Origin of the sequence: Algoriphagus iocasae (genome assembly GCF_014206875.1) — a bacterium.
Taxonomy (GTDB): Bacteria; Bacteroidota; Bacteroidia; order Cytophagales; family Cyclobacteriaceae; genus Algoriphagus; species Algoriphagus iocasae.
In genome coordinates this window covers 1-57671 of record NZ_JACIJO010000007.1, presented here as the reverse complement: position 1 = coordinate 57671, position 57671 = coordinate 1, and the positions used below count along the sequence as shown (strand labels likewise).

Annotated in this window: 30 protein-coding genes (1 of these 30 running past the window's edge); 9 read left to right on the top strand and 21 right to left on the bottom strand. The window is 40.7% G+C overall.

What is annotated here, in order from left to right; translation table 11 throughout:
* The 12 genes from FHS59_RS22935 to FHS59_RS22880 form a co-directional block, all read right to left on the bottom strand.
* On the bottom strand, positions 1–37 hold the start of the coding sequence (locus FHS59_RS22935) for an SDR family oxidoreductase (protein WP_184498698.1). The gene continues 701 nt to the left of window position 1, outside the view; 37 of the gene's 738 nt are visible here — the first part of the coding sequence; its start codon is at positions 35–37; its stop codon lies beyond the left edge, outside the window.
* The gene (locus FHS59_RS22930; protein ID WP_184498696.1) at positions 34–387 is read right to left on the bottom strand and encodes a darcynin family protein; all 354 of its coding nucleotides are present in this window, start codon (positions 385–387) and stop codon (positions 34–36) included. The genes FHS59_RS22935 and FHS59_RS22930 overlap by 4 nt, the downstream gene beginning before the upstream one ends.
* Before the next feature lie 144 nt (positions 388–531).
* On the bottom strand, positions 532–1107 hold the full coding sequence (locus FHS59_RS22925; RefSeq protein ID WP_184498694.1) for a Crp/Fnr family transcriptional regulator: 576 nt from the start codon (positions 1105–1107) through the stop codon (positions 532–534).
* A gap of 406 nt (positions 1108–1513) precedes the next feature.
* On the bottom strand, positions 1514–3052 hold the full coding sequence (locus FHS59_RS22920; RefSeq protein ID WP_184498692.1) for a RagB/SusD family nutrient uptake outer membrane protein: 1539 nt from the start codon (positions 3050–3052) through the stop codon (positions 1514–1516).
* A 22-nt stretch (positions 3053–3074) separates the two neighbouring features.
* Positions 3075–6338, bottom strand: a complete 3264-nt coding sequence (locus FHS59_RS22915) for a SusC/RagA family TonB-linked outer membrane protein (RefSeq protein WP_246388593.1) — start codon at positions 6336–6338, stop codon at positions 3075–3077.
* 18 nt (positions 6339–6356) lie between these two features.
* Complete coding sequence (locus FHS59_RS22910; RefSeq protein WP_184498690.1) at positions 6357–7235, bottom strand: hypothetical protein; 879 nt, start codon at positions 7233–7235, stop codon at positions 6357–6359.
* Complete coding sequence (locus FHS59_RS22905) at positions 7216–8469, bottom strand: YdcF family protein (RefSeq protein WP_184498688.1); 1254 nt, start codon at positions 8467–8469, stop codon at positions 7216–7218. Before FHS59_RS22905 ends, FHS59_RS22910 begins: the two co-directional genes overlap by 20 nt.
* Positions 8470–9647: 1178 nt before the next feature.
* Positions 9648–10100, bottom strand: coding sequence for a carboxymuconolactone decarboxylase family protein (locus tag FHS59_RS22900; RefSeq protein WP_184498686.1), 453 nt, complete (start codon positions 10098–10100; stop codon positions 9648–9650).
* 67 nt (positions 10101–10167) lie between these two features.
* The gene (locus tag FHS59_RS22895; protein ID WP_184498684.1) at positions 10168–10743 is read right to left on the bottom strand and encodes a Crp/Fnr family transcriptional regulator; all 576 of its coding nucleotides are present in this window, start codon (positions 10741–10743) and stop codon (positions 10168–10170) included.
* A 276-nt stretch (positions 10744–11019) separates the two neighbouring features.
* Positions 11020–12609 carry a ribosomal protection-like ABC-F family protein gene (gene abc-f, locus FHS59_RS22890; protein WP_184498682.1) on the bottom strand — a complete coding sequence of 530 codons (1590 nt, stop codon included), beginning with the start codon at positions 12607–12609 and terminating at the stop codon, positions 11020–11022.
* A gap of 164 nt (positions 12610–12773) precedes the next feature.
* Positions 12774–13580 carry an AraC family transcriptional regulator gene (locus FHS59_RS22885; protein ID WP_184498680.1) on the bottom strand — a complete coding sequence of 269 codons (807 nt, stop codon included), beginning with the start codon at positions 13578–13580 and terminating at the stop codon, positions 12774–12776.
* An 87-nt stretch (positions 13581–13667) separates the two neighbouring features.
* On the bottom strand, positions 13668–15083 hold the full coding sequence (locus FHS59_RS22880; protein WP_184498677.1) for an aldehyde dehydrogenase family protein: 1416 nt from the start codon (positions 15081–15083) through the stop codon (positions 13668–13670).
* Between the two features lie 214 nt (positions 15084–15297).
* On the opposite strand from FHS59_RS22880, the gene FHS59_RS23495 reads away from it, so the two are divergent.
* Positions 15298–15420, top strand: a complete 123-nt coding sequence (locus FHS59_RS23495; protein ID WP_262890886.1) for a hypothetical protein — start codon at positions 15298–15300, stop codon at positions 15418–15420.
* Between the two features lie 207 nt (positions 15421–15627).
* Positions 15628–16047, top strand: coding sequence for a PepSY domain-containing protein (locus FHS59_RS22875; protein ID WP_184498675.1), 420 nt, complete (start codon positions 15628–15630; stop codon positions 16045–16047).
* A gap of 776 nt (positions 16048–16823) precedes the next feature.
* Here the strand turns inward: FHS59_RS22875 and FHS59_RS22870 are convergent.
* Positions 16824–17666, bottom strand: a complete 843-nt coding sequence (locus FHS59_RS22870) for a helix-turn-helix domain-containing protein (RefSeq protein ID WP_184498673.1) — start codon at positions 17664–17666, stop codon at positions 16824–16826.
* 95 nt (positions 17667–17761) lie between these two features.
* Between FHS59_RS22870 and FHS59_RS22865 the strand changes: the two genes are divergently transcribed.
* The gene (locus FHS59_RS22865; protein ID WP_184498671.1) at positions 17762–19057 is read left to right on the top strand and encodes a DUF1593 domain-containing protein; all 1296 of its coding nucleotides are present in this window, start codon (positions 17762–17764) and stop codon (positions 19055–19057) included.
* A 1048-nt stretch (positions 19058–20105) separates the two neighbouring features.
* On the opposite strand, the gene FHS59_RS22855 is transcribed toward FHS59_RS22865, so the two are convergent.
* From FHS59_RS22855 to FHS59_RS22835, 5 genes are all read right to left on the bottom strand, one after another.
* Positions 20106–22124 carry an NHL repeat-containing protein gene (locus FHS59_RS22855; RefSeq protein ID WP_184498669.1) on the bottom strand — a complete coding sequence of 673 codons (2019 nt, stop codon included), beginning with the start codon at positions 22122–22124 and terminating at the stop codon, positions 20106–20108.
* A 173-nt stretch (positions 22125–22297) separates the two neighbouring features.
* A complete protein-coding gene (locus FHS59_RS22850) occupies positions 22298–23260 on the bottom strand; it encodes a PorP/SprF family type IX secretion system membrane protein (RefSeq protein ID WP_246388591.1) in 963 nt (320 codons plus the stop codon).
* A 71-nt stretch (positions 23261–23331) separates the two neighbouring features.
* Positions 23332–35229: an MBG domain-containing protein gene (locus FHS59_RS22845; protein ID WP_184498665.1), complete on the bottom strand. Its 11898-nt coding sequence runs from the start codon at positions 35227–35229 to the stop codon at positions 23332–23334.
* A gap of 132 nt (positions 35230–35361) precedes the next feature.
* The gene (locus FHS59_RS22840) at positions 35362–35928 is read right to left on the bottom strand and encodes a phage tail protein (protein ID WP_184498663.1); all 567 of its coding nucleotides are present in this window, start codon (positions 35926–35928) and stop codon (positions 35362–35364) included.
* Positions 35929–36333: 405 nt separating this feature from the next.
* The gene (locus tag FHS59_RS22835) at positions 36334–36720 is read right to left on the bottom strand and encodes a helix-turn-helix domain-containing protein (protein ID WP_184498661.1); all 387 of its coding nucleotides are present in this window, start codon (positions 36718–36720) and stop codon (positions 36334–36336) included.
* 454 nt (positions 36721–37174) lie between these two features.
* Between FHS59_RS22835 and FHS59_RS22830 the strand changes: the two genes are divergently transcribed.
* Complete coding sequence (locus FHS59_RS22830; RefSeq protein WP_221444571.1) at positions 37175–38461, top strand: metal-dependent hydrolase family protein; 1287 nt, start codon at positions 37175–37177, stop codon at positions 38459–38461.
* Between the two features lie 586 nt (positions 38462–39047).
* On the opposite strand, the gene FHS59_RS22825 is transcribed toward FHS59_RS22830, so the two are convergent.
* Positions 39048–43118: a hybrid sensor histidine kinase/response regulator transcription factor gene (locus FHS59_RS22825; RefSeq protein WP_184498657.1), complete on the bottom strand. Its 4071-nt coding sequence runs from the start codon at positions 43116–43118 to the stop codon at positions 39048–39050.
* 200 nt (positions 43119–43318) lie between these two features.
* Here FHS59_RS22825 and FHS59_RS22820 point away from each other — a divergent pair, with 200 nt between their 5' ends.
* The 4 genes from FHS59_RS22820 (at position 43319) to FHS59_RS22805 (ending at position 51541) form a co-directional block, all read left to right on the top strand.
* Positions 43319–46417 (top strand): SusC/RagA family TonB-linked outer membrane protein, encoded by a 3099-nt coding sequence (locus FHS59_RS22820; protein WP_184498655.1) that lies wholly within the window; start codon positions 43319–43321, stop codon positions 46415–46417.
* An 11-nt stretch (positions 46418–46428) separates the two neighbouring features.
* Positions 46429–48126 carry a RagB/SusD family nutrient uptake outer membrane protein gene (locus FHS59_RS22815; RefSeq protein WP_184498653.1) on the top strand — a complete coding sequence of 566 codons (1698 nt, stop codon included), beginning with the start codon at positions 46429–46431 and terminating at the stop codon, positions 48124–48126.
* 45 nt (positions 48127–48171) lie between these two features.
* The gene (locus tag FHS59_RS22810; RefSeq protein WP_184498651.1) at positions 48172–49758 is read left to right on the top strand and encodes a glycoside hydrolase; all 1587 of its coding nucleotides are present in this window, start codon (positions 48172–48174) and stop codon (positions 49756–49758) included.
* A 322-nt stretch (positions 49759–50080) separates the two neighbouring features.
* On the top strand, positions 50081–51541 hold the full coding sequence (locus FHS59_RS22805) for a potassium/proton antiporter (RefSeq protein ID WP_184498649.1): 1461 nt from the start codon (positions 50081–50083) through the stop codon (positions 51539–51541).
* 263 nt (positions 51542–51804) lie between these two features.
* Here FHS59_RS22805 and FHS59_RS22800 read toward each other — a convergent pair whose 3' ends face one another.
* Positions 51805–53937, bottom strand: a complete 2133-nt coding sequence (locus FHS59_RS22800) for an IPT/TIG domain-containing protein (RefSeq protein WP_184498647.1) — start codon at positions 53935–53937, stop codon at positions 51805–51807.
* A gap of 476 nt (positions 53938–54413) precedes the next feature.
* Between FHS59_RS22800 and FHS59_RS22795 the strand changes: the two genes are divergently transcribed.
* A complete protein-coding gene (locus FHS59_RS22795) occupies positions 54414–55967 on the top strand; it encodes a S41 family peptidase (protein WP_184498645.1) in 1554 nt (517 codons plus the stop codon).
* Positions 55968–56362: 395 nt separating this feature from the next.
* Here FHS59_RS22795 and FHS59_RS22790 read toward each other — a convergent pair whose 3' ends face one another.
* Positions 56363–57268: a S41 family peptidase gene (locus FHS59_RS22790; protein ID WP_221444570.1), complete on the bottom strand. Its 906-nt coding sequence runs from the start codon at positions 57266–57268 to the stop codon at positions 56363–56365.
* Positions 57269–57671 lie beyond the last annotated feature (403 nt).

Here is a 57671-nt window from a genome sequence, read left to right as displayed (position 1 = left end):
CTCCTGTAATTAAGATGGTGTTACCTGTCACTTTCATACGTCATCAGTTTTAAGCTGCTCATTGAAAGTTTCAAACAGGTTCTCTTGACCTATAATGATATCCTTAATTTCAAAATAAGGTATGCTGTAGACTTTGGTATCACGAAGCAATTCTATAAACAATTTATAGCCATCCAAATCCCTGACATTTAGAATCAAAAAGTCCGAAATGGATGCATGAAAATACTCACTATCAAAAAACCTCACAGCGACCTTGTCACTGACTCTATTTAAAATAGGCACCAGTTCATTTTTGACAAATTCACTCCTTTGATCTCTGGTTAGGGCAAGCCAATGTGACTTAGCATTCAACAATACCAAAACGGTATAGGGTGTCTGGATTTCCATAGCAAATGGTTTGGTTCGGGAATGGGAATTCTTGAAAGTACCTTGAATAGCCAAATTCAGCTTTTTCAGTTTGCCTTATAGCTAGTACTTGCAGCAAATTTGAAGAAGCCAAAAACCAAATGCATTTACATAGGTTGATAAATGCTACTTACCAGAAATTTTTTTCCTAATTCGGCTAAGTTGAGTGGGCGTAATGCCCAGGTAAGAAGCGATATGATATTGAGGAATGAGCTGCTCTAACTGCGGAAAGTCTTTTTGGAATAGCTGATAACGCTTTTCCGCATCCAGCAATACGATTTCAATTTCCCGTTGTTCCTTCTGTACAAAAAACTGTTCTGCCAATTTTCTGGCACCTCTTTCAAGATCGGGACAACTTTCATACAGGTTTTGTACTTCTGTAAAATTTGCGACCTGTATGTTACAGTCTACTAATGCCTGTTGGATTATTTGATTTGGCGATCCGGTGATGAGGGAAGCATATCCACCAATAAAACAGGGATTGATAAAAAAATGCTTATTGTACTCCACAGCTTCCTTGTTTCTGTAGAATGCCCGGATAATGCCCGCTTCTAAAAAGCCAATTTCTGTGGCAACTTTTCCTTCTGTAATAAAGTAGTCTCCCTTTTTCAGAAGTTTAGGTCGGAACAAATCTGAAAATTTCTCCAAGCTCTCAGTTGAAACAGGAGTTAATCCTTTAAAGAAAGTAATCAAATCGGTCATTGCCCTAATTTCTCCAGTTCTGATTTTGGCCCATTAGCATACCTATTAGGGATGCATTTACTCTATGGTCTGCTGAAATCGAAGATATTAAAAATTTTCAGCGTGTGAAATTTGAACCATTTATGAATACCCTTGATTGTTACCCCTATTTGAATACTCCAGAGATTCTCTGAGAAACAGATACAGGAATATGATACGGACCTAGAAACAGAACATCAATTTTCAAATGTCTTTTATGAAATTAAAGGGCTGAGTTTCTTGATTTCCAGCTATGAACTGTTTGATGTCATTGGTTCAGAAAAGGAAGAAGAAGAACAGGATTTTATGGTCTTTAATAGTCTCTATTCGACTTGAACTTGGCTCAATAAAAAAGGAGCTTATTAAAGCTCCTTTTATTATTCTTCTACTAGTTATATCCAGGGTTTTGGTACATCCTTTCTGGATCAAGCTGGTATTCATCGAATGGAATTGGATAATACCTGTCTTTTTCTGAAATATTCTGAAGGTTGGCAATGCCATATTCCGACTGATCCTTCTCCTTGAAATACATCACCAATTCTGAATTATTGAAAGCTCTTAGGAGGTCATACCATCTCTTTTGCTCGAAAGCCAACTCTACTCTCCTCTCATGAAGTATCGCCAGTTTCAAGGTTGGAAATTGTGTCGCATAATCCGGGTTTTGCATGGCTTGCTCATAAAGTGGCAGTCCTGCCCTGTCCCGAACCTGGTTAAGCATGGCAATTGCCTCTGAGGTGTTTCCAAGTCGTTCATTTACTTCTGCAAGCAATAAAATCACATCTGCATAGCGCATCATGATATGATCGTTTCCACCAAATCCATTTACGCCAGCCGCATCACTGACATCCCTGTATTTAGAGATAAAATATTCCTGCACCCTTGCATCTTCTGCATAATTCACAGAAAAGTCTTTACGGGGATCATTCTCTTCGTATTCATTGACCAAGTCTAAATTTACCCGGGTACCACTACCAGTGGCAGGTCTTTGGGAGTTGATGGTTTCACCAAGGGCTTGATTGTTTCTGGCTACAGCCGAACTTAAGTTTTGATCTCCCTGTCGGTACACAATTTGGAAAATAATCTCCGGATTGGTCGATTTTTGGTCTACGTCAAACACCGATTCATAACTGATTTCCTTTAGGTCACCAAAGGTTCTTTTCTGATAGGCAGTTTCCAGGTTTTGTTTGGAAAGCGAGAAATATTCACTTGGGCTTTTTCCGGGAATCTCATTGCTTCCCATGGTCAAATACACTTCACCCAATAGTGCATGGGCAGCTACTTTTGAAACTCTGCCTTTTCCGGAAATAGGCTGGTGATCAGGAAGAGTGCTGGAAGTGGCTACTTCCAAGTCTGCAATGATCTGGGCATAAATGTTGGCTTCGGTCTCTCGGTAGGTAACTGCTTCCAATTCGTCAGGAGTTTTCACTTCTATCGTTACCAAAGGCACGCCTCCCCATTTCCTTACCAAGTGGTAATAGGCCAAAGCTCTCAGATAAGATGCCTGAGCCAAATGGGAACTTTTCAGGTTATCATCTGAATAAGCTACCGATTCGATATTATTGATGACATAATTTGCTCTTGAAACAATGGTATACAGGGCCGACCAATGGTTTTTCAAGTAGGTATTGCTTGGAATCAAAGAGAAATCATTGAACTGGAAGGGTTCACCGGCATTGGACTGGTTATCATTTCTGCCCATATCATCACTGCGCTCATCAATATAGAGTCCACTGCTTTCTCCCAGTGCACTATTGTTTCTGATGGCAGCATAAATTCCATTGACAGCGGCTTCCACATCAGCAGGAGTTGTCAGGAATTCACCGGAAGGCACAGCATTGGGATCAGAAATATCCAGGAAATCTTCCCCGCAAGAGAACATTGCAGCGGAGACTAACACTGTAAGAATATATACAATTAATTTTTTCATGTCATTATTTTTTTGGAAACGATTAGAATGTGACTTTAACACCCAGGTTGAAGGATCTCATCAAAGGATATTTTCCATAATCCACCCCTGGAGTAAGGTTTGCTCCATTGTTATAATCGACTTCAGGATTATACCCCAAGTACTTGGTAAAAGTGAATGCATTGTCCACACCAGCATAAACACGGAACCCAGACACCTTCATTTGCTGCAAGGTTTCAGCTTTGAAGCTATAACCCACTGTGATATTGGTGATTCTCAAGAAGGATCCATCCTGAATATAGAAAGTGGAAAGACGTGTACTATTACTCTGTGTACCACCTCGGGATGCTTTATACACCCAGCCGTTTCCAGGCTCATTTTCACTGCGGAATCTGTCGTCTACGACTGCATATTGGTTTCCAGAAGCCTCCATATTGAAGAGGTAATAATCTTGTCCGTCAAGGACTTCATTTCCTTGGGAACCGTTCATTGCCACTGCGAAATCAAAGTTTTTGAAATTTCCACTGAGGGTCAACCCATACGTAAAATCTGGATATGGAGTACCTATGACTGTTTTATCTTCGTCACTGACAATTCCATCACCGTTGACATCTTCAAAGTAAAGATCTCCAGGCCGTAGCGGATTGCTGGAAGCCAAAGATCTTGGAGGGCCTTGGATTTGATACCCTTCAGGGAAAGATTGGGTTGCAGCATTATAAACTGCATCATCTGCAGCGATATTTTCCATATCACTTTCTCTCACCATTCCGACTACTTTAAATCCATAGAACATTCCGATAGGTTGGCCTGTAGTGGTGATATGAGTTAGATAGGATCTTTCCGCACCTCTGGAAAGAATGGTACTGGCATCTCCTAGATCCAAAACCTTGTTTCTGTTTAGGGAAATATTACCACTTAGATTCAAATTGAAATCCTTTTTGGAAACAACCGCTGCATCAACCTGTAGGTCAATACCCTTGTTTTCCACTTTGGAGTCCGGCATATTGGTCAGGACAGAAGTGGCTCCAGAAATGGCAGAAATAGGTCTATTAAGCAACAAATTAAAAGATCGGCTCAAATAAGCATTGGCAATGACAGATAGACGTCCATCAAACAGTTCGGTATCAACACCGACGTTAAACTGGCTGGTAGATTCCCAACCCAAGGATTGATCCCTCATGTTTAATGGCCAAACCCCTGATTCTACAGATCCATTTCCAAAAACCACCGGCTGTGAGGTAGACATCACTTGGGCAAAGTTGTAATCTCCGATGTTGTTATTTCCACTAAGACCCCAGCTTGCTCTAAGTTTCAAGGAAGAACCCTGGCCTAACCAATCATTGTAAAATGATTCATTGGAAATATTCCATGCGGCAGATACGGATGGGAAATTACCATACCTGTTCAATGGACCGAATCTGGATGATCCATCCCGTCTAAAAGATGCGGTCAGATAATATCTGCTATCGAAATTATAACCGACTCTGGCCAAATATGAAAGTAATCTGGACTGGGTTTTACCAGTACCTCCATTCATCTGGAAATTGGTAGGGTCTGCTCCTTTTCCGGTGATTTCAGGGATATTGTCATTTTCAAACCCATTGGAAGTGACACTGATCACATCTGTATCAGTTGCCTGAACGGTATAACCTGCAAGTGCATTGATGGAATGCTTGTTGAAATCCTTCAGGTATGCCAGGGTAAATTCTCCCAATTTATCCCTACGGTCATAAGTCTGTGCGGTAGCATAAGCGGCATTCTTCGCCTGGTCAGAATAGGGAGGATTAGCTCCGCTGCTCAAGCTGGTTGGTTTATAGAATTCATACTTCTCAAAGTAGGTCTGCATGCCTAAGTTGGCTTTGAAAGTCAATCCTTTCAAAAGATCATAGCTTGCATTGGCATTGTAGGTACCTCTTTGTCCCCGACGGCTGATGATCGTTTCACTGGCCAAGGCAAGAGGGTTTTCTATACTTTGGAATCCATAGGCAGAAGAAAGGGAAGCGGCCTCATTTTTTGCCAACGTTCCGTCCTCATTGTAGGCTTTAAAGATCGGCATATAAATCAAAGCTCCTAGAATCGGCCCTTGATTGAATCTTCCCTCTTGAACTTCGCGGTTGATATTGCTGGTAAAGGCTACGTTTGCCCCTACTCTGAATCGTTCACTCACTTTGGAATCAACGTTTAATCTCAGGTTAAAACGATCTTGATTGGTCGTTTCAATGATACCTGGCTGATGCTGGTAGCCACCACTCAAGAAATAACGGGATTTTTCATTACCTCCATTGACAGAAAGGTTATAGCGCTGGGAATGGGCATTTCTGTAAAGCACATCTTGCCAGTCAGTATCATATTGAGGTGCAATGGCCTGTTGGTTGGCAAAATCATAGAATTCGGTTGGAATACTTACCCCTCCTGCATTTCCTACATTTGATACCCTGGTTTGATTGGAATCAGAATACATGGAATCATCCCAAGCTCTCCCGGAGTTCTCAATCAGGTTTCTATAGTTGTTGTTTCTGGCATCAATCAGAAGATCTACAAACTGGGAGGAGTTCAGTAAATCCACTTTTTTGGCCAATTGCTGAATTCCTGACTGATAGTCAAATTCCACTTGTGCTTTACCTTCCTTCCCTCTTTTGGTCGTGATCAATACCACGCCTCCGGAAGCTCTGGATCCATAGATTGCAGCAGATGCGGCATCCTTTAGGATATCGATGGATTCGATATCATTTGGATTGATATAGACATCATTGGCTGCCGGATATCCATCGATGACATACAATGGTGCCGAACTGGCATTGATGGAACCGATACCTCTTACTCTGATTTTGGTTGTTTCGTACGGTGCACCGGATACCTGGGAAACCTGTACCCCGGCAATTTTACCTGTTAGCGCCTGTCCAAGTGTAGGGGTGGATAAATTCAGGTCCTTTGCCTTCAGATTTGAAACGGCACCGGTAAGATCCGATTTACGGAGACTTTGGTATCCGATGACTACTACTTCGTCCAGAGAAAGATCCTCTGCAAGCAACTGAACGTTCAACTCTGTTTGGCTACCTACTTCTACTTCTTTGGTACCATATCCCATCAGGGTGAAAACCAATACAGCTCCATCCTTTGCATTGAGTTCAAAGCTTCCATCCGGATCTGTAATGTCATAATTCGTGGTGCCTTTTTCAAGGATGGAAACCCCATCGAGTGGCACTCCATCCTGGTCTGTTACGGTACCCCTTATGATTCCCTGGCCAAAAGTGACGCCAAAAGAAACAAGTGATACCAAGATCACATGTAATAATCTTTTCATCATGTAGTTAATTTTTAAGAATTAGTGGATTTTTATCAATGCGGCATTTTGGGTTCTGGAGGAAGATACTGCTATTCCCAATTCGGGATTTAGCAGGCAAAAGCCTTCCAATTCATCTTTTCTATCAAAGTCGATTTGCTTGAGGACTACTTCTTTTCCTGTTTTGAGTGAGGCTTCCAGATCCAGGAATGTCAATCTCCAAAGGCGGCCTTCAATTTGATTCTGGATTAAAACCAATACACCCTGATCGGCGATCCAATGTAGATTCTGTACCCATGGAGAGCAGGTGAATTTTCCGATTAAAACCCCTTGTTCAGAAGTTCTTTTGGAATTCAACAATTTCGATGGATCGTAAAGGCGAACTTCATTTTTAGCAGGTCCATAATCTGCTGTGGCGACTAACATTCTATTCTGATAGTGGATGAATTCGGGACGGGTTCCCTGAATACAGGCATCGTCATCTATCGTGGCCAATAGGTTGCCATCCAGAGTTTTGGTTTTTAGAAAACCATCCCAATCAATTGCATAGATGACTGCTTTCCATTGGGTTCCTTCCGGATTCAGACGGATCGAGTTTCCAATAAATGTGGGATGTCCCTTTGCATAGGCGATTCCAGTGGGGTGGTTGATGACATCCTTACCGTCCACGGTAAACAGAAATTCCTCACCTGAATAGACCAAGGTATCATTGTAGGAATAGGATCTCATCATTCCCACTTCCCTGTCTCCGTAGATATAAATCTGATCGTTGATTTTAGAAACCCCTTGAGCTGCTCCCAGCTCAGAAAGAGTCTGGATTTTTGAAATGGACATTTCCTGAGCTGACAGACTACTGTTTAGAAGCATGCAGAGAAACAGTAGGAATTGGATCGGATAAATTTTAAGGGTCAAGTGGTTCATCGGTATCAATTTGAAAGGAGGAAATCAATGGGAAGAATTCTGCAATAGTGGAAGAAATCCTTTTCCCGTTTTTATAAGGATGGTAACCCAGTTCTTTCATACATCTGGCATGCATCAAATCAGAGTAGATATAGGCACTCTGGGATGGTGTGGTGACAGTGATCGAAGGTCTATCTGTGGGAAAACCATATCGAAACATGATCCTGGCGGTGTTTCTCATATTGGTAGTGGTATGCCTGGCGTGCGGGTCAATCAAAATTGCTGATTCGGGAACTCCAAGCTTCAGGAGATACCTCTTCATTTCGATTGCCTCATTGTGCAAAACCTTGTATGGATGCACATATCCACCTGAAACCAGAATAAAGGGAGCTTTCTTTTTCTTATAGGCATCGTAGGCCAATTGACATCTGATGACCCCACCGGAACTCAGACTGTCCAGGTAATTATCCGTTCCGGCACCTGGAATCAGGATCAATGGATACTCATATTCTTCCCAGGAAGTGTTTTTAGTGGCTTCAAAAGCTGCTTTGTTTTCAAGCTGCATCATGGGTTCAAAGTCACCTGCCCTCTCAAATCTTGCCATGGCCAAAGCATCCATGGCATAGCCTAGTGTCAGTTGATAGAAGAGTGATGCATTTTCATATTTAACCTTCGCCAATTCGCTCAATGCCTGGATATTGGCGAGATAGGTGGATGAGTTGAGGTTCATCCCCAGAGAATCAATTTTGGGATAATTTGACTTTTCCCCTTTGCCATAAACTGAAATAATATGATTGATCGCAGTAGCATCCTGTGTCCAGGCATTGGCAATAAACACTGCTGGATCCTCAGAATAAATCAACTGATACATTCCTGATGGGGCAAGGTGCTTGGTAGCCAAATCAGAAAAGTGTTGATTTTGATTGGCGAGCTCGATAAGTCTTTTAGAAATCAGTTCGATCTCCTGATCTGAAAATCCAAGAGCGGCAGGATAACAGGAAGCATTTTTGCCACAAGCAGTAAGAGATTCAGAAAGTACTTGGAATTTATGGCGGGTGATTTCAGTGAGTTCGGGGTCCTTTTTAAGAAGTTCCTGAATACCGGGATCTTGATCCAAAAGACTGAGGAAGTAAACATTTTTGGAAAGAACAGGATTCTCACCAATGATGGGCATGTAATTAGCCTGAGGTATATTTTGACTCCAGCTGATGCTCCAAAAAAGCTGTAGAACAAGGAATAGGATAGCTTTTTTCATTCCGCAAATGACGAAATCATCAGAGGAACATTCGGTCTGATTTTAGTTATGAAAAAGTGAAAAAATCGTGATGGAGAAAAACCTTGCCGGAGATGGTAAATTTGATTGTTCGAAAATCCATTTCAATTGGAAGTATGACTTATTTCATTCCAGTAAAAAGTTTAATCCAATTCAAAATTGTGGTTTTGTATTTTTTGAAATTCCTGTAATTAAAAAATACAATACTGTTAACACTCGATTTTCTAAATCAAAAAATCATTGATTATTACCTTTAGGTTAAATGCGCTCCGATCTTGTGACATCCACAATAAAAACCATTAAGAAATCAAGAAATTTGATGAAAGGTTGCGGTAAAAAATAGGCATATCAGGAATAAATCAGGGCTGGGATTGATGGGGCGAATTACTTTTCTCTTTCAATGAGTTTGAAAATTGCGTAAGGTGATTGAAAATAGAAAAGATAGAAGAAATAAAGATCTTTTGTCCTTTTCACTGACGAATTATTTCTGATCAACATCTCCACTTTGTTAATAAGCACAGATTATTCGGAAAACATTCTTTGAGAGTGCAGAGCGCCCTTCTCCCCTCCTCATGGAGCTTTTTATTTTGATGAGGATTATTTTTTTAGGGATCATATAAAAATAAATAGAATTAAGATTAAAAAACACCAAGTATGGAATTTCCAGTATTATCGAAACCACATCCGGTTTTCCCTCCTTTTTGCCCTTGATGAATTTCACTTGTAAGAATGTTCTTCAAATCAATCATGATTTTGTTTTAGTGGTAGTTAAATTCAAACTCCTCCAAGCTCATGCTATCATGATTCTCAGTGCTCTTTCCATCTAGCAAATATCCTATTGTAAATCAAAAAAGAACTGACTAATCCCCTCAGTACAGATCAAAAAAATCAATGATTTATAAAAAATCTTATCACCTGCTTCCCACTGTTCAAATAACAGATTTTAGCAAAGAAAAGTATTGTTAGAGGATTTAGGATTAGGCGTCAAATTAATTGAATCATTAAAGCAATCTTGACAAAAAAATGATACTAATAAGGTGGAATTGGAACGGCTAAGTTTTAGATAAATTGAGAAAACAGAAATTTCAATAAAGAATGAAATGCCTCTCAATTAACGAAAAAAGTCACAGGTTCTAAATCCTGTGACTTTTCTCATCCTATTAGGCAAGGCTTTGTCCCATCAAAAGATGGGTGCTCAACACAACCCTGTTCCATAAATTGATAGAAATTACAGCAGTGATAATTTCTGCAACTTGAGTTTCACTAAAATATTGCACTGCTTTGGTATAGGTATCATCTGACAATCCCTTTTGGTGGATTAAAGTTACTTCTTCTGTCATTGACAGCACTATCTTTTCCTCTTCTGTAAAGATATTCTCCGTTTCCCTCCAGGCACTCATAAGAAAAATTCGCTGAGAGGATTCACCGTTTTTAATTGCATCCTGAGTGTGCATATTGATACAATAAGCGCATCCATTTAATTGTGAAGCACGGATTTTAATCAGTTCCTTGGTTGATTGAGACAGTGAGGATTTTGATTGGGACATTTCTAAACCAATCATCGCTTGAAGCGCTTTTGGCGCTGATTCCTTAAAGTTTAATCGCTTTTGCATTGTTTTGAAGTTTTAAATTGAATAATACAAAATTGAACTACGGGAAAAGAAAAAAACTTAAACTGGTTTAAGAAAGAAGTCTCTTACGGATTTCACTCAAATATTCAGGAGTGAATCCCAAGTAGGAGGCAATTAAATATTGTGGGACACGCTGGATGAATTCGGGATGATTTCTAACAGCTTGATAATAAAATTCTTCTTTGGACATTGAAAAAAGAAATTGAATACGTCTTTGTGCTGCCGCATATGCCCGCTGATACACAAACCTGAAATAGCGTTCCATTTGAGGGAATTTTTGAAATAGCTTCTCCTGATTCTCTTGGGTTATTAAAAGTATAACAGATTTTTCAACTGCCTGAATATAAAATTCGGTGCTTATTTGACGTTCATAAGCAAAATTATCTGTAAGCCACCATGTCTCTATTGCAAATTCGGTGGTTTGTTCCGCTCCTTTTTCATTGATGAAAAACTTTCTCAGTAATCCTTCTAAAACAAAGAAATGATGTCTACAAATCTGACCTTGCTCTACTAGATTTTCTTTTTTACCCACTGTTTTTGTTTCAAAGAATGTTATAATTTCTTCAAACTCAGTATCAGAAACTTTTGCAAATTTTTCTATATGCTTTTTAAAAATAGTCCACATTTGAGATAAAAGAGGTTTGTTAGGGAACACAGAAAGTATTTCAGAAAAGGATTCTATTAGTTTTCTCCAGACAATAATCCGGTTTTTCCCTCAAAATTTACTTCATTGAATACCACAATTTAAAGGAAATTAATCATCCTTAAGATTTTACCACCTAGTTCAATTAGGCACCCTATCTTCCCATAGAATTGCTTTACCTAACCAATATTGCAATTATCAGTAAAAACCAGTGGTCGTTTAATTGAACCTATAATAGTAAGATTAAAGAATATCATCCTATAGCAAAGAAATCTCCCTTTCGATTTTTATTTGCTCCAAAAACGTTTCATCGTGTGACACCACAATCAAAGTACCTTCATATTCGTTTATGGCAGCAGTCAATATCTCAATATTCTGAATATCCAGATTATTGGTTGGCTCATCTAATATGATGATATCCGGGGAGGAGCTATATACTGTTATACCACAAAGAAGTAATCGCATTCTCTCTCCCCCACTAAGCGCCCTACAGGGTTTGATCCAATCTTCTTTCGTAAACAAAAATCTGTTTAACCTACTTTTAATTTGATGTTCCTGAAGGGATGACTCATTGAATTGCTGGGCCTGATCGTAAACATTCATCGAGTTATCGATTAGGGAATACTCCTGATCAATATAAACTGACTTATTCTCAGCATGGTAAACTGTTCCAGAACTTGTTGCTAAAACTCCTAAAATCAAGTTTATTAAAGTAGTTTTTCCAGAGCCATTTTTACCTTTAATGGCTATACGCTCACCACTAGTAATCTGGAATTTCAGATTACTTTTCCAGATTGGCTTAGTCCCATAATTGAAATTGATATCCGTTGCTGAAAAGAGAATCTTTCCTTTATGCAATTGTGAATTATCAAATCCAAAAGTCATTTTATCAATCCCAGGTACAGTTTCCCGCAAAGATTTTAAATCCTGGGAGATCCCTCCGATTTTTTCGGCATGGACACTTTTTAATTTGGAGGTGCTATTTTCTGCCTTGTTCCGAAGCGTATTCATCATGATCCTGGATACCCCGGCTTTTTCCTGCTTCCCTTTTCCACGGCTATCCAATTTTTGTTGGCGTTCTACAGTCTCTCGCTCTTTCTCCTTGGCTTTTCGCAGGGCCTTTTCTTTGCTTTGGATATCGAGACTCAGTGCTTTCTTTTCAATTTGTTTTTGCTCAACATAAAAATCATAATTGCCACCATATCTTTTCAACCCACTCCGACTCAATTCACATACACTGTCCAACAGATTTAACAATTTCCTGTCATGACTGACGATGATCAGTGTGCTATTAGTGGTGCTGATAAAATCATAAAGCATTTCTCTACCGGATAAATCCAAATGGTTGCTCGGTTCGTCCAGAAGAACCATTTTAGACTCATGAATTGCGATACCTGCCAGGAAAACCTTTGTTTTTTGACCACCGCTGAGTGATTGAAGTGATCTGTTCAAATCCAGCTCTCCTAGCCCCCAGTGAGTCAATGCCTCCTTGCAACGATCTTCTATGGTCCAATCGTCATTTAGAATAGTAAACCAATCCTCTGAGGTATCACCATTCAGAATTCGATGTAAGGCATTCAATTTATCCTCGACACGCAAAGCTTGGGCAATTGTCTGATGATTGAATTGACCAAAAACCTGGGGAATGTAATAAGGGGTAACGCCAATACTGAACTGACCCTCATATGTTTGAAATTCTTTTGCTATGATTTTCAGCAGGGTGGATTTACCAGACCCGTTATTGCCTATTAAGGCAACTTTTTCATGGGAGTTTACTGATAAATTAACATCAGCAAACAATAAGTCTTTATTGGGAAGCGTATAGGAAAGGTGTTGTACAGTCAACATAATTTCTTTCTTTAAAGAGTAAACAATCAGACAAACTGCTTGGCAGTTTGCTGTCTTTAAATGTTTTGAAAGAAATTAAATTTCACATAGTGATACTTGGAGTTCCTGTTTTGCGATTGCAAATATATTATTTTATTCTTCTTAAGTACGACTCTATTTCCATATCATAATAAAGATGGGCCATGCCCATACATTTTTTTATAGGCATAAGAAAAATGGGAAAGGTTTTCAAAACCTAAATCCAAATAAATATGGGATGCTTTTTCTCCCTTTTTTGAAATTAGGTAATGTGCTTCACTTAGGCGCTTTTGTTGTAGCCACCGACGAGGCGTAGTACCGAAAGTTTTTTCAAAATCCCTTTTAAAAGTAGCAAGGCTCCTTCCTGTTAAATAGGCGAATCTTTCCAGATGAACATTGAAGTGGTAATTTCGATTCATAAATGCTTCCAGATCAATCTTAAAAGGATCGGCAAAATCAAATAAGATGTTTTTAATCTCTGGATTTGATTGCATCAATAACAATAGACCCTCTTTAATTTTTAATTCGACAATCTGACCGTCCTCGAAATTATTTGTTTGCTGGTACCCAATTAAAGAACTAAAATAATTTTCTAAAATTTTGGTCTTTTTTAAATTGATCACAGGTAAACCAGAGTATTTTCCGTCTGAACTGAGACCATATTCCAAACAAAAATCCTTCAGTATTTTTTGACTCAGATAGATGGATATGGATTTAAAATCTCCACTTTCAGGAGGATGTTTTATGAATTTCACTAATTGATTTCGCCGGATCAAACGCAAAGACCCCAGAGAAGGTGAATATTCATTAGTTCCATCATTAAGAATTAAAGAACCTGCTATTTGGTAGCTCAAAGTATGTTCTGGGACAAAATGTTCCCCATCCCTGCTTTTTTGATGGTAGCAGGAAAATACTATTCCGGGCCTTTTATTATCGGATTTCTTGATTTCCATGACTTTCTAAATTTATCAATTGATATTGCACATAAAAAAATCGTCTAAAATTAGTTTGGACGATTTTAATCTGGAAGATGGGCTTCGTTACATGATTAGAGTTTTTACTTCCAAGAATTCTTCCAGCCCTAAGACCCCATTTTCCCTTCCAAAACCAGAGTTCTTATATCCGCCGAAAGGAGCAAGCGGATCGTGTTTCAGTGTATTAATCAAGACTCGACCCGCTTTCAATTTATTTGCAATGAGTTGTGCCCTTTCAGTATCACCGGAACTGATAAATGCCATTAGCCCATAGTCAGAATCATTGGCGATTTCAATGGCCTGCTCCTCATTTTCATAGGAAATAACGGTAAGGACAGGACCAAAAATCTCCTCACGGGAAATTTTCATTGAATTATTGGCTCCCATAAAAATAGTTGGGTTTACATAATAGCCTTCTTCAAATCCTTTTGGACGACCTGGTCCACCATGGACCAATTCAGCCCCTTCCTCTATACCAGAGATGATATACTGCTGAACACGGTCGACCTGTTTTTGATTGGCAACCGGCCCCATGTTCACCTCTTTGTCAAATGGATTACCTACAATAAACCGGCTGGCAGCTTCGATCAAACGGTTTTTTATCTCTTCCTTTTTTGAAGCAGGTATTAATAAACGTGAACCAGCAATACATGCCTGTCCATTATTCATAAAACTAGCCTGCAATGCCATTGGAATGGCTGTATCTAGGTCGGCATCTTCGAGAATGATGTTAGCAGATTTCCCTCCCAACTCAAGAGTTACTCTCTTCATAGTTTCGATAGCTTGTTTAGCCAGAATTTTTCCTATTGCAGTCGATCCAGTAAATGAGATTTTAGTGACCTCCGTGCTTTCCATTATTGCTTTGCTTATTTCATCACCTCTCCCATTCACCATGTTCACAACACCTTTTGGCAACCCAGCCGCATCTATGCATTCCATGATAATTTGCGATTGCCAAGCTCCAAATTCACTAGGCTTTAACACAATTGTGCAACCGGCAGAGAGTGCTGAGGCCACTTTTACTGCGATGGAACCCGCAACTGAATTCCATGGGGTAAAAAGTGCAGTAACACCTACAGCTTCCATCTTTACTTTGGATTCGTTTACATTCCTCTCAAAAGGGTAATTTTTTATAACCTCTATTTGATTGAGAAATGTACTGGCCGAAATCAAATTAGACCATTTTGCACGTTCCCTTGTTGCTCCATATTCCAAAATAGTCGCTTTAATCAAGTCATCAATACGATTGGTGATTTGATCGTGGATCCGCTTTAAAATTCCAGATCTCTCTTCTATGCTGGATTGACTATAATTAACAAGGGCTACACTTGCAGCTTGAATAGCTAAACGTGTATCTTCTTGATTTGCATAAGTCAATTGAGCGATTGGTTTGCCATCACGTGGGCTGATGATCTTTGCTGTTTCAGAACCCTTGGGTACCAAAAACTTTCCGTTTATGTATACACTTTGAATTTGTTTCATGACTTTTTTTATTTCAAAGGTACCTTGAATATGTCTCGCCATGGTTTGTTAAAAAGCTCATAGTTACTTTGCTAAAAAGCTCATTGCAATTTCAAAGGTTAGGCGGCATTTTTTTTTAAATAAGTACATCTTTATTCATTTACATTTTTATAATCCAACAAATTTGAACCCACCCGTAAATTAGTATATTAGTTATTCACAAAACCATCTGATTATGTGGTCAGTATTAAAATTTTTAAGCACACTATTCATCAGCTTTATCGCAATGATCGGGACATTGGAGGCAGAAAATCCCTTTTCTCTTTTCGCTGTTGCCTGTGGGATTTGGATTATTTAAATCGTCAGTCTCCAGTCAAAAAAAAAGATAAACAAGGAAAGACTAATTCGAGAGATTCTGAATAAACTCTAAAATCCACAATGGTTGCTTTTTTTATTCAAAAGACACCTCCTAATATAAAGAAGTGCCTCAGATAATTCTCAACCGATTTATTTCAGGGGCAAGAGTCATGTTGCTTTAGTTCGCAAAAGATCCAACAGAGTCTATGTGGATCCATTACAAAATAAAGTAGTTGGCATACAAAAAGCAGAAAATATCCCAACTGTTATGTACCTAAATGATATTGCTGACCCAATACACTTTGGGAATTGGGGTGGGCTGACAACCAAGATTTTTTGGTTTTTAGGCGGATTATCCATTTGCGGACTGATACTGACCGGTATTTGGATTGCCTTGAAAAGACAGTATAAACAAAGTAAGGGGACAAACTCAAAAGTGATGGGCAATTGGAAATTCATGAACTGGGGATTTACTGGATTGATCGTAGGATACATGTATTTCTTTATGATTAGCCGATATGCCAGCTCCTGGAGCTCAATTATAAAAGTATCACTGATTTTAGTGGGAATAGGTATCCTAACTTGGTATATTTTTGATTACAGATTGAAAAAATCCCTAAATAAATAAACCAATAAATTTTCTCATTAAACCTGTTCTCCTTCTTATTGCGCAATCAGGCCAAATTGCCCCATTCCAGCCTAAGAAAATTCCCCCTGACTCACTGAAGCCACAAATCACTTGAGGTAAGGTTGAATTTGTACCGACAACTCTATAGGATTCTATCTCACACAATTCTCTTCCCGAATTGCGTCACTTTTGGGATGGGCTCCTCCTAAAAGAGAAGGGTCTTGATCCTGCTCCATAATGAGATTAATGGAAAGAAATGAATTGGTTGGTCGTTAAAGAATCGAATGTCTTCGGATCTTCAAACCTTGAACGATCTCCCAGTATCTTCGATTTCAATAACTAAAAAACTACTTTAAAAAAGGATTTTAGATTAAAACCCAGCCACTCTCATCTTGGCCCCTCGCTAAAAAAGTCCTCAGGACTTTTTCTTTACACTCGGTTGCTTCAGTACAGGGTATTTTTATAGTTCAAACCAAGGTTTATCTTTATTAATGCGAACTTTTTACTGGTCTTTTGTCAGCTTTATGATTTTCACATTGGCTTTGTCTTCCTGTCAGGATCTCGGGAAGCCCAAAATTCCAGTCGATCCATTGATCAAAGAAAGGAATAGCTTATTAAATATTTATGGTGGAAACTTAGAGATTCAGTAGCGAATTCATTTGATTTTTAGAAATATTATTCTTTTAAAAACCATAGCAGTTCATTCATATTTCAAAGTCTCGTTCCATTCATACAGTACGAGGGGTATTAGCCATATGAAGTGTATGAACCAATCTTCAGTTTAGAAAACTATTGCTTTTTCTAAATTCCCGAGGAGTTAATCCTGCGATCTTCAGAAATGAGGCATTAAATCGACTGATGGATTGAAAGCCACAACTGAAAGCCAGCTGGGTGATTGGAAGATCCGAGGTAAGAAGTAACCGCTGTGCATGGGAAATGCGCTCTTCGGCAATGTACTCACTTAAAGTTGTCCCAAAAGTCTTTTTAAAGATGGTATTAGCATGATCCGGATGTAGCTCTACGGCTTTTCCTATATCAGATACTTTGATCGGTTCTGTATAATGTTTAGCTATAAACATAGCAATTTTTTCCACTTGGTTAGCTTCCTTGATTTGGGAAGCAGAAATACCTTTTGAGCTGTCTGGTATAAATTCAAAAGCCATTCTATTTACACGACCCTGAACTTCCAACAAAGCAATTTTAGGATTTTTATTTTCCTGGAAATCATCAAACCAACGTTTGAAATTGGCCTCATCTGAAGAAGAATAGATAAGATTTGTTTCAGAAATAATTTCTCCATTCAAAATTTTCTCTACAAAGCTGGCAGGTAATTTCCATTCCAAAAAAACCGAAAATGGAACAGTGCAAACATAATAAGGCAGGCTAGTTTCGACTTCTACTATTTGATGAGGTGTCAGAGCCCAAAATAAGGTGAATCTATTGGCCGGAATTTTGATTTTCCTTCCTTGAAACAAGTAGGTAACCCCTTCTTCTGGGAAAAAATTGATTTCAATTTCATTATGCCGATCAGGTCTATGCATTAGATTGGGCACCCACATTTCACATGAAAAACCGTAGGGCTTAAAAACACTTCTTTTTTCATCAAAAAGCTTCATCATCTCGGAATTCGATAGGTTATTAAGATAATATAGGTAGTTTTTATCTAAATACGAGAATAAATTTACATCCAATCTTTTCAATAACCCCAAGCAAGATGATTTGCAATAAAAGTATTTTACTAGCCTTTGTAGGAATATTCATTTTTTTTGGAAGCTCTAGCTGCCATGCACAATTGAATGAATCTGCCAAACCTAGAGTAATCATCAGTTCGGACATTGGCGGAACAGATCCTGATGATTTCCAATCGATGATACATTTAATGATGTATTCAGACCTCTTTCAGCTGGAAGGATTGGTTTCATCACCTTTCGGTAATGGAACCAAAAAGGATTTTTTAGATATGATTGATATCTACGAAAAAGATTACAAACAGCTCCTACCCAATGCCCCGGGACTTCTGCCTCCTAATTTACTAAGAGAGATAACTAAGCAGGGGCAAAAAGACGCTGCACCTTTCAAAGGATACACCACTCCTACCGAAGGTTCAGAATGGATTATTTCCTGTGCTAAAAAGAAAAGTGATCAACCGCTTTGGGTTTTGGTATGGGGAGGAATTGAGGACCTGGCTCAGGCACTACATGACGCTCCTGAGATCAAAGAAAATATCAGAGTTTATTGGATCGGAGGTCCGAATAAGAAATGGAGTATCAATGCCTATTCTTATATCGCAGAGTCTCACCCTGACCTTTGGATGATCGAGGCAAATGCAACATATAGAGGTTGGTTTATGGACAATGATTCCCCCGATGAATTGAAAGCATATGCCTTTTATGAAAATTACATTCAGGGTCGAGGTGAGTTGGGCAAAGACTTCATTCATTATTACGAAGGGAAAATCAAAATGGGCGATACTCCATCCTTGGCCTACCTCATGAACGGAGACCCTGATGATCCTACCGGCGAAAGTTGGGGAGGAAGTTTTGAAAAGATCCAGCGAAGTTCCAGAAATGTATTCAAGGGCGGAAGTTCGCTTCAGGATACTGTAGCTGCTTATGCGACGGTAGAATGGAGATTTGATGGGCCGGAAATAAATGTCTCCGAAGATTCTGTCGTTTTTGAGATAGAGGCCCAAAATCAGACCTGGCCAGGATATTACCTGGGAGGTGGTATTTATGGAGTAAGGTACTCTTCAAAAGGACCGGAACAAGGATATTATAAAATCAGTAGCCCTATCGCGGAGTTGGATGGATTGGAAGGAAACTATGTCAGTACAGTTTCTTGGCCAGGAAAAGTCACGCCTGATGATTATCAACTGGGCTATAACTGGTACAGCGATAAGCAAGATCCAGCACTGTATATCAAAGTTCAACAAGGGGCAAAAACTATCTCAAAATACAGAAAGGAGTTCTTGATGGATTGGGCAGAGCGATGGAAATGGCTGGAAAAGTGATAGGGAAAATCTCAATTATTTAGTCTACATCCTATCTATTGAAAGAACCTATTCGAGGGTAGTCTTGGTATTAGTTGTCTTTCCCCAAGCCCTCCAATTGTTCAAATACCTAATTTATTTTATCCCAGTTGGTCAACCACCATCATTTGATAGCCCTAAAGGAAGAAATACATAACCTTTCAAACTTATTCTCTTCTGAAGTAATCCTCCCAAAACAGATCTTATTCAATTTTAAGACAATTCAAGGTTTATTTTCCACGGACGGAATTGTTGATTGCTTCCATAATTTTTCGGTGCATTTCTGGAATTCCAACCTTGCTCCCAAGTAAGGTTTTCAGGTTGAATTCCTTCGATAATTTCATTGGTTACTGTTTCTGCCAGTTTGTTAAAGTTTTCCTAAGCTTTCATCTCATGAATTTTTAAGTGATAAAAAGTAATTTAAGCTAGCCAAAGCATCCATATTCAAGGATGGTAGGAACCTCGACCCGAAACTTTCAGAGCTTTTTCCTGGAGTCAGGGGTGCTTTGTTTTTCTTGTAGAATAGGGATTGTTGACTGAGTAGTGATATTTTTTTTTACCCATTGGTGTTGATGATCCGATAGACAAACATCTATGGAAAACCGGGTTCTAGGTAAGGCAAAAGCCTGAATGAAAAAGTCGGAGGCAGTTAATAGGAAACCGGCTTTTTCTCTTCAGGACGAAGCGAAGATTTGACGATCCTAGGTTCTGGTTTTCACCTTTGCTAGGATGGGCGGTCTTGAGACCAGTAAAAAGCAGGAACGGATCTGGCAACCCACTCGAAAGTACAACGCTCCCAGACAGAAGAAAGAAAAGCGGAAAATGGCTTGCCCCCTAAAGTAGCCGTGGGGAGCTGAAAGCTCTTTATTTTTCCGAGAGAAAGGAGGAAGAGGAAAGTGCTGAAAATAATATATTCATGCCCAAAATATATAGCTAGTTATGACGATTCTAATAAATCGGGAATATCTTACTTCTATATGTCTTTCCATAGTTTACGGTTTGCGTAAACCTATTCTTGGACAAGACACTCTCACTTGGTCATAACGGGGCCTATTACTGGAGTTTGTACTGGTTTTGCAATGCCATAGATAACTATGACTCCAGAGCCTCCGCCCCAGGTCGAAAATGCCGGATCCGGATTTGCCTGCATGACCGTTTGAGGTAAATTCCAGTTATTGGCACACCAGAGATTACCCGCTTGATCCACTACCACATCGGTCAACATTTGGATACTGCCCGAATGGATGGTATGAATCATATCACCTGTAGTAAAGGCACTTGTACGACCACTTGGCCTAGCACCAGCCATGAAGGATACTCCCCTACCCATGAAATTGGCAACCCAGACATCATCGTTTCCATCAACAGAAATTCCCCAGGGAGCATTCAGATCCCCATCTCCGTAAGCCTTTAAATTCGACTTTTGGGTAACGGGATCTATGGTATCCATTGGATCAGCATCAAATGGAATCATAAAGACGGAACCTGTAACACGGTTGCGACCTACAGTTTGGGAAAGATGTGGATACCCAAGCGCAAATCCTTCAATAATAGAAACCCCATCAGTAGGAGTTGTGGATGGGAAATCAGGACTGGTATTACAAGCCACCCAACAATTTCCCTGCGAGTCAAGAGCAACACCGCGTCCACCACCGGCAAGGATAAAGCGGTCCACCGGGGTATTTTTTTCAGAGGGGGCATAACGTACCAAAGCCTTACCATTTGTATTGCTGATCCAGACACGGTTAGAATTATCAATAGATGCAGCAAAGGGAGCTGAAAGAGAATCACTTAGCTTCTCATTTACCACCACCCTGCCTCTGGTTGGGTCTCCACCGGGAAAGTGAAGCATCTGATTGGAAGAAGTTCCCACTACCCAGATATCCCCGTTGGGTGCCACCCCAATGCCTTGCAGTCCACCTATCTCATGTAGGGCTTCCTCCAGTTCAGGAGGAACTTCCTTATAAATCGGTTCTCCATCTTCCAAGCGATATATTCCAATTGCCCCATTAAAACTCGTGACCCAACAGGTCTCCTTATCAGTAACTGCTGTCCCCCAGCCCGCTCCGTCAACTCCCATTCCAGTATAACCGGTAACAGCAGGGGAAACTAAACGTCCCGTGGAATCAAGCTTTACCAACCCTCCTCCAATTCCTTGGTATACCCCATTTTGTGCTCCTGGCATCCAGTTTAATCCAGTCCATAAGTTTCCGTCCCTGTCCAAGGAAAGTTTTCCGGGAGCGCAAATCCCTCCTTGACCAAAAGCCAAAATCATCGCAAAATCCTCCGGTGCAAAACTTAAATAAGGTACGAAAGGAGCACTCCGCCTGCTAGGAGGAACTTTGCTGTTAGGTTTGAAAGGAAAGCCATCTTCGGGAAGAGGATAGGCTTGATCAAAAAGGTTGAATAAATCAGTCGGATGTAACCAAGGAGACTTTGCAATTCCGATCATTGCCTCGGCAGTGTTTACAGGTTTATTTCCTTCCAATGGCTTTGAATACTCAAACAATTTCCCAAGCCAGGCACTCCCTTGTTGACTGCCTGTACCGCTAGCTGTAATCAGTGCAGCTAATGTATTCAGGCGTGCCAGGGTCTCATTCTGGGTAATGTTGAATGGGTCCACTAAGACATCACCCCAGGTTCCGGAGACTGGATTGACCAGATTAGGTGTATTCTTGGCCGCAATAGTTACTCCTTGAGAATTTCCTGCTAACTGTAGTCCGTTAAAAAACTGGGCACAGGTAAAAGCAGATGCCACGGTAGTCAACTCATTGACCGCCAAACCATTTTGAATTATTTTCTCCAAAAAATCAGGAGATAGTACTGATAATAAGACTACACTAGATGAGGATAATTCTGCGGTTATATAAAGAATAGGGTTATTGGAATTAGGAGTGGCATGAAGGGTAAATTCCCCTTTCTCCTCTGCACCCAAAACACATTCCCCGATTGGATCTTTTCCATTCGCCTCAAACATTTTTACAGTTGCGGTTACATCATTCGAATTGTTGAATGACAACTTTCCATTAAGAGTAATTTGATTTGACATAACTTTAATTTTAAGTGTAGGTAAGCGTTTAAAAATTGTAAAACTTGCTTTTAGTATTAATACGGAGCCTAAGTTCTGTGTAACCAAGCATTCTTTCTGAGCTGAACAGTGTGTTCTGAATTTTCTTTGATTCTATAAACTAATTCAGTAAAAATTGAAGCGATAAAATATACTTACCAGATCAACACTTCATTGTCAGTTCTTCGGGTGTTGTCCCTGAACAGATTAAAGACCGCCGTAAACTCATGGGTATTTCCGGGAAGGTTATATCCCCCTCCTGTGGAGAACTCATAGAGGTACCCGATTCTCAATCGCTTTGTCAATATTCCCAATTGGGCATTGGTGGCATAATTGATTCGATGGCCCGCACCTACCCATACACGGTCCATCAGCAATGCCTTCAGATTGAATTCCAGATTGTCTTTCAGGTCTTTTTGGCTTCTGTAAAACGTATTAAAAATGACAGCAAGGTTTTGACTGATGGCTTCACGATAGCCAGCCTGAACCATGATAGCTGTTGGATATCCGTCCATAAACTCATCCCCTGAAGTGATTTTACCTCCGGCTACCCGATGCATGCCATAGGACACATAATATTTGGCATGGGTCAAAGCAATACCTAGATTGAAGTCGATCACATTCATATTGGAAAACTGACCAATATATTGCCCCAAGGTTGGATCGTTTTGCTCCTCTGTGGTCAGTGAATTCCCATCCAGTCGGATGCTCTGATAGTTTAAACCTGCCCCCAATCTAAGATTATGCTTCTCTGTCAATCTGACTCTCGAAGCGTAAGAAACCAATAACTCGGTCTCACGGAATGCTCCATAAGTATCATAAAGCAGGTTGGCCGATACCGCATTTTTTCCCATCAGGGCAGGATCTGCCTCTCCTGAAAGTTCGCCGAAATCCAACTCAGTGGATATAAAATAGGTTTTCGGTGCTCCTTCAAATCCTGACCATTGGTTCCTTACAAATCCCCTGATCGCACTCCCCTCATATCCTGTCAGTGCAGGATTATAATAACTCTGGAAGTGACTGAAATTGGAGATGTATTTTCTCGACTGGGCCTTGGCTGCAAACAAGGAGCTTAGGACTAAAAAAGCTACTGCGATATTTCTGATGTTCTTTTTCATTTCAAAATTGGAATGTTTAAAAATTGGAGATTCTGAACTTGTCATTCCAGAATCTCCAGATTCTTCTTCTATTATTGTCTCAATAGGTTCAATACTCCTCTTCTCACTTCACCGGTTTCTGCCACCTCAATGATCCAGAAGTATGCTCCAACCGGAAGCTCCTTACCGTCAAATGTACCGTCCCAACGGATATCAGGATTCTCGGTATAGAATACCCTGTTGCCTCCCACTTCCATGATGGAAATCCTCACGCCTTGGTAGTATCTCAAGGCAGGAACTCCCCAGGTATCGTTCGCTCCATCACCGTTCGGAGTAAAGGTGTTTGGTACATCCAACTGATCCAGCGAAGTTCGCTGTCTTGTAATCTGGAATGATTTCTCAATCACATTACCACCTCTGTCTTCCACTCTCAACAGAATGTTAAAATCTGTTCTACCCTGGGCCTGCTCGGCACTGCTCCAGAATAATATTCCATCGATCACCTCGAAGTACTCATTGTCCTGAACTCCCTCTGGAAGCGTCAGGGTATGAACATCATCTGTTGGATCAATGACCGTGAACACTCCGATTTCCTGGAAGAACACATCAGGAATAGCAATGAAGCTGTTGGCACTTAGAGTTACATCTGTTGGTGCAGGTTTTGCCAATACCGTGATTTGAAGGATTGGTGTTAACTCATCCGGGTTGAAAAGTCCATCTGGAACTTCAACAGTACCATTGTAATTTCCTGTACCCGCCATCAACGCATTATAACCACCCAGATCCCAAACAACAGGCAAATTGATAATCTCTCCTATTGCAGTCATCGCTACCACCTCAGTTGGTGTTTTCAGGTCAGATTCAGGAGTTCCCCAAAGAACTTCTATCTCTTGAATAATGAATTCTGAAATAGATCGATCGTTCACATAATCAGGAATACCATCCCCATCTACATCTTGATAATCATCCCCATCGTTAGGATCGGTTCCTTGCTGGTCTTCTACATAGTCCGGTACATCATCTCCGTCTGAATCCAGATAATCCCCTGGATTTGTAGGGTCTGTACCCTGCTGTTCTTCCACATAATCAGGTACAACATCACCATCTTCATCTTGGTAATCCATTGGATCAGTAGGATCTGTGCCTTGCTCTTCTTCTACCTCATCAGGAACACCATCACCGTCCTGATCTTTATTCGGCTCTTCAATAATCACAAAGTCAGCCCCGGTGAAGTCAATAGTATAATTCATTCCCGCACTTAGATTTCCCTGTGTGATTTCATAACTTCCAATATCTTCTCCGGATTCTCTAGACAAGCTGCCTGTTAAAATTGCCTCGGTATCCATGCCCTTGAAACCTGAAGCTTCATAAATCAATGGAGGATCCATTGTTCCAAACACTTTGCCTTGGCCATCATCTGCAGTTACCATCAACGTAGACGGTGTAATACTTAAATCAGCTGTCAGGATCACCTCGTTAAAGTTGGAACCGTTAATGGTTGCTGTAACCTCTTGGGTCCCCACATCGGTCCTCCCATTATTGGTATAGGAAACTGAAGTTCCATCAGGAAGAGTACCACTTATGGCCAAACTCTTCTCTGTTCCGTCATAGACAAAACTGCCGTCTGCAAAAGTAATTGCTCCTATCTCAGCCGGAGTGATCGTAAGATCAGCTGTCAGCACCAACGTGTTATAATTCGAACCTGATATCCTAGCAATGGACTCCTGAGTTCCTACATCAGTTCTACTGTTATTGGTATAGGCGACTGAGGTCCCGGCAGGAAGGACTCCGCTTATTTCTAGACTCTTCTCTGTACCATCATATACAAAGGTTCCATTTGCAAAGGTGATTCCAGTGATAGTGGCTTTGGTGATGGTGAAATTAGCTCCTGTATAGTTGATCGCATAGTTGGCACCTGCATCCAGACTTCCTAGATTAATCGCATAGCTTCCCACATTCTCACCTACCGCTCTTGCTAGAACACCTGTGAGAATACTTGCATTATCTCCGTTTTCGAAGCCAGTCACCTGATAGGTCAATACCGGATCGACAGTGCCAAAGACTTTACCCTGACCTGAATCCGCTGTCACATTCAGTACCTTCTCTGCAATCTCAAAATCAGCAGAGGTGAAGTTGATTGTATAGTTAGCACCGGCATTTAGCGTACCTAATGTAAACGCATACATTCCAACATTTTCTCCTGGAACTCTGCTAAGCGCTCCAGTAAGAATCGACACATTATCTCCATTTCCAAAGTTAGAAGCAGTATAGGCGAATACAGGATCTGCTGAACCAAATACTTTCACCTGATTTGGATTAGCTTTGATGCTCAGCGTTCTAGGAGTAATAGTAAAGTCTGCACCAGTATAGGTGATGTTATAATTGGATCCAGCACTTAGAGTACCCAAGTTGATGGCATAGGTTCCTACATCCTCTCCTGCTGCTCTAACGAGAGCTCCTGTGAGAATACTCGCATCATCTCCATTTTGATAGCCATTTACTTGATAAGTGAATTCCGGATCGGCATTTCCATACACTTTGGTTTGTCCCGCATCGGCGATGATATCAAAGTTTGCTGGTGTGATCTCAAAATCAGCACTGGTGAAGTTGATCGTATAATTGGATCCTGCATCAATGGTTCCAGGCTGAATTGCATACAAGCCAACATCTTCCCCTACTACTCTAGTCAAGGCTCCAGTGATCACTGCACCTTCTGTATCTCCATTCTTCAATCCTGCGACTTGATAGCTGAATACAGGATCGGCATTACCATAGACCTTCTTCTGCCCAGCATCTGCGGTGATATCCAGAGTAGCAGAGGTGATCTCAAAATCTGCCGGAGTGAAGTTGATTGTATAGTTCGGACCTGCATACAGCGTACCCAGGTTGATCGCGAAAGTTCCTACATCTTCTCCTGGTTTTCTTGCTATAACTCCGGTGATTACAGCGTTTGTATCGCCATTTTTCAAACCAGAATATTGATATGTTAATACAGGATCTGCATCTCCATAAACTTTGGATTGTCCGGCATCTGAGGTGATATCCAAGGTTGCTGGAGTGATCTCAAAATCTGCTGGAGTGAAGTTGATGGAATAGTTTGGACCAATATCTAGTGTACCTAATTGAATGGCATAAGTTCCAACATCCTCACCAGCCACCCTGGTTAAAGCACCGGTGAGAATCATCTCATCATCCCCACCCTCAAATCCGGTAGCAGTAAAAGTATATATAAGATCTGCATCACCGTAAACTTTTGTTTGACCTGCATCCACATTGATATCCAAGGTCGCAGGATTAACAGTCAGATCGGCAGTCAATACCAAGGTCGTAAAGTTCGAACCAGAAATCGTTGCTGTTACCTCTTGAGTTCCTACATCCGTTCTGCTGTTATTCGAATAGGTTACAGTAGTTCCGGTTGGAAGTGTTCCGGTAATTGCCAAGGACTTAGCCGTACCATCATAGACAAAACTATCGTCATCAAACGTGATTCCCGTGATTGCCCCTGGAGTCACCGTCAGATCGGCAGTCAATACCAAGGTCGTAAAGTTCGAACCTGAAATCGTTGCCGTCACTTGCTGCGTACCTACATCCGTTCTACCGTTATTGGTATAGGCTACTGAAGTTCCGGCAGGTAAAGTACCTCCTATCGCCAAGGACTTGGCCGTACCATCATAGACAAAACTATCGTCATCAAACGTGATTCCCGTGATTGCCCCTGGAGTCACCGTCAGATCGGCAGTCAATACCAAGGTCGTAAAGTTCGAACCTGAAATCGTTGCCGTCACTTGCTGCGTACCTACATCCGTTCTACCGTTATTGGTATAGGCTACTGAAGTTCCGGCAGGTAAAGTACCTCCTATCGCCAAGGACTTGGCCGTGCCATCATAGACAAAACTATCGTCATCAAATGTGATTTCTGAAATGGTCGCAGGTGTAACTGTAAGATCGGCGGTCAATACCAAGGTCGTAAAGTTCGAACCCGAGATTGTGGCCGTCACCTCTTGTGTTCCTACATCCGTTCTGCTGTTATTCGAATAGCTTACTGAAGTTCCAACAGGTAATGTTCCTCCAATCGCCAAGGACTTGGCTGTACCATCATAGACAAAACTATCGTCATCAAATGTGATTTCTGAAATGGTCGCAGGTGTAACTGTAAGATCGGCGGTCAATACCAAGGTCGTAAAGTTCGAACCCGAGATTGTGGCCGTCACCTCTTGTGTTCCAACATCAGTTCTACTATTATTCAAATAGGTTACAGAAGCTCCAACAGGTACCGTACCTCCAATCGCCAATGACTTGGCCGTGCCATCATAGACAAAACTATCATCATCAAAGGTAATTCCTGAAATGGTCGTAGGTGTTACAGTAAGATCAGCAGTCAAAACCAAGGTCGTATAGTTCGAACCTGAGATTGTGGCTGTCACTTCTTGGCTTCCGACATCAGTTTTGCTGTTGTCCGCGTAACTTACAATTGCCCCGGCAGGCAAGGTACCTACAATCGCCAAGGATTTAGCTGTACCATCATAGACAAAACTATCGTTATCAAACGTGATTCCCGTAATTGTAGCTGGAGTAACTGTCAGATCCGCTGTCAAGACCAAAGTCGTAAAGTTCGAGCCCGAGATTGTGGCTGTCACCTCCTGTGTTCCTACATCTGTTCTGCTATTATTCGAATAGATTACTGCAGTTCCAACAGGTAATGTTCCTCCAATCGCCAAGGACTTGGCTGTGCCATCATACACAAAACTACCGTCATCAAACGTGATTCCCATTATGGTCGCAGGGGTCACGGTCAGATCGGCGGTCAAAACCAAAGTCGTAAAGTTCGCACCAGAAATCGTAACGACCACTTCCTGGGTACCTACATCCGTTCTGCTGTTATTCGAATAGCTTACCGTGGCTCCTGTCGGTACTGTTCCAGTGATGGCAAGGGATTTGGCTGTGCCATCATACACAAAACTACCGTCATCAAACGTGATACCCGTGGTGGTAGCCGGAGTAATCGTCAAATCGGCGGTCAAAACCAAAGTCGTAAAGTTCGCACCAGAAATCGTAACGGTCACTTCCTGGGTACCTACATCCGTTCTGCTGTTATTCGAATAGCTTACCGTCGCTCCAGTCGGTACGGTTCCTGTGATCGCAAGGGATTTGGCTGTACCGTCATAGACAAAACTATTGTCGCTGAACGTTATTCCCGTGATTGTCGCAGGGGTCACGGTCAGATCGGCGGTCAAGACCAAAGTCGTAAAGTTCGAACCTGAGATTGTGGCTGTCACCTCTTGGCTTCCGACATCCGTTCTGCTGTTGTCCGCATAACTTACACTTGTCCCTGCTGGCAACGTACCTCCAATCACCAGTGACTTGGCTGTGCCATCATACACAAAATTATTGTCGCTGAACGTTATTCCCGTGATTGTCGCTGGTGTGATCGTAAGCTCGGCTGTCAAGACCAAAGTCGTAAAGTTCGAACCTGAGATTGTGGCTGTCACCTCTTGGCTTCCGACATCCGTTCTGCTGTTGTCCGCATAACTTACACTTGTCCCGGCTGGCAACGTACCTCCAATCACCAGTGACTTGGCTGTGCCATCATACACAAAATTATTGTCGCTGAACGTTATTCCCGTGATTGTCGCTGGTGTGATCGTAAGCTCGGCTGTCAAGGCCAAAGTCGTAAAGTTCGAACCTGAAATCGTTGCCGTCACTTCCTGGCTTCCGACATCCGTTCTGCTGTTATTAGAATAGCTTACCCTGGCTCCAGTCGGTACGGTTCCAGTGATGGCAAGGGATTTGGCTGTGCCATCATACACAAAATTATTGTCATCAAAGGTAATTCCTGTAATTGGTGCAGGACTGATTTCAAAATCTGACGGAGTGAAGTTGATCGTATAGTTTGGACCCGCATCCAATGTTCCCAAAGTAATCGCATAAGTCCCTACATCCTCTCCTGAATCTCTTGACAGAGCACCTGAAAGAATCGATTCGTTATCCCCCGATTCAAAGCCTGTCGCCGTATAAGTAAATATCGGATCTGGATCTCCATAGACTTTATTTTGTCCAGCATCAGCAATTATGGTCAATACTTTTGGGACCAAGACAATGGTCACAGCCACATTCAATTGAGAAGAATTCCCATTCACATCGGTAACTGTATAGGTAATGTTTTTTACCCCTTCGTCATTTCTGTCAAATAAAGTTTGACTTAATACTCGGGTTTGAATTCCACAGGCATCTGTCGATCCTTCTTCTATCATTGATGGAGTCAAACTCACAGTTCCAAATGCATCTACATTTAAGGTAATAGATGACTTAGCTTGGATTGTTGGACCAATAAGATCTTGAACCAACACATTTGTATCTTCGGAACCAGAATTCCCTGCTTCATCTGTTGCTGTCACTATGACAGAGTTGCTACCAACTTTGGAACAATCGAAGCTTGTTTCATCTAGACTCAACAGGATATCTGCCGATGCTGAATAATCATCTGAAATTTGAATTGCCAGGAGATCACCAGGAGTAATCGATGGTGAAAGTCCATTAATGTCCAATTGAAGAGTTAAGTCTGCAACCAAAATCGGACTTGGAGCTTGGACATCAAATGTAACCGACAAAGCATTAGAAACAGGACTATCATTATTAGCAAGGTCAGTGGCTATGGCAGTGATGGAATGTATTCCAGTAGAAACATTGCTTCCAGAAGTAAAGGTCCAATTACCTAATCCATCAGCTGTTGTGGTACCCAAAGAACCATCTAGGTCACTAATAATAGTAACAGTACTATTTGCCAAAGCTGTACCTGTAAATGTCGGTGTTAAATCGTTAGTAATATTATCCGTATCACTCATTCCAGAATCGCTAGATGCAGCTAGATCCGGAGTACTTGGCGCATCAAGATCATCATTCACAATCGTAACCGTTGCTCCATCAGTAATATTTATATCACTTGCAGAAACGATGGAAGGAACTAAACCACTCATGGATACTTGAACCGTCTCGTTAGGTTCAACATTACCATCTGATGTAGGAACCACTGCAATAGTTTGAGTTTCTCCAGGTGTTCCGGCAAAAGTTAACGTTTGGGCGGAAACGGCTGTATAATCACTATCTGCCGTAGTAGCAGTTCCATCAGCCGTACTAGCATTTAAAGTGAATCCCCCAACTACTGCAATATCAAGTGTTGCAGTAACTGTAATAGCGCCATCATCTTCATTTCCGCTCACATCAGCGATTGTCACAGAAGCTTGATCATCATTCGATATTGTCAATGTTGCTGCATCTGTGATATCTACATTTAATGTTATGCTTGCAAGGTCATTCAAAGAAATGGACAAAGTTTCGTCTATTTCTACTTTGCTATCGTCTGTAATTGGAACTTGGAAAGTTTGGACTTCCCCTGCAGTACCTGTAAATATCAGAGTAGTGATTACCGAGGAATAATCTGCATCTGCTGTGGTGGCAGTTCCATCTGCCGTACTTGCATCTACAGTGAATCCTCCCTGAACAGCGTTATCTAACGTTACACTAATCGTCGCAATTCCATCAGATTCATTGACTGATACATCAGCAATGGTGAGCGACGCTGAATCATCATTTAGTATAGTTCCAGTGCTGCTTCCATCTCCAATAGCGACATTTATACCTGTGGGATTAGAAAGCGTCAAGGTAAAAGTCTCATCGGGCTCAACCACTTCATCACCTGAAATACCAACATTAACCGTTTTACTACTTTCACCTGCTGCAAAACTTAGTGTTCCACTTGCAGCGGTGTAATCTGAACCGGCAATTGCTAATCCATTAGATGTAGCATAGTCAACAGTAGCCCCTCCAGCTGGTGCTGGTTGCGATAGTGAAACGGTAAATGTAAGGTCGCCTGAACCCGAGTTACCTTCTGTTACGGAAGGATCATTAATTGAAATCTGAGTTTGAACGGATGTGGTAAAACTCCATGCTGAAGGATCAGCTATTCCTACAAATACATTTCCAGCTTCGTCCTGAAATGCGCCATTGCCCAACAAAATATAATATTCCGTACCTAAAGCCAGGTCAGAGGTATTATCGAAGGTAACAACAGTACCAGCTATAGAAACGAGGGAGCTATTGGTCACATCAATTGTTCTCACTACTCCATCATCACTCACTCTATGCACAGTTAAATTACCAGTATTGACTACCACATCTTCAGAGAATGTGATGACAAAATCTGAACTCAAACTCACATCTGTAGTATTATCAGCAGGACTGATAGTACTTACTGTCGGGGCAATGTTATCAAGTAAATACTCATTGTCATTGGTTTCTGTAGGGAGGGTGTTAGTCAAGGCATTTCCAGCCAGGTCCGTAATATTTTGGCCAGCGGCAAAATTTAGGGTAACTACTCCATTCAGAGAGGCCATATTTCCTCCAGAAACTGTCACATCATAGGTAGAACCAGATCCGGAAACTCCTATGGACGATCCAGTTGGCCCTGTAATTTCAAAGTCGCTTGCATCTAATCTAGAAACGCCTTCTGCGAAAGTTACTCTAAATGTCACAGCATCTGCGTTGGTTGGAGTGGATGTTGGATTCTGCCTTTCTATTCTAATCACAGAAGGTGCAATTCCATCCACTAAAACAGCAGCTGTGGATCCCACACTGTTCAAATTCAATTCTGCATCCACAGCAAAAGAATTCTGGATGCTTCCTCCGTTCAATGAGATAATTCCACCTACAGCGATTCCATTTGCATCCAAATCCCCAGGTTGTACCGTGTATCTGAAAAGCAAAGCAGCAGATCCAGAACCCGAAACATATTCGGCCTCATAAACCGTGCTTCCTATAGTTACTTCAAAACTAGGAGCACCACTTACTGTTACCGCTTCCGAATAGTTGACAGTAAAATCCAGATTCTGAGTTGCTGAATAAGTGCCATTGGCAGGTACAGAAACCGAGGTGACCGAAGGAATTTCCCGAACATCAATATTGATAGATCCGAAGGAAACTGAAGTTCCTCCTCCGGAACCAGAGTTTCCTAGGTCATTTGCAGAAATACTTAGGGTAGCTGCATTGTCTCCTGTTGCCCCTGTTGCATTGGTATAATGAATATTGGAAGGTGAATTTAGAAAATCTTCTATATCGCTAGCTGTTCCCTCCAGATCCAAGGCGCCCGCAGTTGGAGAGGTTACAGTTACTCCATTTCCTCCAGTGGCAGTTAAATCACCCACAGAAACCAGAAAAGATAACCTAACATTGCCAGATCCAGAGTCCACATCTCCAAAAGTGGCTGAGGAAAGATCAATATTACTTGCAATACCATCTTGAACGGAAATATCTGTAGGTAAACCATCAAAGGTTGGGGGATCATTTACCGGGTTAATATTGATGTTAAAGGATCCAAGAGAAACATCTGTACCTCCTCCAGTTCCGGTATTTCCATCATCATTAGCAGATAGAGAAATAGTTATTGCATTATTTCCATTAAGATTGTCCGGCAGATCCAGGAGAATATTAGTGTTAATATTCAGAAAAGTCTCAATATCACTAGCAGCTCCAGTTAATGTCATAGTACTGGTATTGTGGCCAGTATAAGTCAGGCCATATCCTACCGGATTTGCAATCCCGATCAACCCGTCTGAAGCAGTCATCTTAAATGTAACCAGGCCTGCACCTGAGTCTACATCCCCAAAACTCCCACCAGAAATAGCATTTCTAAAATACATTGGATATTCATCCTCCTCAACAGTAATGGAGGTAGGCAGTCCGGTAAAATAAGGGTCATCATTCACCGCTGCGATATCAAAAATCACAGTAGCAGTATTGGAATCAGCTGAACCATCATTACTCACAAATGATATGGTAGCTACTCCGGTACCTGCAAGATTTAGATCTGGAACAAAGACAGCCTCATCCAAGGCTGTATTAATCGCGGATAGAGAGCCTGAGGCAGTAAAGCTATTACTTCCATTTAATGAACCTCCGAAAACAATATCTGTGGTCCCTATTGTAAGCGTTCCTCCGGTAATGGTGAATGTCACCGTCTGATCATCTCCTTCCACATCGGTTACCTCAATGTCTACATCAAGGTTTGCAGGAGTATCTTCTATGACGGTAGGTGTCGAAGGAGCAGTGGCAATTGGTGGGAAATTGCTTTGCTTAATTGCTGTATCAGTCGTAGGACTACCTTCATTCCCTATACCATCAGTTAATGTAACAGAAAGTGTAATGGTCCCATCGGTCATTCCACTCAGGTCAATATTGGAAATAGTTTGATTAATTGAAGTAATTGTTCCTGAACCCGAAATAGTACTTCCCCCAGCAGAACTGGTAAAAAGATAATTATAAGTTGTACCAATTTCGGCATCTGCAAAGGTGAAACTGATATTGGATGAATTGGACGGAGTTATTGGGTCCTGATTAATTGCAACAGTATAATCCTTAGGTGCTTCTAAATCTTCATCAATGATCGTGATGGTTACTTGATTTGGCGAACCTTTTTGACCATTGGTAGGGGTACCCATATCAATGATAATGGTCTCATTTCCTTCTTCAATATTGTCATACAACGATGTAACACGGATACTGTCCATTGTTTGTCCAGGATAAATGGATATGGTCGTGCCCGTTACAGCATAATCAGTTCCACCTCCAGTGGCTGTCCCTGAGAAGCTTAAAGGAACATTCACTGTGACACCAGCCAACTCATCTATTTTAGCCCGGACATAAGCCTGACCTCCACTCTCGTCTGTAATTGGATTATACCTATCCAATACTTCCAAGGTGGCTGTTGGAGGGCTATCATCATCAATAATTGTGTAAGTCACCTTTTGAACTCCGCTCTCAAACCCATTCGTCACCGAAGTAATATCGATATCTACATACTCATTTCCTTCATAAAAGGCATCTGGAACATTGGCTATAAAGCGGGTCCCTGAGGTATTTCCTGGATTAATTGTAATCGAAGTTCCAGTCACCGAATAATCGACTCCAGATCCTGTCGCTGTACCGGTGAAACCTAAATTCACAATTACCGGTGCTCCATAAGTATTGGAAATAGTGGCCTTTATTTCAGAATTTGTAGCGACGGACTCAAATTTGGACATTGGTGTAACAGAAAGAGTGACTGTGGGAACCGGACTGACATTTAAGTTCGCCATATAATTCCCAGAACTACTTGCCGTACCGTCATTCACTTCGAATTGAAAAGAAGTATTGGTAGAACCATTTTGAATGTATTGGAGATTTCCTGCATCCAGATTCGCTTTACTGATTATGGAATTGATGCTAACTCCTTCTCCAGAATCAAAAGCATCATTTCCATTTCCATCCAAATATAGAGTCCCAGCTGATGGCAAAGATTCAATTAAAACATGACTAAGTGGATTTCCATCGCTGTCAGAATATCCAAAATTGGCAGTTGAAAAAGTATGGGTCAAATTCTCAAATGGTCCATTTGAAGCTGTAAAGCTGGATGCGGTTGGCGGGGAGTTAGAGACAACTTCCCCTCTGAATGTGTCAATATTTGAATTGATGAAATCTGTTGAAGTAAGCCTTACTTCAGTGACCGTTATGTTAGGGAAATTCAGCGTTGCTTCCCCTCCATTTCCAACGGTCTGTGGACTACCAACGGTATTCACTCCATTATACCCTTGTACTGTAATAGTTTGCCCACCATCATTATTGATAAAAATACCTGAAAAAATAAAAGTGTTTCCATCTTGTCTTTTGATGGTCACCTTTTCTGTAGTTCCGGTATTATAAACATATGACTCTAGGTTAACTGAAGCGGAATTTCCATCTCCAAATCCTGATTCCCATCGCATTATCCCACCTCCGTTGTCCGCAGTAAATACAAAATCAAATTGAACCCCAGATAGCGTTTTAGTTAATGAGGAGGTTTCACCTGAATTTGTATTAAAGTTCTCTGTAAAGGCCTGACCAAAACTTGAATTGATCGCTAGGAAGAAAATAAAAAATAAAGATACCCACTTAAGGTGAAGACAATTGTAAAGTTTTTTCATAGCAATGGGAGCTCAACGTAAAAGTTCAACATAAATCAGATTCAGGATTGGACCGGGTAGAAATGCTAGCCTTCATTTAAAGGCAAAACAACTTTAGGGATGTTTGCTTCAAAAGAAGGCTAGCGGAATTAATTAACCTCTGGAAGGAAAAATACCAACAATGGCAATGATATAGTTCATGGAAATAAATGGTTCCATATTGTTGAAAGGAATATTTCCACCTGTATTACCAGATGAAAGAACATTTCCTCCAGACGTATTCAATGTCACATCAGGGGTTTGACTATTGTAAATTTCTGCAGGTCTCCCATTTGAAATTGGAGATGCCAGTGTCGTGGCACCATTGGTTCCTGGCACTTGCTCGGTTGCATCCTGGCTGCTGGCCTTCACTGGAGCTGGGGCAACAGTATGGTTATGTGATGGGATATTACTAACATTCAGGGTTGTTGTTTCTGACCCACCTTTTGCCCCTAAAGGCCGGAATGTAAGCCCTGGCCCTTGGCCATCGCCTATCGGAGTCCTCCCCCTAAGATCAGGTAGGGCAAAAGTAGTTCTTCCATCTCCACCATAGGTGGTACCTAAAATAGAAAACAAGGCAGTGTATTGTGCAACAGGCAATAGTTGTCCATGGCACATCATCCAACCTCTTGGGGCAAAATTTCCCCCAAACATCATAATTTGTCCAATAAATGGTTCCATAATAATTAAAAGTTTAAGTAAATAAATTAAAATATAATTCTTCCTTCCTCATAAAATCGCATCCATGAGTTAGGTTTAAAATGAACCTCTAGACCTTTGTTGGAGAAATTGATTGTGCAAGATTTTAGAAAAAATAAACATTGAACTAAAATTTTGGCATGTGATATGCGACACATTTACGACTATAAATTCTAAAATCAAAAATGGCAGAAATGTATTCTAACCTGATGCCCAAACAACTGCAACAAACAAAAGTGTTCTTGCAAAAAAAAGTAAAATTGTTTGGAATAAGTAGGACTTAGTTACACTTTGGGGATTTTTTAGACAACTCAAAAATCAACTACATTTTTATGTAATTTAAAGCCAAAAATAGTTTGGTGTTTATCAGCAAATCGAACGAGTAAGCTATCTAGGTAGCAATCCAATCCATTCTAAATCAACTACTGAACCGTTAAACACTGTCGGACTTAACCCTGTCTCTCTTTTAAATGCCACATAAAAGGTTTTACGACTGCAAAAACCAACTTCAATTGCCAAAGATTCCACAGTTCGACTTTTAAGATAACCATCCTCAATTAATTCGATGGCATGACGTATCCTATATAGGTTGACCAGACGATTAATCCCCATCCCATATTCCTCCTTGACAAGCCCTGGCAACAGTCTGGGGTTACATTTTAGAACTTCACAGATCGTTTCCGTTGAAATGTTCTTATTCAGATAAGCCTTTTCATCTCTCAAATGTATTTCCAGTGAATTTAAAATTGAGTTTTCCGAGTTATAGTCAGACATGGGATAAAAGGTACTTTTGAACTCAAAAAGAAGGGCCTTGAATTAAATTAATCGGCTTAAAATCCTAACAAATAAGACCATTCGAATAAACTTTTTAAATTCGAAAATTTTAGTTTAACAATCAACTAATTTTTATATAAGTGGGAAAAAGTAGAGGGAGATTTAAAGTAAAACCATAAAAAAAATATTCCATCGATTGAACACTTCAAATGTTTGCAGATTCTGGTGCAACACTAATGCTTCGATCAATCATTTTTCATGCATGGTTCCAAAGTGAAAGGCTAATCAAGCTCGATCTAATAACTTTTTATTGGACAAGTAGTTACACTATCAAGAATCATTCGAGAAATTCCGCTATTTTGAATTTGAAAAAAAAATTAATCCAATGGCTCCATTTTTTATTAAATCGATTCAATTCATATTTTTTTCTGCTTTGTTCAGCTTTCATTTCTTGATGGCGCAGGAAAAAAGTCAGTCCAACATCCTGATTTCCAATGTAGAAATTTTTGATGGAATTCATGAAGACACATTTTATGGGAATATTTGGATTCAGGGAAATAAAATCAAGCAGATCTCCAATTCCGATATTGAGATTCCCGCTGAAGTTGAGGTTCAAAGAATAGAAGGAAAAGGCATGTTTTTGATGCCTGGGTTAATAGACGCACATTACCATGCCATGTTTGCTACGTTGCCTCAGGTGGCATTATTGACTTCAGATATTGGATTTGTCAATTTAGCTGCCGGAAAAAATGCCACTGAAATGCTTCAGAGAGGCTTTACAAGTATAAGAGATTTAGGAGGCCCCGTTTTTGGGTTAAAAAGAGCAATAGATTCCGGGATAATAACGGGACCGAGAATATTTCCTTCGGGAGCTTTTCTTTCCCAAACCGGAGGCCATGGAGATTTTAGACTTCCTTACGAAGTTCCGGCCGACGCTTCCAAAGGGCTCAGCTATTCCGAAAGGATCAATGCCGCTGCCATTGCTGATGGCCCAGACGAAGTATTAAAAAGAACCCGGGAGCAATTGATGTTAGGTGCTTCACAAATCAAGTTGATGGCTGGAGGAGGAGTTTCTTCGGTTTATGATCCCTTGGATGTCAGTCAATATACTGTTGAGGAATTCAAGGCAGCTGTGGAAGCCGCCGAAAATTGGGGAACCTATGTTACTGTGCATGCCTATACACCCAGAGCCATTCAAAATGCCATCCAAGGTGGTGTTAAATGCATTGATCATGGGCAGCTGATCGATGAGGAAACTGCCCAGTTAATGGCAGAAAAAGGAATTTGGTGGAGCCTTCAACCTTTTATTGAAGAACCGGGAGCTGTCAACACCACTCTCAGTCCTGAAAGCAGGGCCAAGCAATTGGAAATGTATCAGGGCACAGATCTAGCCTTTGCCTTGGCTAAAAAGTACAACATCAAAACTGCCTGGGGAACAGATGTACTTTTTGATGCCCGCAAGGCTATGAAACAGGGCAATGAACTGGTAAAAATGAAAAGATGGTACAGTAATTTTGAAATTTTGAAAATGGCCACGTCAGTCAACGGGGAATTATTGGGTTTATCTGGAAAAAGAAATCCCTACTCCGGTAAACTCGGCGTGATCCAAGAAGATGCTTTGGCAGATATGATTATGATCAAAGGAAACCTGATCGAAGAATTGGAATTGATCAACAATCCCTCTGAGAACATACTGTTGGTAATAAAAGACGGCCAGATCTTCAAGAATACCCTCAAGTGATCACCTATTTGGTAAGCAAATAAACTTCGTTAAATACACGAATTACTCCGAATCTAGCAACACTGGTGATAAATATGATTTCTTCTTAAAAAAAGCTGAGGCACTTAATTATTTTATTTTAGAAATGGAGAAAAGCGGTAGCCATTTGGAGCGGAAAGTTCTTTATTTTTCCGAGAGAAAGGAGGAAAAGGAAATTACTGAAAGCGTGGTAAAAAAATGGCAAAGGGTCACTGTCGATCTGAATAACCTCCCCCATCCCAGTTCTTTTTCAAAATCTGAATTCTCGAATATATATATCAAATGAGATTTCTGGTTTCTTGACTAGTGCCACTAGTGTTTTGGCTACCCCTATTTAAAACCAGTTATCCATAGTTTAAACCATGGTTACTACTCATTATTTAGATTAAAAATGGCTTTCGTCATAAGTGGAAAGCTTATTAATTGAATCAGTTTTTTGTTGCAATTCTATTCTGATCTTTCAAATCCAAGTAAAAAAATCGGCAAGGATTTCAGCCAATAAAATAATTTCCATTTATCGGTTAATGATATATCTTAAGTTCTTCTATAAGTAAATATAGTAAACCAACTAGTGCTTTTCCTCTGCAGAATTGATCTCTGATGGTAAGTACCCATATTGTTCTTTAAAAAGTTTTCTAAAATATTTTGGGCTGGAAAAACCCACTTCATAGGCAGCCTGGGCCACACCAAGATTTTCCGATTTCATCAATTCTGCAGCCTTCTTCAATTTGACCGTCCGAATGAAATAATTGATGTTATGACCTGTAAGTGCTTTCAGCTTACGGAACAGCGAGGTTCTACTCATCCCCATAGCTTGTGAAATACTGTCCACATCAGTATTCTGATCTGAGATTGCCTGAAGGACATGATTTTCCAATTCTTTCAAAAACAACTTTTCCCGTAGGATTGCATTTTTATCGAAAGAAGAATCCTCCGATTCCTCTATGGCCAAAGATTGATAATAGGCTCTCATCCTTATTTTAGAATCCAGTAAGTTTCTTACCCGGGATTTAAGGATTTTACCGTTGAAGGGCTTGGTGATATAATCATCCGCCCCTTTACCATAACCCAAAGTAATTGATTCTGCACTATCCTTGGCAGATAGGAGAATGACAGGAATGTGGGTGGTTTCCCGATTTTCTTTCAAATTTCCACATAGATCAATCCCGTCTTTTTCGGGCATCATAATGTCTGAAATAATCAAATCAGGAATAAATTGATAGGCCTTATCAATTCCAGATAATCCATCCCTCGCAAAAATGAGATCATAGTCCCCAGACAACAGGTTGCTCAAATAATCCAAAATCTGAGGATTGTCATCAATTAGCAACACCAATTCCTTTTCCTCATTTACCGCAAGTTTTGAAGGAGGTTCACTTGCTTTGATTTCATTCTCTGAAAACCAATTTGTGTGCTGTTGGTACCTTTCTTTTCTTTTTGGACTAAGCCCAATCTTTTTCGGGAGGATCACTGTAAACCTGCTTCCGGTATCAGGAGAACTTTGGATACTGATGGTTCCTCCGTGATCTTCTACCAGCCTTTTGGTAATAGCCAATCCGATCCCATTTCCCTGTTGTTTGGTTTCTTCCCCACTTTGGTAATACCAATTGAATATTTTTTCCTGGTCCTCTAAAGCAATTCCAGGTCCTGTATCAGCAACTGACAATTGAAAAGAATCAGCATTTTCTTCTAAAGAAATGACAATCTTATCTCCAGGGTGGCAATATTTAATTGCATTGGATATCAGGTTGTTAAAAATCATATGGAATTTCTGGAGATCAATTTCAGCTAAAAACTCTGTATCCGGGAATTTTCCCTTGACTTTGATCTGTCTGTTTTTTGCAAGTGGCAAACACTGATCCACCCAGATCCGCAAGGATTTGACAATAGGTTGAGGATTCAGTTCCACCTTATTTCCCACTAGTTCTTTACTTCTAAAATCCAATAATTTGGAAATCATCTCATGGAGGTAAGCGGCATTGTTTCGAATAAGATCCAAGCCCTTCAGATGCTTGGGATTTTTGATTTCAGAAATCAAATCGTCTACCGGAGCCAAAATCAAGGTTAAAGGAGTCTTGAGTTCATGGGAAAACCCGGTAAAAAACTGATTCCTCTCCTCATTCAGTTCGTGTTCCAACATGCGCTGTTTTTTCTCAAAAATCAATGAATTCTTCAGTTTGATCCTTTCTGTGTAATACCTGAGAATTGCATAAACCACCAGAATCAAAACCACTAAATAGAGCAGGTAAGCAGGCCAGGTTTTCCAAAAAGGAGGGGTAATCTGAATATGCAATTGATTAGTTGCAAGGGTAGCCAAGCCCGAGCTGGCCCTGATTTGAAGAAGATAGTCGCCTGGGGGGATATTGCTTAAATTCGCCGTGCCCTTTCCATTGGTTTCAATCCATTGAAGATGATAAGGCTGTAATCGGTATTCATAACGGATGTCCTTTCCAAACGGAAATTTGATAGCGGAAAAATCCACTGAAATCAGACTTTGGCGATGGTCAAGCTGAAGCTTTTTTAGATAAGGGAGGCTTTGGTCTATGGTAGTTCCTTCCTCTTCAGGAGAAGCTGAGACCTTTTTGTTCATTAACCTTAGTTCCTTAAATACCAAAGGAATTTTCTCTACATCTGTTTCCAGATCCAAGGGGTTAAATACATTAATCCCTTTATTGCCACCTATGAAAATTTCTCCGGTTTTGCTTACTATTGAAGCCCCTATATTAAATTCCCCGGGCTGGATATTATTGACAGAATTCAAATTCCCCGCAGAATTTGTTTTAGGATCAAAATAACTAATGCCCTTATACGTGCCGAGCCAAATTTTCCCATCATTCCCTTTGACCAGACTATTGATGGAATTATTACTGAGGCCAGCTTCCTCTGTGATCAAAGTATATTGTTTCGTGTTCGGATTAAGTCGGATCAAACCTTCATACCTGGTGCCTCCGAGGACATCTCCATTGTCCAATATTTCAATTGAAAAAACCACCTCAACAGGGAAGTTTTCAAGGATCCTGTTATTGAACTGTTCCTGATCCCCTGTCAGATAGTTGTATCTAATGATCCCATCGCCAAAAGTGGCAAGCCAAAGATTACCAAGATCATCTTCAGCAATATCACGAATATCAATTTTGCCCAATTGACTGACAAAATCAAAATCATCAATAGGCGCATGGTAACGATAGAGTCCTCCCCGATTGGTCCCGACCCAGAGCTGCCCGTTTTTACTTTCGAATATTACCCTGACATCATTCCCTTTATCCTGGCTTTCCTGAAGGTAATGTCTGCTCTTGCCCGTTTCAGGATCCAAAAAATTCAGTCCCCCCTGATACGTCCCTACCCAGACACGCTGCCTGCTGTCTTCCAAAAGGGAAATGATATAATTATTTGACAGACTGCTTTCATCTTCAGGATCATGAGAAAAATGTCGGATGATTTCATTTTCCGGACTCATGAGGTCCAGGCCTCCACCGTCAGTCCCAATCCATATTCTACCATTCCTACCTTCAGCAATGGATCCTATTCTATCATGTGAAATGGTCTGTGCTTGGGAAAGATTTCTTTGGATCAATTGAACAGCATCCCCTTTGGGATTGACAAAATTGAGACCAGTGCTAGTACCGATCCACATAAAGCCTTCTTTGCTGCGCTTCAGCGATGAAACGGTCCGGTTAAATACACTTGTTCCGTCCTGTGAGGGTAAAAACCATTTTAATTGCAGGGTTTGGTCATGAAGGAATTTTTCTGAATCCAGGATATTAAGGCCTCCATTTCTGGTACCTATCCATAAATTTCCTTCTGGACCAATCTCAAAACAAAGGACATTGCTATCACTTAAACCCAAAAATGGTTGATCAGCATGGGAAATTTTAAGAAAATCCATCTTAGAGGTAATGACCCGAATTCCTTCATTTGTTCCTATCCATAAGTTTCCTTTTGGATCGGTAAATAAGGAATTGATATTTTTTGGAAAACCTGAATTAGATCCAATGATCGGGGTAACAGTCTGATTCTCCAGGTTAATTTTATCCAGTCCTTTGTCAAAATGCCCCACCCAGAGGATTGAGTCTCCCTGCATGGCCAAAGCTGATATCCTGGTAGAAGAAAGGTTGTTTTCATGTTCTGAGGAATGGGTGTATTTCTGGATGATTTTATCATCTTTCATGATCCACACCTCCCCTTCGTATTTAGCAATGACTCTTGTACCGCCAGGCTCAAAGAGAATAGCACTGATGGAGTTTTGGTTGGGTTCTTTTAACTCTTGATCATGAACGAATACATCCAGCCTCGGCTGATAGCTGCTCAGTCCGTTGCTGGTGGCAAGTAAGAGTTGTTGATCTTGCGATACAGCAATCTGCTGAATGTAATTAGCTGCCGGACCGGAAGCAGGATTTCGGGTGCTTTTACGATATATATGAAAATCCTCCCCATCATAGCGATTGAGCCCATCAATGGTGGCAATCCAAATAAATCCGATTGAATCCTGTTCGATATGGTTTATGTAATTGTTTGAAAGTCCATTTTCTATGTCCAAAAGATAAAAAGTCAAGGGACGCTGAGTGGAAAACAGTGAACCCTGTGCTAATCCTTGACAGGAATAGAATACAATAAACAAGATGGAAAATAGGGACCTCATGAGTTTGCAATCACGAAAAATGAGACCAAAAATACCAGATTTTATCCCATGAAAGGACTTTTGAACATTTTGTACCCTTTTTTTTGCTGATTTATGCCCCACTGGCTGACTAGACTTTTAGGAAAATTGAACCGGGCAGAAATGATCAGTTATTACTGTTTTTTGTCTACAAGTTTAATTAACAAAAAAACCTAAATAACATGCTAACAAAACTACCAGCCAAGGCATGGCTGTTTGGTGTATCATTTTTACTACTAATGATATTCCATGTGCCTACAGTATTTGGTCAGGACAAAGTTTCCGGCCGGGTATTGGACGAAACAGGGTCAGGATTACCTGGAGCCTCCGTGCTCTTAAAGGGTACCACCTCTGGGTCGGTCACAGATATGGATGGCAATTTTTCGCTGTCTATTTCAGGGATAGAAAATCCCATATTGAGTATTTCATTTATTGGTTATGTAACCCAGGAATACCCAGTGTCTTCCGGAGAGAAGGAGATTTCCATTCAGTTAGTCCCAGACGAACAATCATTGAATGAAGTAGTGGTCGTGGGTTATGGTGAACAAAAAAAGGCCACGTTGACAGGTTCGGTTTCACAGGTAGAAGGCCGCGATCTTAAAAACAGTCCGCAACCCAATATTTCCAACTCACTTTCAGGAAGATTTTCCGGTATCATTGCCAATAACCGCGGAGGTGAACCGGGGTATGACGGTTCCAGCATCAGTATTCGTGGATTGGCAACTACAGGAAACAATGATGTCTTAGTGGTAGTCGATGGAGTACCCGGGCAGATTGGTGGACTTGAGCGTCTGAATCCAAATGACATCGAAAGTATTTCAGTCCTTAAAGATGCTTCTGCAGCCATTTATGGTTCCAGAGCAGCAAATGGAGTCATTTTGGTCACCACCAAACGGGGACAATCCGGGAAACCTGTGATTTCATACAGCTTTAATCAAGGGTTTTCTTCCCCTACCAGGCTTCCTCAGATGGCCAATGCCGAAACTTATGGTCAAATCAGAAATGAAATTGCCTATTATAACAATCCGCAAGGCGGATTAAACCAGATTTATTCTGAAGAGGAATTAGGAATGTTCAGAAATGGAACAGATCCCTTGAACTATCCAAATACCGATTGGGCTGCTGCCACGCTGAACAATACCGCATTACAAAGCCAACATGACCTAAGCATCCGGGGAGGTTCGGACAATGTCACCTATTTCCTCTCTTTGGGAAAGACCGGACAAGATGGGTTGTATAAAAACGGTGCTACCAGATATGATCAGTATAGCTTTCGCTCCAATGTGGACGCAGATATCACAGATAGGTTAAGTGTGGGTTTGTCCCTTTCAGGAAGAAAAGAAGATCGGCAATATCCGACCTCAGGGGCTGGGGATATCTTCCGGTCCATCTATCGGGCCTACCCTACCGTAGCTGCTGTCTACCCCAATGGACTACCTTCTACCGGAATTGAAAATTCAAATCCTGTAGTCATGGCAACAGATCAGGGTGGTTTAAATCATAATCCAAGATTTATATTCAACGGTATTCTTCGAGGCAAGTATGAATTTGGGTTTTTGGACGGGCTTTCAGCAGAAGGGTTTTTCTCTGTGGATGAAAGCTCTGATAGGTCTAGAAATTTTGCAAAGCCCTATACACTATATAATTATGACAGAACCTCTGAGGTGTACAACCCTGTCATTGTAGGAGGAGGCCCTGACCAGCAGCCAACGCTTTCAGAAACCCATTACTCCCAATCGATGATTGTTTCCAACATCAGATTAAATTTCAAACACTATTTTGGGGACCATTTTTTCGATGCTTTTGTAGGATATGAGCAAAGCGAGAACCGTTCTCATACCCTGGGTGCTTCAAGGCTTCATTTCCCAACAGCCGAGACTCCTGAATTATCCCAGGGCGGAGCTGCAGCTTCCGATTATGACAACTGGGGAAGCAGTTACAATTATACCCGAAAAAGTTACCTGAGTAGAATTGCCTATAACTACAATGAAAAATTCCTGGCAGAACTGCAGATGAGAGTGGACGGTTCATCCAATTTCCCTGAAGACAGCAGATATGGTTTTTTCCCGTCACTTTCTGTAGGCTATAGGATTTCTGAAGAAAGTTGGTTTAGGGACAAAGTAAGTTTCTTTGACGACCTAAAGTTCAGGGCTTCCTATGGAAAACTGGGAAATGACAACGTGGGACAATTCCAATATTTCGACAATTATTCCTTCAACAACCGATATGTTTTAGGGGATGTGGTTCAGACAGGAATCGACCTGACACGCCTTTCCAACCCCAACATTACCTGGGAAGTGGCGACCAAGACTGATTTGGGATTCAACGCAGTATGGTTGAAAAAATTCACGACAGAATTCATTTATTTCCAACAGGACAGAAGTAAAATCCTGACCATTCGAAATGCCTCCATCCCGGGTTCCTCAGGAATTGTCAATCCATATGACGGAGAGTCCTTGGTTCCAGCAGAAAATATCGGAGAGGTAAAGAGCCATGGATTTGAATCTACTGTGGGCTATCAGCATGAAGGTGAAATTAGCTTTGGTGTTTCCGGAAACTTCACCTATGCAAAAAATGAGATCGTATTCATAGATGAAGCTGCCGGTGTTTTGGATTATCAACGTCAGACTGGAAATCCAATGAACACCTACCTTCTTTATAACGCAATCGGCATTTTCAGAAGTCAGGAAGAATTGGACAATACTCCCCATGTACCGGGAGCCATGGTGGGAGATTTGATTTACGAGGATTTCAACGGAGATGGAGAGATCAATGCCGATGATATGACCCGTTCCAAGTATGGTAATATCCCACAGATAACCTTCGGGATGACTTTGAATGCCGCGTGGAAAAACTGGGATTTCTCAGCAGTTATTTCTGGGCAGACCCAAGTCAATCAATATGTACTTCCTGAATCCGGAACAGTTGGTAATTTTTACAGCAGCTGGGCAGACAACAGATATTCCCCTTCCAATACTGATGGTAGCTATCCTAGAGTAAGTGAACGTGCCTCCTCAGCTGTCAGTGGTGGACTTTACCGAAATAATTTTTGGTTAAATGATGTCTCTTTTGCCAGATTAAAAAATGTTCAGATCGGATACAATCTCCCTCAGCCTGTCTTGGAGAGATTGTCAATCAGCAGTTTGAAGATCTATGCGAATGCCTTTAACCTCTTTACCCTAACCGGGGTCAAGGATTTTGACCCGGAAGGATCAAGCGAAAGCGGACAGTTCTATCCGCAACAAAAAATCATCAATCTTGGAGTTAATATTCAATTCTAAACCCAAAAATAATGACAATCAAAACGATATATAAACCTTTTCTGGGATTAGCCTTAAGCAGTCTACTCCTAGTCGGATGCAATGAGGATTTTCTGGATGTCGTCCCAACAGATAGGGTTTCGGATGCTTCCATCCTTTCAGATTCCACCCTGTTTGAAGCTTATGTAATCAACCGGTATCTGGGAGTCCGATTGACAAATAAAGAAGGGGACGGAAATCTGCCAGGATTTGGGCGTGGCTTTGAATATGCCATGTGGAGTTCCCTGACAGATGAGTCCATTTACAATAACGATGACAATACCTGGTTCATCCAGCAGGGACAACTTTCACCGCAAAACACTGGCATTGCAGGAACTTTTTGGGGTAGATCCTATAGAAGTATCAGGGAAGTAAACTACGCGCTGACCAATATTGGGGAACTGGAAATGAGTCAGACCGGGAAAGACCTATTGATAGCAGAGTTGAAATTTATCCGTGCCTTTAGATATTTTGATCTGATCAAAAATTATGGTGATGTGGTATTGATGGGTGATAAAGTCGCACAATTGGGAGAAGATTTTACTGATCCCTCCTACTATGAAAGAGCACCTAAAGAGCAGGCCATTGCCTATGTGATTCAGGAACTTGAAGAAGCGATCAGCGGCTTACCTCAGAACAACAGCGGCACATGGAAGGAAGGCAGGGCTACCAAAGGCGCCGCAATGGCATTAAAATCGAGGTTATTGTTGTATGCAGCCAGTCCACTCTATAATGATGGCGGATCAGACATACAAAAATGGCAACAGGCAGCCCAAGCAGCCAAGGATGTAATGAACATGGGACAATATAGTCTGTACCAAAATGGATACAGCGAGTTGTTTTTAACTCCACAGAGCAATTCTGAAATCATCTTTGCAAGGTATTACAATATCAACTCAAGGCATACAGCCTTAGAAATTGCGAATGGTCCAAACGGCTACGATGGATGGGGAGGAAATGTCCCTCTTCAGAATCTGGTGGATGATTATGAAATGATGGACGGAACTCCTTTTGACTGGAACAATCCGGAGCATGCAAACGCACCGTATGAAAACAGGGATCCCCGGTTTTATCAGAGCATATTATATAACGGTGCCCCTTATAGAGATCGGACCGTCGAGACCTTCCTACCCAATGGTCGCGACAGTCAAGGCGGACCTTCCAATTGGAACACCAGTAAATCAGGTTATTACCTACGAAAATTCATTAACGAAGACCTACCCATCAGAAATCCTTGGGAAGTTGCAGGAACGCAAAACTGGATTTACTTTAGATACGCGGAAATTCTCCTGAATTATGCGGAAGCACAAAATGAAGCTGTAGGACCTGATGCCAGCGTCTATGAGGCAGTGAATTCCATTAGAAGTAGATCCGGTGTCGAAATGCCTCCATTACCTGCTGGCCTTAGCCAAGAGGAGATGCGTGAAAAGATCCATCATGAGAGAAGAATTGAACTTGCATTTGAGGAACACCGCTACTATGATGTGAGAAGATGGATGACTGCTGATGTGGTGGAAAACACTCCTGCGTATGGTATTGAAATCTTAAAAGCGGATGATGGCACCTTAACCTATAATCGAAAAGTCTCACTCAATGGAAAGAAATTTGAACAGCAACATTATTGGCTTCCAATACCACGCTCTGAAATTTTAGCTTCCGATAACCAGTTGGAACAAAACCCAGGTTATTGACTTTAAAAGAGGGAAACTGGGCAGTTTCCCTCTTTTCTAAAAAATATGAAAACAAATAAAAAAATTAGATCAGAATCAGCCAAGGCTCTTTTTCTAGTTTGGGCGTTGAGTATTCTCTTTGCTTGTCAGTCATCAGGGCAGGAAAATCAGGATCAGGAAATCCCATTCAAATCAATTGAAGTCAATTCTCAAAGCGATCTGGAATATCAGACCATTGAACATTTTGGGGCTTCGGATGCATGGGCTGTGCAGTTCGTGGGTCTATGGCCAGATCAAAAAAGAAATGCCATAGCGGAGCTTCTGTTTAGTAAAGAAATTGACTCAAAGGGAAAACCAAAAGGGATTGGCCTTTCTCTATGGAGGTTCAATGTCGGGGCTGGAAGTGCACAACAGGGAGAAGATAGTGGAATTAAAGATGAGTGGAGAAGGGCAGAATCCTTTATGGAATTGGATGGAAGCTATAATTGGAACAGACAATCAGGTCAGGTTTGGTTTGCCCAAAAAGCTAAAGAACACCAAGTTGAAAATCTATTGATCTTTTCCAATAGTCCACCTGTATCCATGACCTGTTCAGGGAAGGCATTTGCCTTGGAGGGAAAATCCAATTTAGCCGAAGCAAAGCATGGATTATTTGGAAATTACTTAGCCCAGGTCATTTTGGGCTTACAAGAAAAAGGACTTCAGATAGATTATGTGAGTCCGGTAAACGAACCTCAATGGGATTGGTCAGACGGAGGTCAGGAAGGAACACCATTTTGGAACAAAGAAATCTCAGGAATCGTGAGATCCTTGGATGCTGCATTGACAGCTAAAAACCTGGAGACCAAAATAGATATTGCCGAAGCAGGAAAGTTAAATTATCTCTATGAACCATCCGATAAACCTGATCGGGGATCACAGGTAAAGGAATTCTTTCAGCCAGAATCTTCCAATTACTTAGGTAATCTTTCCCATGTCAGTCAAAATATTTCAGGACACAGTTATTTCACTACCTCACCATTTGAAAATGCAGTTCAATTGCGTGCGAATCTCAACAATGAAATCAGCACGATACCGGGTCTTAAGTTCTGGATGAGCGAATATTGCATTTTAGGTGACAATGAAGGTGAAATCAACGGCAGCGGAAGGGATTTAGGAATTGATCCTGCCTTGTATATGTCCAGGGTGATTCATAATGATTTGACAATCGCAAATGCAAGTGCATGGCACTGGTGGCTGGCTATTTCTCCTTATAACTACAAGGATGGACTTGTCTATGTTGATAAACAAGAGGAAGACGGTAACTTTTATGAAAGCAAAATGCTCTGGGCTTTGGGAAATTTCAGCAGGTTCATCAGACCCGGTTCAAAAAGAATCGCTGTGAATGTAGGAAATGAAAACCATCAATCACCGGATCTGCTTGTTTCCGCCTACCGAACCCCAGCTTCAGAAAATAATTTGGTCTATGTCTTTGTCAATTCCGGAATCAAAGAAGTCCAGGCAACAATTTTTGAAAATAAAAAGCCTGTTTCGATTCAGCAGATCTACGTAACCTCCAAAAACAAAAGTCTTGAATCAGTTGGATTGAATGAATCAGAAGACAAAGTCACTATCCCGGCTAGATCCATTGTAACGGTTTTGGCAGATTTATAAATGGAACTTCAAAAAAGCAGAAAAAATTAACAGATAGATTGGGTACCAAAAAAACCAGGATCAGGTGATTCTGGTTTTTTTATTTCTTTGCCATAAAGTACCAGATATCAAAACTTGCAACAGGCGTATTCTTTTGTCTTTTTATGATCAATCTTTCATGGCCTTTTAATCCTTTTTAGGGTGCCTTTCAGTCAATTCAATTTTACATAAAAATACCTGAAAGAAATCTGTTTTTTTATTATTTGAAAAGCTCGGATAAAAATAAGTCAAGCCGAAAATTAACTTTATCTTTTTTAGTTTTGATTATTCCATTTGCCAATCTATGACCTTAACCGCAGAAAACATTCTCCTGATCAGTTCACTGCTACTTTTAGCTGGTGTACTTGCCAGTAAAACTGCCGGAAAAACCGGTATTCCCATGCTGTTGATATTCCTGGGAGTTGGCATGTTGGCTGGTTCCGACGGGATTGGTGGTATACGTTTTGACAATCCTCATATCGCCCAGTTTCTGGGAATTATTTCACTTACTTACATTTTATATTCAGGAGGTCTTGATACAAAGTGGCCAAGTATCAAACCTGTGTTGAAGCCTGGAATTACATTATCTACCTTGGGGGTTTTACTTACCAGCCTTAGCTTGGGAACTTTCGTATTTCTGATCACCAAGTTAGGGTTTCTTGAAAGCCTGCTGCTTGGCGCAATTGTTTCTTCTACCGATGCAGCCGCAGTATTTTCTGTTTTGCGGGCAAAAAGCATAGGATTAAAAGGCCACTTGAGACCCTTATTGGAGTTGGAGAGCGGTAGTAATGATCCGATGGCTTATTTCCTCACTGTATCCTTGCTTGGACTGATCACTTTGGAAACCGGATCCATTTGGGAAATCATTCCTTTGTTCTTTATCCAAATGTTGGTAGGCGGTTTCTTGGGCTGGTTATTTGGCAGAGCTACAGTCCTATTGATCAATAAAGTTAATTTAGATTTTGAAGGATTGTATCCTGTGATGTTGCTGGCTTTGGTGCTCATCACCTATACCTTTGTTGATTTACTTGGAGGCAACGGTTTTCTGGCAGTGTACATCAGTGCGATCACTGTGGGCAATGGCAAAATGGCCCATAAGAAAAGTTTGATGAAGTTCTTTGATGGAGTTGCCTGGCTGATGCAGGTCATCATGTTCATCACATTAGGTCTTTTGGTTTTCCCCAAACAACTTATCCCCGTTTCAGGAATTGCAATTTTAGCAGCATTATTCTTGATTATGGTCGCAAGGCCTTTAGGGGTTTTCATCTCCCTTTCTTTTTTCAAATTCAAGCTTAGGGAAAAAGTGTTTATTTCCTGGGTGGGACTTAGGGGTGCTGTTCCAATCGTATTTGCAACTTTACCACTCATTGCCAACATAGAACAATCGGGAATCATATTCCATATGGTTTTCTTTATCGTACTTGCCTCGGTTGCTATCCAAGCTACCACCCTACCATTGGCTGCAAAACTTTTGCATCTGTCTCTCCCGGCTTCTCTAAAGAAAAGATCGATGTTGGACTTAGAACTTTCCGATGATTTTAAAAATGCCATTCTGGAAATCCAAATACCGAAGAACAGCCACATAGAAGGAAAAAAAATCCTAGAACTGGGTTTCCCGAGCTCCAGTTTGATCGTTTTGGTGAAAAGGGATGGCAAATTCATTACGCCAAATGGGCAAACAGAATTAAAAGCGGAAGATGAGTTGATGATAATGATGGAAAATGAACATCAGGAAGAAGAAATCAAAGCTTTGTTGTTTGTCTAACAAGAGGTTTTCAGGCCATCAAACTATTCCTGATAAAAGATGTTCCATCAGCAATACACTCCCCCAATTTCCATGATCTCTCTCAAAATCAAATTCCATTCAAGGGGATTTCTTATCAAAAAATACTAGTTCTATTAGCCTTGCCATTCCATAGAATTATAAAATGACATTGTTCCATGAAAACGAATATCAATCATCTCATTATTATAAAAAAAGGTTGCCTTCCGATGCAAGGCAACCTCTCTGGGAAAACAGGTTTTCAATCAAAACCTGATCTTATAAATCCCTCCTGCTCCTGGAGCCAGTTCTTCTCCAGTGTTTGGATGGACAGGAGTCTGGATCAAAACATAGACATCCCCATTCTTATCAACCACCATACTCTTATATGCACTCTCCTGCGATCTTACATAGTAGGTGGTTCCTCCATATTCAAAGGTTTGTTTGATTGAAAACTCACCTACCTTTTGGAAGTTTCCGCTCCCACCGGTCTGTATTCCGAGGGCATAATGAAGTTTTGGATAGCTGGTGGCCCCAACATTAGCTCCATCTTTTGCCGTAGCAGCCAGTACGTAGAAATTGGAATTTCGATAATCCATTCCGATCAACCTCGTGTAGGTATCAAATTCAATAGGTTTTAGTTGATCCTTCCAACTGATAAAATCACTGATATCATCTCCATTTCCTTCGATGTATTTGGCATCGTTGATTGTCCTTTTGGAAACATATCGGTATTTATCCCCTCCCATTCCCAGAAGAAAAGTAAAATTCCCAGCATCCTCATGAAGGATTTTTCGGTCAGTGAACTCAGCATTGTAGCTAACTAAAGCATAACCAGGACCTGGAGAAATAAACTCTGGCAAATAAATCCTGTTATTGGTGCCCACAAACATTCCTAAAGGATCTGCACCATTGTTGATTTTGTGATCGCCGAGCATTTCTGGAGACTTAGAGGAAACATTAAATTTAAAGCCATTTTTCACCTCACTGATCATAAAGGTCGGATTCTTCAGTCCATACAATACATCTCCTTTTGGGTACAATGCCATTGGCAAGGTTAAAAAATTATACATGTTCAAATCATTTTTATAAATGGCACTTTCCTGATCGGCAAGCTTTGTGACAGCATTAGTGGAAAGATCTATGGACAAAAGTGCACTTGCCGTGACTGCATACATAATGTTTTTATCAGGATCGATTTGAATATTCCAAATAGCCCCATATTCGTTGACATTACTAAGCACTTCTTCAAAGCTTAGATTTCCACTGACAAGCTCAAAAATCTGATCCACAGGAAGTCCTTGAGTTGGTTGTTTTTCCACAATTTGCAATTCGGGTCCTTCTACAGATGCTTTACCAATTCTAGCAACATTGATTTTTCCGGTTTTTGCACCTTCTGGAATTTTTACGGTCAATGAAGTCAATGAAGCAGCTATTATTTCCATTGGTTTATCTCCGGTTTTGACTTCCATTAAGGTCTTGTCAATATCAAAATGAAGTCCTGTGACCATAAGCTCCTCACCTACTTTGGCAGATTCTTTATTGATTGAAGTGATGACAGGTTCGTAAAAAAACATATTACTTTCGGCTGTCGCTCCAAGAACAGTCAATGAAAATTTGCCATGCTCCCCTGACTCTGGAATGCTGATCTTAATTTCCGTGGCCGTAGCAGAAATTGCTTCAACCGCAAGATCATTTAACATCAGCTTATTCTCTGACTTCAGTGCGCTGAAACCTGTCCCTTTGATAGACATCTCAGTACCGGCACTGGCATAATCCGGAGTAATACTTTCAATTGACAATGTAGAAGTAGGATTATTGATCTGGGATTTTGGTTTGGTGTTATTCTTATAATCAGCGACAGTGAAAGTCCCGCTGGAGGTAAAGTTGTTACCCTCCTTATCCTTAAAAATCAAATCCCAAATCACAGTGACATTGGCACCTTCTATCTTCATTTCCAGTGAACCGGAAATTGCAAAGAAAGTATTCGTACTGTTGAGATACTTGACGAAACTTGACAAACCAACTGCAGTTCTTTTGTTTTCGGCCTCTGAGCTATTTTGAGCAACCAGCCTCAATCCATCAGAAGAATAGCCCATCACTGCCGGAAAAACCTGAGAAATAGTGACAGTTCCGCTTTTGACTTCATCCAGAAAAAAAGTCAGTTTTTCGTTGTTGGGAATCTGTGCACTGACTTCCAAAGCACCGGTTTCATCGCCTTCATCCTGAAAAAAGGTCGGAAGAATTGAATTTGATTTAAGATCTAAAGATTTACTGTTGATTTCCCCTTTTAGACCAGTTTCAATACCATCAATCGGATTCTGAGATCCTGGGTCATCTTCACAGGAACCGAGAAAAAGCATTGCCAAAATAAAGCTTGATAAAAGATGTCGTTTCATAGAAATACTAATTTGAGTCAACCTGGAGCTCCAGGATTAAATTTTGTCCAAAATTATTTTCTAACTAAATCTTAAAACATACGGCATCTGCCTTACTTTTCCAGTAGGAATGGCTATTCATCATCGAGGATTAATAGAAGTAATTTCTTTGGAATGAAAACAGGATGCTATACATTCCATTAAGCCAATTAAAAATTATCAGCTGTCCGGATCTAGAAAAAATTTCTGAAATCCCGCAGTAATATTGGGACAAGTTCATGTCCGTCAGGGAAATCCATTTAGCGCAACGTTTGCCGAAAAACTGGTTGCTGACTTCTGTTCCCTAAAGCGAATAAGTACCAATTGAGGAACAATTCCAAAGGACAAGAAAATAGAAGATTGAAGTTTTCCGTCCCTCGATTCTCTGATTTGGTCACAATTATTTTTATAAAGCAAACATCAAACTTAGTATTGGCATGGAACTAAAATATTAAATCATGCTTGACAATTCTATTTCATTACTATTGAAGTCCATCAGTCTTTCCCTGTTTCTTGTTGTTTCAGCAAGCGGACAAAACAAAACTGACTATCTAACTAATCAGGAAATCAAAAATGACCTGGGTTATCTAGATCAAATCCTGCAAGATATTTCTTCCTATCAGGGACTGAATGGATACGATTACAAAAGAGATTTTGAAGCATATTTGAACCATATTGAGAAACAAGATCAGATTTCTAAGTACGATTTCGGCTTGTTCCTTTCACAAACTATCGGAAAAATCGGAGATAGACATGCATACATTGATGGATACGAATCCCGCGATGAATTCTTTATTCCTCTGGCATTTGCTCCATACCATGGACGGATTTTGGTGTTGAATTTTGATGAGCAGAAAGAAAGGTATGCATTCTATCATGCTGAATATCCCTATCTAAAATCCATCAATGGAACTCCGGTCGAACGCATTCTTTCCAAAGCCCTTCCAAATGATATCCTTGCTCCAAAAAGTTCCTATTTCACCCGGGCTACCCGGGAATTAAGGGACATTGACAAAGTATTTGCAATCCTAAAAAAAGAGCTTCCCAATCCCTTACCAATCACTCTCAGCAATGATTCAGGAAAATCAAAAGAGATCTATCTTGACTTGGTTCCCAGATCAGAAAGACCCAAAATCTGGGATGAACGATTCCATTTGGATAATTTCTTCCTGACTGATGAAGAAGCGAACAACCCTGAAATAATCAATCAGTTTTTTTCATTGAAAGATCAAATTGCTTACATCCGTTTGGTAACTATGGTGGATAAAGAAGATAGTCCAGGATTTATTTCCTATTTCAACGAGTTTATGGCCAAGGCCAAATCTAGTCAAGCTATGATCGTGGATGTGCGGGATAATGGTGGTGGAACCCGGGATATGATACAGGAACTGGCGGGCTATTTCATCCATCCTGATTCGGTATATGTTGTTAATGCGACCAAACAAAGGGGGAGATTGCCTTTAAGTGATGAATTGAAAAGTGAGCTGAACACCCGCTACTTATTTTCCAATCAGCAACTGAATGAGGAGGAACAAAAGGCAGTGGACAAATTTTCCAGGACCTTTCATCCTATGTATCAACTGGACAGGAATAAGTATAGCGAGTACTACTATTATCTATTCAATGGCAGTAAGCTCGCAGCAGGTAAATACCATTACAACAAACCCATTTATATCCTTTGCAATGAACGGTCTTTTAGTGCTGCATCTGTATTGGTATCAGTCTTCAAAGGCTTACCCAACGTCCAGATTGTAGGAACCAATACAGATGGTTCAAGTGGCAACAGTGAACGTTTTGAATTGCCGCATTCCGAATTGCGGGGTAAAATAAGCACCATGGTATCTTTTCAGAAAAACGGTAATATCCTGGATGGTATTGGTACCTCACCCGACATCCTGATCGAGCGGAATCTTGATCAGATTTTCATGAAGGAAGATTATCAGTTAAGGAAATTGAAAGAACTGATCCAATCAGGAGATGAAATGAGGGGGAAGAGAATTCCATTACTTTAAATTTAACTAATAAGCTCCACTGCAGAAAAGTGCACTGAACTAACTAGGCAAGTTTTAGCATATCAATGGACTACTTTCTCAATTAAAATTAAAGCTTGTAGCGTAGCATTTCTAAAAGAATTTACAAAATCAAATACACCTTTGGATAAGTCACCCCGTTGTGGTGTACTCAAATACTTCAAGAGATTGATTGGGGTTTAACTTACCGGCCGCCTCGCATCCAGAAGCATTTATTTCCCAAACGACTTTCGTTTCGGGATTGAAATATTTCCCTGTCTAGATCCCCCTAGCAATCTAGATCCACCTCATATTTGTGCTAAAGCTGGAATAGCTCAAATTGCCATTTAAGAGATATAATCGCGATGAATACAAGAAAAATCAAAATATTACTGGGTTCATTTTTCCTCGGAATTATTCCTTATCAACTCAAGTGCAAATTCCATTTGCGTATCTCTATGGTATAAGTAATCCTCATAAGTCTGAGAAACTTCATAATCAGGAATGATCCCCCTATTATAGAATTGATTGGACTTTTCAGGAACATCCTGCTCTAGATTGACCACAGAAAAGGAAGTTTCTATCTTAGACTTTGGTAAAATATAAGCTAGAGAAGTGTGACCATTATGTCCATAATAACCTCCCATGGTCTCTTCACCGATTACGGTAGTATTGGCATTTCCTGCTGCCATGGCTGCGAACAAACTTCCCGCAGAAGCTACCGCCGGACTGATTAATAAATAAACATTTCCTTCAAAGACATTTTTATTAGGCTCTCTGACTAGATGATCATCGCTTAGGGGGCCTTGGTAGAAGTGATTGTTCTGTTTTATATAAAAATCTTCCTGAAACATGGTATTATACCCTCCCATCAGGAATGGCCTTAAAAATCCGGGAATTCCTGAGTCTAAATAGCTGAGGTAGGGAATTTTTTCAAAGCTAATCCAAGCCTGTTTATTTTCCTGGAACCTTCTTGGTGCGAAATATGAATAGGTTACCAGATCATTTGGATCGGTTCCACCACCATTTTGGCGTATGTCCACTATCATATTTTTGATACCGTATGTCTTGACTGCAGAAAAAACACTGTCCAGAAAAGCCAGGTATGTTTTGTGTTCTTGAGTGGATTCGTTCCCCATACTAAAGGTATAAACCGTTAGAAGTCCTGTTGAGGAATTTACCTGTTCGTAGTTGTATTTCTTTTCATCCTCTAGATCCTCATAGTATACCTGGTCAAACGGTTTGGAATACCTGTTCCTGAAATGTCCATAGTATTCCGTATAACTGACACTTTGGAGCGTCAATTTTTCCTCAGAAGGTGAATTTTGCCTCCTGAAAGTCACCTGAAATTCTTCCTGAAGCCCATAATTAAACCTGTAGTATTTTGAAAAATGGGTTCTTATCCCAATCCTTTTTCCACTTGTATTTTGCCCGTCCGTGGTATAATACTTGTAAACGTTTTGAATGATTTGGGAAAATGGAACCCCGTTTATTTCAATGAGTTCAGCCCCAAGAGGAATTTCATTGCCCTGGTAGTTAATGATCCACTTACCGTCAATCCATTTGACAGGATATGGGAAATAACCATAGCTTTCCTTTCGAAGGGCATCAAGATATTCTTATGGATTAGGCAAGGGTTATATTGTAATTTATTTCATGTTTTCTTTTGTCTCGGATCAGGGCAAAAATCCTGTTGATGAGTTTCGC

Coding starts and splice junctions, on each gene's coding strand:
- FHS59_RS22930 (WP_184498696.1), bottom strand. CDS start 387: ATGGAAATCCAGACACCCTATACCGTTTTGGTATTGTTGAATGCTAAG.
- FHS59_RS22825 (WP_184498657.1), bottom strand. CDS start 43,118: ATGAGGTCCCTATTTTCCATCTTGTTTATTGTATTCTATTCCTGTCAA.
- FHS59_RS22805 (WP_184498649.1), top strand. CDS start 50,081: ATGACCTTAACCGCAGAAAACATTCTCCTGATCAGTTCACTGCTACTT.
- FHS59_RS22810 (WP_184498651.1), top strand. CDS start 48,172: ATGAAAACAAATAAAAAAATTAGATCAGAATCAGCCAAGGCTCTTTTT.
- FHS59_RS22915 (WP_246388593.1), bottom strand. CDS start 6,338: ATGATGAAAAGATTATTACATGTGATCTTGGTATCACTTGTTTCTTTT.
- FHS59_RS22795 (WP_184498645.1), top strand. CDS start 54,414: ATGCTTGACAATTCTATTTCATTACTATTGAAGTCCATCAGTCTTTCC.
- FHS59_RS22870 (WP_184498673.1), bottom strand. CDS start 17,666: ATGATGAAGCTTTTTGATGAAAAAAGAAGTGTTTTTAAGCCCTACGGT.
- FHS59_RS22900 (WP_184498686.1), bottom strand. CDS start 10,100: ATGCAAAAGCGATTAAACTTTAAGGAATCAGCGCCAAAAGCGCTTCAA.
- FHS59_RS22895 (WP_184498684.1), bottom strand. CDS start 10,743: ATGTGGACTATTTTTAAAAAGCATATAGAAAAATTTGCAAAAGTTTCT.
- FHS59_RS23495 (WP_262890886.1), top strand. CDS start 15,298: ATGTGGTCAGTATTAAAATTTTTAAGCACACTATTCATCAGCTTTATC.
- FHS59_RS22835 (WP_184498661.1), bottom strand. CDS start 36,720: ATGTCTGACTATAACTCGGAAAACTCAATTTTAAATTCACTGGAAATA.
- FHS59_RS22830 (WP_221444571.1), top strand. CDS start 37,175: ATGGCGCAGGAAAAAAGTCAGTCCAACATCCTGATTTCCAATGTAGAA.
- FHS59_RS22845 (WP_184498665.1), bottom strand. CDS start 35,229: ATGAAAAAACTTTACAATTGTCTTCACCTTAAGTGGGTATCTTTATTT.
- FHS59_RS22880 (WP_184498677.1), bottom strand. CDS start 15,083: ATGAAACAAATTCAAAGTGTATACATAAACGGAAAGTTTTTGGTACCC.
- FHS59_RS22815 (WP_184498653.1), top strand. CDS start 46,429: ATGACAATCAAAACGATATATAAACCTTTTCTGGGATTAGCCTTAAGC.
- FHS59_RS22850 (WP_246388591.1), bottom strand. CDS start 23,260: ATGAAAAAGAACATCAGAAATATCGCAGTAGCTTTTTTAGTCCTAAGC.
- FHS59_RS22905 (WP_184498688.1), bottom strand. CDS start 8,469: ATGAAAAAAGCTATCCTATTCCTTGTTCTACAGCTTTTTTGGAGCATC.
- FHS59_RS22920 (WP_184498692.1), bottom strand. CDS start 3,052: ATGAAAAAATTAATTGTATATATTCTTACAGTGTTAGTCTCCGCTGCA.
- FHS59_RS22840 (WP_184498663.1), bottom strand. CDS start 35,928: ATGGAACCATTTATTGGACAAATTATGATGTTTGGGGGAAATTTTGCC.
- FHS59_RS22925 (WP_184498694.1), bottom strand. CDS start 1,107: ATGACCGATTTGATTACTTTCTTTAAAGGATTAACTCCTGTTTCAACT.
- FHS59_RS22855 (WP_184498669.1), bottom strand. CDS start 22,124: ATGTCAAATCAAATTACTCTTAATGGAAAGTTGTCATTCAACAATTCG.
- FHS59_RS22820 (WP_184498655.1), top strand. CDS start 43,319: ATGCTAACAAAACTACCAGCCAAGGCATGGCTGTTTGGTGTATCATTT.
- FHS59_RS22865 (WP_184498671.1), top strand. CDS start 17,762: ATGATTTGCAATAAAAGTATTTTACTAGCCTTTGTAGGAATATTCATT.
- FHS59_RS22910 (WP_184498690.1), bottom strand. CDS start 7,235: ATGAACCACTTGACCCTTAAAATTTATCCGATCCAATTCCTACTGTTT.
- FHS59_RS22885 (WP_184498680.1), bottom strand. CDS start 13,580: ATGGAAATCAAGAAATCCGATAATAAAAGGCCCGGAATAGTATTTTCC.
- abc-f (WP_184498682.1), bottom strand. CDS start 12,609: ATGTTGACTGTACAACACCTTTCCTATACGCTTCCCAATAAAGACTTA.
- FHS59_RS22800 (WP_184498647.1), bottom strand. CDS start 53,937: ATGAAACGACATCTTTTATCAAGCTTTATTTTGGCAATGCTTTTTCTC.